The following is a 57,671-nucleotide window of genomic DNA, read 5'->3' as shown; positions in this document are numbered from 1 at the left end:
CGGACCGCTTCGACATCCGCCGCGACCCCCGCGGCCACCTCGCCTTCGGCCACGGCATCCACTTCTGCCTGGGTGCCCCTCTGGCCCGCCTGGAGGGCCACACAGCCATCGGCACCCTCCTGCGCCGAGCCCCCGCCCTCACCCTCGACAGCCACCCCACCGACTGGCTCCCCGGCCTCCTGATGAGAGGCCCACGCACGCTACGGGTCCGCTGGTAACCCCGGACGACCCGTCCCCGTCCCCTGTACCACCGCCACCGCCACCGCCACCGCCACCGCCACGGGCACCGACACCGACATCGCCACGGGCACGGGCACGGGCACCGGCACCGACATCGCCACCCACGCGGGTCGGACCCGCGCGCCGGGTCGAAGGGCCGGGTCGGCGGGCCGGTCCGCCCGGCAGCCCGGGCACCTGCTCCAGCGCGGCGGAGGGTCGGCGGGCTGGGCCGTTTGCGTGCCGACGTCGTCCACCCCGCGTGCTGCGCCCTGCCGTTGGGGCTCACGCCGCCTGCGCGGTTCGGGTTGTGGGGCCGCCCTGCGTCGTTCACGTCGCCCGGGCACCTACGTCATCGCCCCCGGCCGGGCTGCCGGGCCGTCAGTACCACCCGGGGTGCCACGCCGGTTGGCCCCCGGGCACCCGGCAGCCCGGGCACTTGCTCCAGCGCGGCGGACGGTTGGCGGGCCGGGCCGTTTGCGTGCCGACGTCGCCCATCCCGCGTGCTGCGCCCTGCCGTTGGGGCTCACGCCGCCGGCGCGGTTCGGGTTGTGGGGCCGCCCCGTGTCGTTCCCGCCGACCGGGCACCCTCGTCACGGCCCCCGGCCGGGCGGCCCGGCCGTCATTACCACCCGGGGTGCCACGCCGGTCGGCACCCGGCATCCGGACCCGTCAGGGCCCCGGCGTGTGGTGCTCGGCACCGGGCACTCGGTCGCGTGCGTCGCTTGGCTTCCGCCTCCGCCTCTCGGCGTGGCACTCAGCGTCGGCGGGCCGTGCCGCAGCCGGCAGGTCGGGGCGGCCGGTGTGGCGGGCTCAGCGGTGGGACGCCTGGGCCCGGTCCGGGATCTCCGCGAGGGCCACCGGGCGGTGTTCGTGGCGGGAGCGTTCACAGGCCTCGGCCACGCGGAGGGCCTGCAGGGCCTCGTGGCCGTCGCACGGGTTGGGGCGCTCGCCCAGCACCACGTCCACGAAGGCGTTCAACTCGGCTTCGTACGCGGGTCCGAACCGCTCCAGAAAGCCCGTCCACGGCTTGTCCGCGGGCGGCGGTCCGGTCGGCTCGGTGGACGCGAGCGGCGTGCGGTCGTCCAGGCCCACCACGACCGTGTCCCGCTCCCCGGCCAGCTCCATGCGTACGTCGTAGCCCGCGCCGTTCAGCCGGGTCGCCGTGGCCGTGGCAAGCGTGCCGTCGTCCAGGGTGAGCAGCACCGCGCCCGTGCCGACGTCGCCGGCCGCACGGAACATCGCGGGCCCGCCGTCCGACCCGGCGGCGTACACATCGGCCACCTCACGCCCCGTCACCCACCGCAGCACGTCGAAGTCGTGGATCAGCGTGTCCCGGAACAGCCCGCCGGACAGCGGCAGCCACTCCGGCGGGGGAGGGGACTGGTCGCAGGTCATCGCGCGCACGGTGTGCAGCCGGCCGAGCCGCCCCGCGCGGACGGCCTCACGGGCGCCCGCGTATCCCGCGTCGAAGCGCCGCTGGAACCCCATCTGCAGGATCGTTCCCGCGGTCGCCACCTCGTCGAGTGCCTGCAGCGTGCCCGGCAGATCGAGCGCGATCGGCTTCTCGCAGAAGACCGGCAGCCCCGAGCGCGCCGCCCGCCCGATCAGCTCCGCGTGCGCCGGTGTCGCCGTGGTGATCACCACCGCGTCCACACCCCACTTGAAGATCTCGTCCACGCCGGGCGCCGCCGTCTCGCCCAGCCGGTGCGCCAGCCCCTGCGCCCGCGCCGGATCCGCGTCCGTCAGGATCAGCGATCCGACCTCACGGTGACGGCTGAGCGTTCTCGCGTGAAGGGTGCCGATGCGGCCCGTACCGATGACCCCGATGCGCATGGAATCAAAGTGAGGGCGGACCCCGGGCGCTGTCAATGCGTATGTCCGGACAATCGGACTACACAACTTCCCGTCAACCGATCACGGGGCTACGCTCAAGTCCGTGCCGAAACCAGAAGTGGACCCGACCGTCTCGCTCGACCTCCGTGTGGACCGCAGCTCCCCGGTGCCGCTGTACTTCCAGCTGTCCCAGCAGCTGGAGGCCGCCATCGAGCACGGCAGCCTCACCCCGGGCAGCCTGCTGGGCAACGAGATCGAGCTGGCCGCACGGCTCGGCCTGTCCCGGCCGACCGTCCGCCAGGCCATCCAGTCCCTCGTCGACAAGGGACTCCTCGTGCGCCGCCGCGGCGTCGGTACGCAGGTGGTGCACAGCCAGGTCAAGCGCCCGCTGGAGCTGAGCAGCCTCTACGACGACCTGGAGGCGGCCGGCCAGCGCCCCGCGACCAAGGTGCTGGTCAACACCGTGCTGCCGGCCTCCGCCGCCGTCGCCGCCGCACTCGGCGTCCCCGAGGGCGGCGACGTACACCGCATCGAGCGGCTGCGCCTCGCTCACGGTGAGCCGATGGCGTACCTGGTCAACCACCTCCCGACGGGCCTGCTCGACCTGGACACCGAGCAGCTGGAGGCCACCGGCCTGTACCGGCTGATGCGCTCCGCCGGCATCACCCTGCACAGCGCCCGGCAGTCCATCGGCGCCCGCGCGGCCACGGCCGCCGAGGCCGAGCGGCTCGCCGAGGCCGAGGGCGCCCCGCTGCTCACCATGCAGCGCACCACCTTCGACGACACCGGGCGCGCGGTCGAGTTCGGCGACCACATCTACCGTCCGACGCGTTACTCCTTCGAGTTCCAGCTGCTCGTCCGGCCCTGACCGACGACGGCCGGCTTCGTCGCAATGTCCGGACAAGCGGACGGGTGGCGGCACCCCCGGCTGCGTCATGAGTGTTCCTCGTGTTCGATACTGGATCGTTTGGGGCTGCCGAGGTGATCGGCAGCCCCTCTCGTCCGTCGGAACACAGCAAGAACACGGCAAGAAGGGGCACCGCCTCGTGGCACGGTTTCGGACCTGGGCAGTCATCGCGCTCACAGGGGCACTCTCGTTGTCCCTGGGGGCGTGCAGCAGCACCGGAGGCAAGCGGGCCGAGGACGCCCGCAAGGCCGCCGCGGCCCAGGGGAGGGCGGCGGTGAACACCCCGCGCTGGACCTTCGCGATGATCACCCACTCGGGAGACGGCGACACCTTCTGGGACATCGTGCAGAACGGCGCCAGGCAGGCCGCCGTCAAGGACAACATCAACTTCCTGTACTCGCACGACGCCGCGGCCCAGCAGCAGGCCCAGCTGGTGGACGCGGCGGTCGACAAGAGGGTCGACGGCATCATCGTCACCCTCGCCAAGCCGGACGCCATGAAGGCCGCCGTGGCTCGCGCCGAGAAGGCCGGCATCCCGGTCGTCACGGTGAACTCCGGCTCCGCGGAGTCCAAGGCCTTCGGCGCCCTCACCCACATCGGCCAGGACGAGACCATCGCCGGCGAGGCCGTCGGCGACGAACTGAACCAGCGCGGCAGGAAGAAGGCCCTGTGCGTGCTGCACGAGCAGGGCAACGTCGGCCACGAGCAGCGCTGCGACGGCGTCGCCAAGACCTTCCACGGCACCCTGCAGAAGCTCTACGTCAACGGCACCAACATGCCCGACGTCCAGTCCGCGATCGAGGCCAAGCTCCAGGCCGACAGCTCCTTCGACGCCGTGGTCACCCTGGGCGCCCCGTACGCCGACACCGCCGTGAAGGCGAAGAGCGACGCGGGCAGCAAGGCCGAGATCGACACCTTCGACCTCAACGCCCAGGTCGCCGCCGAGCTGAAGAACGGCACCCTCGGCTTCGCCGTGGACCAGCAGCCGTACCTCCAGGGCTACGAGGCGGTCGACCTGCTGTGGGCCTACAAGTACAACGGCGACGTCCTCGGCGGCGGCAAGCCGGTCCTGACCGGCCCGCAGATCATCACCAAGGACCAGGCCTCCGCGCTGGCCGCGTACACCGAGCGGGGCACCCGATGAACACAGCCACTGATGAAAGGATTCTGCAGACCTCGCCACTGAAGCGGCTGCTGGCGCGCCCGGAACTGGGCTCGGTCGTCGGCGCTGTGGCGGTCTTCGTCTTCTTCGCCTGCGCCGCCGACGGCTTCCTGAACGTCGCCAGCCTCAGCACGGTGCTGTACGCCTCCTCGACCATCGGCATCATGGCCGTACCGGTGGCGCTGCTGATGATCGGCGGCGAGTTCGACCTCTCGGCCGGTGTCCTCGTGACGTCCTCGGCGCTGATCTCCTCGATGTTCAGCTACCAGATGACCGCGAACACCTGGGTCGGCGTAGGCGTGTCCCTCCTGGTGACGCTGGCCGTCGGCGCCTTCAACGGCTTCATGCTCACCCGCACCAGACTCCCCAGCTTCATCATCACGCTGGGCACCTTCCTGATGCTGACCGGCATGAACCTCGGTTTCACCAAGCTGATCGACGGCACGGTGTCGACGAAGACCATCGCGGACATGGAGGGCTTCCCCTCCGCGCACGCCCTCTTCGCCTCGACCTTCACCGTCGGCGGCGTCGGCTTCAAGGTCACCATCCTGTGGTGGCTGGGCCTGGTCGCCCTCGCCTCCTGGATCCTGCTGCGCACCCGCGCCGGCAACTGGATCTTCGCCGTCGGCGGCAACCAGGACGCGGCCCGCGCGGTCGGCGTCCCGGTCGCGGGAACCAAGATCGGCCTCTACATGGGCGTGGCCTTCGGCGCCTGGATCTCCGGCCAGCACCTGCTCTTCTCCTTCGACGCCGTCCAGTCCGGCGAGGGCGTCGGCAACGAGCTGATCTACATCATCGCGGCCGTCATCGGCGGCTGTCTGATCACCGGCGGCTACGGCAGCGCGATCGGCTCCGCCGTGGGCGCCCTCCTCTTCGGCATGACCAGCAAGGGCATCGTCTTCGCCGAGTGGAACCCCGACTGGTTCAAGTTCTTCCTCGGAGCGATGCTGCTCCTCGCGACCCTGCTGAACGCCTGGGTCAAGAAGCGCGCGGAGGCGACGACATGACCGACGACGGGACCGACGACGGGACCCACGACATGACCGACGGCGCGCCCGGGGCCGCCGAGCGCACGCCGCTGATCGAACTGACCGACGTCGGCAAGCAGTACGGCAACGTCCGCGCCCTGGAGGGTGTCTCCCTGGAGGTCCACGCGGGCGACATCACCTGTGTTCTGGGCGACAACGGCGCCGGCAAGTCGACCCTGATCAAGATGATCGCGGGCCTGCACCGGCACGACGCCGGCACTCTGCGCATCGAGGGCGAGGAGACCCGCCTCGCCTCCCCGCGCGAGGCCCTGGACCGGGGCATCGCCACGGTCTACCAGGACCTGGCCGTCGTCCCGCTGATGCCGGTCTGGCGCAACTTCTTCCTGGGCTCCGAGCCCCGTAAGGGCGCCGGTCCCTTCAAGCGCCTGGACATCGCCCTCATGCGCCGTACCACCCGCGAGGCACTGCTCCGCATGGGCATCGACCTCCGCGACGTCGACCAGCCCATCGGCACCCTCTCCGGCGGCGAACGCCAGTGCGTGGCCATCGCCCGCGCCGTCCACTTCGGCGCGAAGGTCCTGGTCCTGGACGAGCCGACGGCGGCACTGGGCGTGAAGCAGTCCGGTGTGGTGCTGAAATATGTGGCCGCAGCACGTGACGAGGGCCTGGGCGTCGTCCTGATCACCCACAACCCGCACCACGCATACCTGGTGGGGGACAGGTTCGTCCTGTTGCGGCGCGGCACGATGGTGGGCAATTACACACGGGATGAGATCACCCTGGACGAGCTGACCCGGCAGATGGCCGGCGGCTCCGACCTGGAGGCTCTACGCCACGAGCTTCAGCGTACTTAAGGGGCGCGGGGCCGCACCGATGTGCGGCTCCGCCGCGAGCGACCAGCCGCAACGCACCCGCGCCCGGCAGCGATCGCGCACCCCCTTCCCCTGACCCGCGCAGCACTCAGCGTGAGCGTGCGGCAGAATCGACAAACGATGAGCACCTACCGCGACCTCACCGCCCCCATCGGCTCCCGCCGGGCCCCCGTGCTCCGGACGGTCGGCACCAGGGAACGCCGGTCACATCTGACTGCCCCCCGGGTGCCGACCGTGGGCATCGACATCGGCGGCACCAAGGTCATGGCGGGCGTCGTGGACGCCGACGGCAACATCCTGGAGAAGCTCCGCGCGGAGACCCCGGACAAGTCCAAGAGCCCCAAGGTCGTCGAGGACACCATCGTCGAACTGGTCCTGGGCCTGTCCGACCGGCACGACGTGCACGCTGTCGGCATCGGCGCGGCCGGCTGGGTCGACGCCGACCGCAACCGCGTCCTGTTCGCGCCCCACCTGTCCTGGCGCAACGAACCGCTGCGCGACCGGCTGAGCGGCCGTCTCTCCGTGCCGGTCCTCGTCGACAACGACGCCAACACCGCCGCCTGGGCGGAGTGGCGCTTCGGCGCAGGCCGCGGCGAGGACCACCTCGTCATGATCACCCTCGGTACCGGCATCGGCGGCGCCATCCTGGAGGACGGCCAGGTCAAGCGCGGCAAGTACGGCGTCGCCGGCGAGTTCGGCCATATGCAGGTCGTGCCCGGCGGCCACCGCTGCCCGTGCGGCAACCGCGGCTGCTGGGAGCAGTACAGCTCCGGCAACGCCCTCGTCCGCGAGGCCAAGGAGCTGGCCGCCGCCGACTCGCCCGTCGCCTACGGCATCATCGAGCACGTCAAGGGCAACATCGCCGACATCACCGGCCCGATGATCACCGAGCTGGCCCGCGAGGGCGACGCCATGTGCATCGAGCTGCTCCAGGACATCGGCCAGTGGCTCGGCGTCGGCATCGCCAACCTCGCCGCCGCCCTCGACCCGTCCTGCTTCGTCATCGGCGGCGGGGTCTCGGCCGCCGACGACCTGCTCATCGGCCCGGCCCGGGACGCCTTCAAGCGTCACCTCACCGGCCGCGGCTACCGCCCCGAGGCCCGCATCACCCGCGCCCAGCTCGGCCCCGAGGCCGGCATGGTCGGCGCCGCCGACCTGGCCCGGCTGGTCGCCCGCCGGTTCCGCCGCGCCAAACGCCGCCGGGTGGAGCGGTACGAGCGCTACGAGCGGTACACCCAGGCCCGCCGCGACCGGGACAGCGCATGACCCCGTCGCTGCCCCACCAGGGCGGCCCGCCGGACGAGCCGCGCCGCCCCGCCGAGGACGGGCGGCACAAGGCCAGACGCCGCGCGCTCACCCTGCTGATCATCGTCCTGCTGATCGGCGTCCCCGCCGGCTATCTGGTGATCTCCGCCAACCAGAGCCGCAACAGCGGCAAGGACAAGGAGGCGAAGTACTCGGCGACCGGCCTCACCGCGGGCTGGCCGTCGACGGTGCAGCGCCGCCTCTATCAGGTGACCGTCCCGCACCCCGCCGACCACGTCGCCTACTACGAGACGAACAACTGGAAGACCAGTCGGCTCTATGTGCAGTTCAGCACCAACGACGCGGGTCTGGACAGCTTCCTGCAGACCATGGGCGCCCGCCGGGACCAGCTGAAGAAGGACGACATCGCCATCGGCGCCCGCGACCAGAAGGTCAGCGGCTGGCACTTCAACGGCCCCGGCCCCTGGTGGGGACTCACACACGCGCAGAAGAACCCGGCGCCCACCCAGGACGTCGTCGTGAACAGGTCCGACCCGGACAACCCGATGGTCTACGTCGTCTCCCGCACGGTGCCGTGAGCACCGGCATGCCGCCAGCACCCGCCCCGGCCGGTCTCCAGGGCCCGTTGTCAGACCCCGCCCGTAGAGTCGAAGACGGCTGATCCGACACATGGGCGGGAGGTGGCAGGACGCATGAGCGGCGGCACGGCGGCAGTGGCCGAGGGCACGGAGGGGTCCGGGGAGACCGGGAGCCCGCTCCCGGTGCGCCTCGCGTCCGTCTATCTCCCCGCGCCCCTCCCGCGCGAGGGCCGCATCGCCTTCTGGGACCCCGACGGCGGCCCGCTGCCCGCCGACGGCCCCACCGCCGAGCTGACCGTCGTACGCCGCCATGGCGCGAGCGTGCGCCGCCGCCAGGTGCCCGCACGGACCCTGCCGCTCGCCGAGGCCCTGCCGCTGCTGATCCGGGCCCGCCGCGATCCGGCCGCCCATCCGGCCACGGCCTGCTGGGGCGCCGCGGCGCTGCACGCGCTGCGGCTGGTCGCGCGCGGCCGGCTGCTGCCGGGCCTGACCCCGGGCGGCCAGGACGCCTGGCGGGCCGGCCCGCTGGAGCCCGACGACATCGCGCACCTGCGCGCGGTGGCCGCGGCTCTGCCCCCGGAGGGCCACGCCGTGCCGCTCCCGGACCCCGGCCCGCTCCGGCTGCCCGAGCCGGAGGCCCTGATCCGCTCCTTCCTGGACGCGGTCGCCGACACCCTGCCCCGCACCCCGGCCGCCCCGCACACCTCCGGCCGGCCCTTCGCCGCCCGGGAGCCCGTAGCCCTGCCGCAGGCCCATGAGTGGGCGGCCGAGGTCGCCGCCGGCATGGACGCGGGCGTACGGATCTCGCTCCGCCTGGACCTGTCGGCGTACGGCGTCTTCGACGCCGGTGTGCACGACGGCGCCCGCGCCGCCGGAGCGGCCGTCGTGCAGGTGCACAGCCTCGCCGACCCCACGCTGGTGGCCGACGCGGCGACCCTGTGGGCGGGGGAGGCCGACACGGCGTTCGGACCCCGTGCGCGCGTGGACGCCGCCCTCGCCGTACGACGCGCGGCCCGGGTCTGGCCGCCCCTGGACCGGCTCGCCGAGCAGGAGGTGCCGGACGTCCTCGCCCTGTCCGAGGAGGAGTTGGGCGAGTTGCTCGGCGTCGGCGCCGCACGGCTGGGCGCCGCCGGGGTCGCCGTGCACTGGCCCCGGGACCTCGCCCGCGATCTGACGGCCGCCGCGGTGGTCCGCCCGGCGCCCGGCTCGGCGACCGACGGCACCGGCTTCTTCGAGAGCGAGGACCTGCTCCAGTTCCGCTGGCAGCTGGCGCTCGGCGGGGAGCCGCTCGGCGAGGCCGAGATGGACGCCCTCGCCGAGGCCCACCGCCCGGTCGTACGGCTCCGGGACCGCTGGGTGCTGGTCGACCCGGCCCTCGTCCGCAAGGCCCGCAAGCGCGAACTGGGCCTGCTCGACCCGGTCGACGCACTCTCTGTCGCGCTCACCGGTACCGCGGAAGTCGACGGCGAGACCGTCGAAGCCGTCCCGGTCGGCGCCCTGGCCGCCCTCCGCGACCGCCTCACGGCGGGCCTGCACCCCGCCGACCCGCCGGCGGGCCTCGCCGCCACCCTCCGCGACTACCAACTGCGCGGGCTCGCCTGGCTGGACCTCATGACCTCGCTCGGCCTCGGCGGCTGCCTGGCCGACGACATGGGCCTCGGGAAGACCGTCACCCTCATCGCCCTGCACCTGAAACGCGCCCGCACCGAACCGACCCTCGTCGTCTGCCCGGCCTCCCTGCTCGGCAACTGGCAGCGCGAGATCACCCGCTTCGCACCCGGCGTCCCGGTCCGCCGCTTCCACGGCCAGGGCCGCACCCTGGACGGACTCGACGGCGGCTTCGTCCTCACCACGTACGGCACGATGCGATCGGCGGCCGCACAACTCGCCGACCGTCCCTGGGGCATGGTCGTCGCCGACGAGGCCCAGCATGTGAAGAACCCGTACTCCGCCACGGCCAAGGCGCTCCGCACGATCCCGGCACCGGCGCGCGTGGCGCTGACCGGCACACCCGTGGAGAACAACCTCTCCGAACTGTGGGCCCTGCTCGACTGGACCACCCCGGGACTCCTCGGCCCCCTGAAGTCCTTCCGCGCCCGGCACGCGCGTGCGGTGGAGAACGGCGAGGACGAGGAGGCGGTGGAGCGCCTGGCCCGCCTGGTACGGCCGTTCCTGCTCCGCCGCAGGAAGTCCGACCCCGGCATCGTGCCCGAGCTGCCGCCCAAGACCGAGACCGACCACCCGGTCCCGCTCACCCGGGAACAGGCGGCGCTGTACGAGGCGGTGGTGCGCGAGTCGATGCTGGCCATCGAGACCGCCGAGGGCATCGCCCGCCGAGGCCTGGTGCTGAAGCTCCTGGGCGCCCTGAAGCAGATCTGCGACCACCCGGCGCTGTATCTGAAGGAGGACACCCGGGCGGAGCGCCTGGTGCACCGCTCCGGCAAACTCGCCCTGCTGGACGAGCTGTTGGACACCCTGCTGGCCGAGGACGGCTCGGCGCTCGTCTTCACCCAGTACGTCGGCATGGCCCGCCTCATCACCGCGCACCTGTCCGCCCGCGCGGTCCCGGTGGACCTGCTGCACGGCGGCACCCCGGTCCCGGAGCGCGAGCGCATGGTGGACCGTTTCCAGAGCGGCGAGACCCCGGTCCTGGTGCTCTCCCTGAAGGCCGCCGGCACCGGCTTGAACCTCACCCGCGCGGGCCACGTCGTCCACTTCGACCGCTGGTGGAACCCGGCCGTCGAAGAGCAGGCCACCGACCGCGCGTACCGCATCGGCCAGACCCAGCCCGTCCAGGTCCACCGCCTGGTCACCGAGGGCACGGTCGAGGACCGCATCGCCGAGATGCTCACCGCCAAGCGCGCCCTGGCCGACGCGATCCTCGGCTCCGGCGAGACGGCCCTCACCGAACTGACCGACCGCGAGCTGTCCGACCTCGTCTCCCTCCGGAGGACACCGTGAGTCTCCCCCCGGAGAACCCCACCCCCCGCCCCGCCGACCCAGCCCGCCGCGCCCTACGGGCAGCCCGGGAACGGGCTGACTCCGAGCACGCCCAGGCGTCGGAGGGGGCTGAGGAGGCGGTGCGCTCGGCACCGGCTGGGGGTCGGTGGCCGGCGTCGGAGGGGGCTGAGGAGGTGGCGCGCTTGGCACCGGCCGAGGGTGTGTCGGAGGCACCCGACATGCCCGGGGATGCCGCGCTCTTGGCACTGGCCGGGGGTTGGTCGCAGGCGTCGGAGGGGGCTGAGGAGGCGGTGCGCTTGGCATCGGCCGGGGGTTGGTCGCAGGCGTCGGAGAGGGGTGAGGGAGCGGAGTGCTTGGCATCGGCCGAGGGTCGGTCGGAGGCACCCGAGAAGCCCGGGGACGCCGCCCCCTTCGCACAGACCGACGGATTGCCGCAGGCACAGGCGGGCCTCGCCGCGCCTGTGACGGAACGTCCGGCCGGCTCTGCGTCGGGGCGCCGTGCCGAGCTCGTGGGGGAGGGTTCGCCCGGTACCGGGTCGAGGTGTCCGGCTGAGTTTTCGGGTGAGCGTCCGGTCCCCGAGCTGAGCCATCTCGCCGACCCTGTGGGTGAGCGTTTGGCCGGCACGGAGTCGGGGCGCCCTGCCGAGCTCGCGGCGGGCTCGGCCGGCACCGAGCCGAGCCGCCTCTCCCAGCCCGCGGCCGAGCGTCCAGTCGGCGCCGAGCCGAAGCGCCCCGTCGCCCCCGCGGCCGAATGCCCAGCCGGCGCCGGGTCGAGGCCCGCCGACGCGGCGCGAGCGGCGCTGAGGGCCACCTTCACCGCGCCGTCCGACGTGACCGACGTGACCGCGGCGGCCGAGGACGAGTGTTCAGCCGGCGCCGGGCCGAGGCCCGCCGACGCGGCGCGGGCGGCACTCAGGTCCACCGTCACTGCACCGTCCGCCGCGACCGCACCCTCCGTCGTGACCCCACCGTCCGCCCCGACGGCCTCGGCCGAGGCCGAGGACGAGGACGAGCGCCCCGTGCGGTCGGCCCGCCCGGCTGCCGCGCAGAGCGGGCGTGCTCCCGCACCGGGTGGGCGTCCCGCCGACATGGCCCGGGAAGCGCTGCGCGCGGCCCGGCGGGAGGCCCAGCGGGCCGAGGCCGAGGCGGCGGAGGCTGCCGCGCGCGGCAAGCGGACGCCGGAGCCCCGTACCGGGCGCGACCCCCGCGCGACCAACAGCTCTGCCTCCACGGCACCGCGCACCGCACCCGGACTGGGCTCCCGGGCCACTGCCCGCGTCAAGGCCGCCCAGGAAATGCGGCACTACCTGGCCAACGCCTTTCAGATGCCGACGTGGTCCGACACCCCGGAGCAGGAGACCCCGGCCGCGGACCCCAGCGCCCACTCCGGCGACCCCGCCCACCCGGGGCAGTCACGCCCTGCCCCCGCTCTCCCCTCCGACGACACCGAACTGGTCCATCCGAGGGCGTCGCGTCCTGCCCCTGCCGACCCCGCCGAGGCCGCGGAACCGGTTCACCCTTGGCAGTCGCGTCCTGCTCCCGCTCCCCCCTCCGACGGCACCGAACCGGACCACCCGGCCCCCGCATCGGCGGCCCCGCGCCTGCCCGCCACCATGGCCACCCCGCACCGCGACTCCGAACTCCGGCGTACGTTCCCGGAGTTCCCGCCCCGTGGGGCCACCGGCGAGGGTGCGTCGTTCGCCGGAACCTGGTGGGGCAACGCCTGGGTGGCCGCGCTGGAGCAGGGTGCCCTGGACCCCAAACGGCTGGCGCGTGGGCGCGGATACGCCGATCAGGGCCATGTCGACGCGATCACCGTGACGCCGGGGCTGGTGCTGGCGTACGTGCGTGGGAGCCGGCCCCGGCCGTACCGCGTGCAGGTGCGGGTGCGCACGCTGGACGACGAGGACTGGGGGCGCTTCCTGGACTCGGCCGCCGACCGGCCGGGGCACATCGCCGCGCTGCTGGACAAGGAACTGCCCCAGTCCCTCGCCGACTGCGGGGTCCCTCTGCTGCCCGGCCCCGGCGACCTCGCCCCGCGCTGCAGCTGTCCCGACTCCGGTCACCCCTGCAAGCACGCGGCCGCGCTCTGCTATCAGACGGCACGGCTGCTCGACGCCGACCCGTTCGTGCTGCTCCTGCTGCGCGGCCGGGGTGAGAAGGCCCTGCTCGACGCGCTGTCCCGGCGCAGTGCCGCCCGCGCGGCCCGCGCCGCCCAGGATCGCCGGCCGGAGTCCCTGCCCGGCGTACGCGCGACCGACGCCCTCGCCGCACGCCAACTACCGCCGCTGCCACCACCGTTGCCCGCGCCCTCGCACCCCGAGCAGCCACCGGTGTATCCGGCGGCGCCCGGCGGCCCGGACCCCTTCGCGCTGGACCAGCTGGCGACCGACGCCGCCGCCCGCGCCCACGCGCTGCTCACCACCGGACACGACCCGGTGGGCGAGCTGACCCTGTGGCAGGACGCGGTGCGACTGGCCGCGGCCCGCCCCGGTTCCGGCCTCACGGCCACCACCCGTACCCTCTACGCCACGCTCGCCACGGCCGTCGACCGCACCCCGGCCGACCTCGCGCGTGCCGTCGCGGCCTGGCGCCAGGGCGGGCTCGCGGGACTGGCCGTCCTGGAGGAGCCGTGGGACCCGCCGGCCGGCCGCTTCGACCGGGCCCGCCCGCTGCTGCTCGCCGCCGACCTGCCGGCGTTCCGCCCCTGGCGCAACCACCTCACCCACCCCCGCGGCCACATCCAGCTCCGCTTCGGCCGCGACGGCCTGTGGTACGCCTACGAGTCGGAACCCGGCCACGACGACTGGTGGCCCCGCGGCACCCCGGACCTCGACCCGGTGGGCGCGCTGACGGGCCTCGGCACCCCCGACGACAGATGACCGACGCGGGCCGATGACGTCGTCACAGGCGCCGTACACCGCGCTGAGGCCGGGGCCTACACTCAGTTGGTAGCCGCAAGCAACGGAACGTGAGGGAAGATCGGCACACGTGATCGAGGAGGGCGGGAGAGCGCCGGGCGCAGGGCGGACGAGCCCGTCACGCGCCGGCGTGAGGGGGAGTCGACGCGGCTCCCGGAGTCGCGGCCGGCTGAGGACCGGTGCCGTACCACCCGTCCGCTGAAGCGTCTCGACGACGACCTGGTGGACCGCACAGACATGAGCCTCGAAGCCGGGCGGAGCCCGGGCGGTGAGGCGAGGCAAGGAGATCCGCACGCATGACCACGTCCGCATCCCCGGCCCGCGGGGGAACCACAGCGATATCCGGGTCGGCACCCCCGGCCGACGGCAGGCTGACGCACCGTCAGATCATGACGATCCTCAGCGGCCTGATGCTGGGGATGTTCCTCGCCGCGCTCGACCAGACCATCGTCAGCACCTCGATCCGCACGATCGCCGACGATCTGCACGGCCTCAGCGCGCAGGCATGGGTCACCACCGCGTATCTGATCACCTCCACCATCAGCACGCCGCTGTACGGCAAGCTGTCCGACCTCTACGGCCGCAAGCCCTTCTTCCTGGCGGCCATCACGATCTTCGTCGTCGGCTCGGCGGCCTGCTCGTTCGCCACCTCGATGACCGAACTGTCCGCTTTCCGGGCCTTCCAGGGCATCGGCGCGGGCGGCCTGATGTCCCTGGCGCTGGCGATCATCGGTGACATCGTCCCGCCCCGCGAGCGGGCCCGGTACCAGGGCTACATGCTCGCGACGTTCGGCTCCTCCAGCGTGCTGGGCCCGCTGATCGGCGGTTTCCTCGCGGGCCGCAGCAGCATCCTGACCATCACCGGCTGGCGCTGGGTGTTCCTGGTCAACGTGCCGGTCGGCATCATCGCGCTGTTCGTCGTCGCCAAGGTGCTCAACCTCCCCCACACCCGCCGCGAGCACCGCATCGACTGGTGGGGCGCGCTGACCATCGCCATCGGTGTGGTGCCGCTGCTGCTCGTGGCCGAGCAGGGCCAGTCCTGGGGCTGGACCTCCACGAAGTCCTACGCCTGCTACGCGGTCGGCGCGGTCGGCCTGATCGCCTGGGTCTTCGTCGAACGGGCCATGGGCGAGGAGGCCCTGATCCCGATGCGGCTGTTCCGCAGCGCGGTGTTCAGCAAGATGAGCCTGCTGTCCGTGATCATCGGTATGGGCATGTTCGGCGGGCTGATGATGGTCCCGCTTTATCTGCAGATCGTGAAGGGTGTCAGCCCCACCAAGTCCGGTCTGCTGATGCTGCCGCTGATGGTCGGGATGATCGCCGGGACCATCGTGGTCGGCGGCATCATCCAGAAGACCGGCAAGTACAAGATCTTCCCGGTCATCGGCTCGCTGCTGATCATCGCCGCCATGCTGCTGTTCCACTACCGGGTGCAGTGGGACACGGCGCTCCCGGAGACCATGGCCTACATGGCGCTGTTCGGCATCGGCCTCAGTGGATGCATGCAGATCCTGACGCTGGCCGTGCAGAACGCCGTCGAGCCCAAGGACATGGGCGTGGCGACCGCGTCGGCCACTTTCTTCCGGCAGATGGGCGGCACCGCCGGTACCGCGATCTTCCTCTCCGTGCTGTTCAGCACCGTCGGCGACAAGATCGGCTCGGCCTTCCGGTCCGCGGCCGGGACGCCCGCCTTCCAGGCCGCGCTCCATGACCCGGCCGTGCGGGCCAACCCCGCGAACGCGCCGGTGCTGGAGATGTTCAAGCACCCAGGGGCGAGCGGCGGCAGCGGCTCGGGCGTGCTCGACGACTCCTCGTTCATCCAGCGACTCGACCCGCGCCTGGCCCAGCCGTTCAAGGCCGGCTTCACCGACTCGATGCAGCTCGTGTTCCTCATCGCGGCGGCCGTGATGGTCCTGGGCCTCCTGGTCGCCGTATGGACCAAGGAGGTGCCCCTGCGCCAGGTCTCCGGGCTGGAGGCGCGAGCGGCGGAGGAGAACGGAGGCCCGGCACCGGAACCGGCCGCGGCCACAGCCGCCGAGTCTGCCGCCGAGTTCGCCGCCGTCGAGTCTGTGGCCGCGGAGCCCGATGTCGCCGAGTCTGGCGGCATCGAGCGTGCGGCCGTAGAGCTCACCGCCGCCGCACCAACTCCCGCCGGGAGCCGGCGCGATGCCGCGCCGGCGGCCGACCGCTTCGAACCCGTGGCCGGCGCCCCGCAGTACAGCGTCCGCGGCCGGGTACTGGACGGCGCGGGCGCGCCGGTGCCGCAGGCCGTGATCACCTTGATCGACGTGGGCGGACGGCAGCTCGGCCGCGCCGTCAGCGGCGAGGACGGCGGTTACGCCCTGGCCGTCACCGGCCCCGGCACTTATGTGCTGATCGGCGCCGCGGGTGCCCGGCAGCCGCAGGCTGTCACGGTGGTGGTCGGCGACGAGCGGCCGGTCGAGTGCGACCTCGCGCTCAGTGGCACCGTCGCCCTCACCGGGTCGGTCCGGGACGCCGTAGAGGGGCACCCGCTCGCCGGAGCCCTGCTGGTTGCCACCGATGTGCGCGGCGAGGTCGTGTCCTCCGGCACCTCGGCCGCCGACGGCGCCTTCGCGCTCGCCGACCTGGTCCCCGGCGGCTACACACTCGTGGTGAACGCGGCCGGATACCGCCCGGCCGCCCTCCCGGTCGACGTCACCCCGGGAGCCACGGACGCCTGCGAGATCCGCCTCGAACCGGGCGCCCGGCTCCGCGGCACCGTCACCGCCGCCACCGGTGACCCCCTCGACGACGCCAAGGTCACCCTGCTGGACTCGGCCGGCAACGTGGTCGGCACCACGATCACCGGCTCCGACGGCGCCTACGGGTTCACCGACCTGGACGGCGGCGAATACACCGTCATCGCCAGCGGCTACGCCCCGGTCGCCGCCTCGCTGCGCCTGGACGGCAGCGGCATGACCGGCTTCGACCTCGAACTCTCCCACGAGGACGAGTCCCGGTAGCGCCTGTGACCGGCCGCGAGCGCACCGTGCTCACGGCCGGGACACGATGACAAAGCCCCGCCGGAATGTCCTGCTGGAATGCCCCGGCGGGGCTTTCTTTCCGAGGGTGGGGTCACGCCACAGATCGAGGGTGTGCCGGAGCCTCGCGCCGACGTGCTCGTTGTACGTACGGGCCTCGGCGCTCTGTACCAGGGCGTCGAACACCTGACAGTCCGCCATTTCGGGGTCGCCGGTGAGTTGGTACCCCGGAAGGGCGGGTGGCGATCGTGAGAGGGAATCCGGAGAGGGCCTTGCGCAGGGCCGCGATCTCCAGCGCGAGCAGCGTGAGCAGCGCCAGCACCAGGTAAATAATGGCATTTGGGATGATGGCGAAGAATTCGAGAGACCGACAGAATGCGTAAATCCTTCCTGGCAGCGGGCATGACGCTGGCCGCCACCCTCACCGGCTGCACCACCGCGCTTTCCCCGCCGGGCCGCCCGGGCTGGAACGCCGAGTCCGTACGGGAAGCCACTGAGGAGTACACGTCCCTCTGTGCCGATCCCACCGGAATGCCGGGACCTGGCGGGGGCGTTCCACCGGTCGCGCCGGCCGTCGCGAGGACGGGCGAGGTGCCGGTGTTAGCAGGGCAGACAGGCCGAGGCGAAGGTGACGAACAGCCCATGCCTCTCCTGCCGGTAGGAATGGCTCTCGCCTTCTGCGTCTACGGCCCACCTCCCACGCCTACGCCTGCGGCCCAGGTGCCCGCCCCGCCGTCCTGTCCGGCCCAGCAGGTCTCCGCCGCGCAGCCGAGACCGGGGATCGCCTGGGCCCTCGCCGCCGACGGCACGCCCACCCCCTTCCCGTACCCGCAGCTCGGGGCCTCGCGCGAGGGTGACTGCCTTCCCGCCGTGGACGACGTTCAGGCGTGGCTGTGGCGTTGACCCCTTGAGCGACTCGGCGCGGGGCTTCCCTATCGCCGGCGTCCGCGCGGAGGAACAGCCCCTGTTACGCGCTGACTTGGCGGCACCCGGCGACTGGACCGGCCTCGCGACAGGCCGCCGCCCGGCTGTGGCCGTCGGCTCGGGCCCGAACTGCGCGGCCGCACTCGCGGCAGGCGCGGCGGCGCTCGTCCGCCGTAGCCCTTGGCCCTCACTGTGGCGCGGATCCGAAGAGCCCGCCGCCGATAGGGAAGCCCCACGCCGAGCCGATAGGAACTCCGCCCCAACCGGGAAACGGTGCGTGAACCGGGTGGTCAGGATCTTCGCCAGAAGCCGTTGCGACGGGGACCTGCGCGCGGAGCCGTGAGACGCCGAAGCCGCACTGGAGCGCTCCGGCGTGGTTTCGGTGTGAGATCGGTTGCGCTCGCACGAGTGGTTCCCGGGGGCGGTGCAGGAATGCCTGCCCGAGCAGCCGACCCGCCGCAGGAAGGCACTCCCCGGTGCGAAATACTCTCCCGATGAGTTCACGCACTTCTCCGATCAGCCAGCCGATCACGATACGGAGGGCAGTCGCGCAGGATGCCAAACGGCTCACGCGGCTCGTGCGTGGCTCAGGGGCCTACGAGGGTAAGTACGCAGCCGCAGTGGCGGGCTACCGGGTCGGTCCTGATTACATCGAAGCCCACCGCGCCTTCGTAGCCGTCGGCGCCGACGAGCATGGAGGCCGGGTCATCGGGTTCTACTCGCTCGTCCTCGCTCCACCGGAGCTGGACCTGCTGTTCGTCGCCGACGAAGCGCAAGGACGCGGTATTGGACGGCTGCTCGTCGCGCACATGCAGTCCGAGGCCCGTGCTGCCGGGCTCGACCGTGTCAAGGTTGTGTCACATCTTCCCGCCGAGGACTTCTACCACCGCGTCGGTGCAGTGCGGACCGGGACCGCGCTCGCGAACCCGCCCGCCGTGCCGTGGGACCGTCCCAAATTCGAGTTTCGTATCCCTTCGGAATGACGCGGTGCCGGTTTGCAGGGCACCGGCTTCGCCTGCATGGTGGCCGGCATGCAGGAGCCGCTGGACGCCGCGCGCTCCGTGTGTGCCGTCGTCTCTGCACCAGCGGGGGAGTCGCCTGCGCCAGCGGCCTGGAAGTAGTCACAGCCTTTGCCCCGTGGAGCTTGGCCGGCCGGCGTCGGTGCGGCGCGCGGTGGAGCGGGCGGCGGAGGTCCGGCCGTAGGCCGACTGCAGGTCGCTGGGGCCGTAGGCGGTGGGCGGTGGGCGGTGGGGGAGTCCGCGGCGGCGTTCGGCCGGACGGTCTACGGCGCGATGCCCTTCCTCGCCGCCTGCTCTTCCTGGAAGGCGGTGGTGCCGCTGGTGACGCGCAGGGCGTTGCAGGATGCGTGGTCCTTCTTCGGGGTGCCGACGCACTGCAGCATCTCCAGGCGGAACCGCCGGCCCCGCCCAGCGCTACGGCGTGGGGGGCCGTCGCGGGGAGCGGAGTACGAGCAGGGTGATCTCGCTCGGGGCGAAGACGCGGAAGGGCGGGCCCCAGAAGCCGGTGCCACGGCTGGTGTAGAGGAGGGTGCGGGTGCCGTGGCGGCTGAGGCCGGCGAGGGCGGGCTGGTCGATGCGGACCAGGTGGTGGAAGGGCCAGATCTGGCCGCCGTGGGTGTGGCCGGAGAGCTGGAGGTCGACGCCGCCGGCTGCCGCCCGGTCGACGAACTTGGGCTGGTGGGCGAGGAGCAGGACGGGGTGGTCGGGGTCGGCACCGTGCAGGGCTCCGGCGAGGTGGGCGCCGTGGCCGGCGAGGCCGGAGGACTCGGCCGTGACGTCGTCCACGCCGGCGACCACGAGGGTGTCGCCGCCGCGTTCGAGCAGCAGATGGCGGTTGCGCAGCGGCTCCCAGCCCAGCTCGTCCATCAGGTCGACCCAGCCCTGGGCCTCGCTGTAGTACTCGTGGTTGCCGGTGACGTAGACCCGGGCCCGGGTGGCCTGCACGGTGCCGAGTGGGGCGGCCTGGGCGCGGCGGCGTTCGGCCGTGCCGTCCGCGATGTCTCCGGTGTGGCAGACCAGGTCGGCCTTCAGCGTGTTGACCGTCTCGCAGACTCGCGCCGACCAGCGGGCGCGGTCGAGCGGGCCGTAGTGGGTGTCGGTGATGAGGACGACGCGGGTGCCGTCCAACCCGGCCCCCAGGCGCGGAAGTTGCACGTCCAGGCGGCGTACCCGTGGTACGCGGCGGGCCTCGGCGTACCCCCAGGTGAGCAGCACGGTGGCTGCGCCGAGGACCGCCCAGGTGACGATCCGGGCCCGGTCCTGGCCGTCGCCGACGCCGGTCACGGTCAGGGCGAGCCGCAGCGGGACGCCGAGCACGACGGACCAGGTGAACAGGGTCCAGATGGCGCCCAGGAGGGTGTCTCCGACGATCGCCGCCCAGTCCTGCTGGCGTCGGCCGTGGCCGCGCACCATCGCGAGCGGCATACCGATCAGGCCGAGGGCGAACAGGGCGGTGCCGGCGAGCGTGACAGGGAGCGGCCAGTGCTGGCCGGTGTGCAGCAGCAGCCAGCAGGGCACGGTCCACAGCAGGACGGGGGCGATCAGGGGGAGGTAGCGCATCAGACGGTGCAGTCGGCTCTGCTGAGTCGCGTGCGCTGCACTGTCGGCGGATCGGGTTTCGCTGGTGTCGGTCACGCTTCCCCTCCTTGAGCAACCAGGCTGCCATTGCGCGCACTGTATCCGGCCGTCCCGGGCCGGTCGGACGGGGTGCTCATGGTGGGCAGCCCCAGGTGGCGAGGTTGCCTCCGAGTTCGCCCCCGGCTCACGCGGTTGGTGACTCTGCTCCTGACCGGGGCCGCGGCGGCTTCGAACGGTGAGGAGTAGAAGCTCAGAAAGCTCGCGAAGGCGTCGGCCGTCAAAGCCCGCACCCAGGCCATCAACCAGCTCAAGTCCGTCCTCGTTACTGCCGACCACCCTGCCTTCCGGGAAGAACTGGCCGCACTGGGCAGCCGAGCGGCACGCCACTGGTCACCGGCCGTTGCCGGGGCGCAGTGACAGCGAGCACGAGCAGTCCGGCCTCTGCCATGAACAGAGCGAAGAAGGACGGTCGGTACCCGCCCGATGACCCCATCCACCGCCGGACCGCCGGCTGAGCAGACAGCGCCTGGGCCACAATGCCCTCATGACCGACGACCAGTCCCGGAATCCCGCTCGTCCCCTGCTGCGACGCCCTCAGGACGGTGAGCTCATAGACGTTGCCGGTGTTGCTCACTTCTTCCGGCTCACCGGCAAGCACACGGGCGGACGCTTCGCCTTCGAGGAGTTCGGTCTGGCCCCCGGAGTAGTCGGCGCCAGACCGCACGTCCACGATGGACACGACGAGTACTTCTACGTCCTCGAAGGGGAGTTGACCCTCCACACCGGGGACGGTGAGGTAGCGGTCGGCGCCGGGCACCTGCTCGCCGCGACCCGCGGCACCCCGCATGGCTTCCGCAATGCGGGCTCGACTCCGGTACGGGCCCTGTGTCTGTACACCCCTGCCGGCTACGAAAACTACTTCCGTGATGTCCACGCCGCGGTGAGTTCCGGGGCCGAAGTGACCGATGAGCTGCTGGCAGAATTTCGCAGCCGCTACCGGACCAGTTCCTACTAGCGTGTCGGAACGAGGCGGGGCTCCCTCGCTGTGTCGCCTCCGTTCTCGGCACAGCCCGCGCCGCCCCTGCTTGGCCGGTGGCTTCGGTGATCACACGTGGTCCACGGACGGCTTCGGCGCCGTGCCTGTCGGCCAGTGGGACGAGGCGGACGTAGCGACTGATGCGGTCGACCAGTATGGCGATCGCGGACCGGATTCAACTGGCGCACAGACCTCGCCCACCGGTCGAGCACCGTGGCGGTGGGGACCACCGCACCTGAGGCGCACACCGATCCCTATGCTGGCGGCATGATCGATGTGCCGATTTCAGCGCTGGAAGTCGCGGTGGTCGAATCAGGGACCCGTGGCGTGGAGACCCTGCGTGACACCGCCACCTTCGCTCGCAGGCTCGAACTACTGGGGTATCACCGGATCTGGTACGCCGAGCACCACCATTCGCCCGCGATCGGCGCGTTCCCACCCGTGGTGCTGATTGCTCATGCGGCGGCCTCGACCTCAGCCATCCGGCTCGGATCGGGCGGAGTGCTGGCGCCCAACCATGCGCCCCTCACACTGGCGGAGCAGTTCGGAACACTGGCCGCGTTGCACCCGGACCGCATCGACCTGGGTATCGGCCGCGGCCCTGGAACCTTCGACGAGGCCACCGCGCGGGCATTGCGCCGCGGAGCCGGACCGGCGACGGACGCGCAGTACCACGACGACGTCGCTGCGATCCTGTCCTTTCTGGTCGACGAAGTGGCACTCGGCCCGCTGCCGGAGCCATGGCTGCTGTGCTCCAGTACCGCAGGTGCCGCCCTCGCAGCGCGACTCGGCCTGCCGATCGCCGTCGCACACCACATCCGGCCCGACAACACCTTCACGGTGCTGGAACGCTACCGTGCGGCGTTCACCCCGTCCCGCTGGTGCGAGCAACCCCGGGTTGTGGTGTGCGTGGAGGCGATATGCGCTGAGACGGAGCAGGAAGCGGCGTGGCGAGCCGGGCCCATGGACGTCGTCAAGGCCGGGCTGCTCAAAGGTCTGAGCGAGATTCCCTTCCCCACGCCCGCGGATGCCGCCGCCCATCCCTTCACGGCGGAGGAACGGCAGGCGCTTGCTGGTTTCCGCGCACAGCAGGCGTGCGGGACGCCCGAGGCCGTCGTACGCCGGCTCGCGCAACTGGCCGCCGAGACCGGAGCAGACGAACTCATGCTGACCACACCTGTCTACGACCTCGACGCCCGCGTGCGCTCCTACGACCTCATCAAGAAGCACTGCGAGGCCACGAAAGCGCCGTGACAACCGCGCCGCACCGAACCGTCCGCCCTGACCCGCCCACCAGGGCTGCCCCGCGCGCCGCATCAAGGAGGGCAAGCCCCGACGCGAAATCGTCCGACGCCTCATGAGATATGGGGCCCGGGAGGTCTTCCACCTGGTCGGACAGCTACAGCCAGGACTCCGCTCATAGGCTGTGACGCATATTCGACGCACGTGACGCACGCCCCGGTTCTGCAGTGCCTGGCAAGTGGTCTTGTAGGAGCTGGTCTCCCAGACGCCGGCAGGGCAACCGGCTCCCACCCACTGCAACACCGAGAGCTGCCGCTCATTGACCCGCCGTTTCAATGGCCCGCCTTCGACTTGAGGTTGACGTACCACGGCGGCATGTTGTCAGTTGCGTTTGTCAGCGACGGGTGGTTCGAAACAAGTCGCTCCAACGAGCGGGGGGCTGACGTGGACCGTGGCTACGCGACGATGGAGCGCAACGCCGACCGGTGCGCGGCCGGGTCTTCGCCGACGGGAGCGATGAGCTGCCATTGTGCGGGCGAACTGGGTGTCCGTGCGGCGATCTACGCCGTTGCCGTCAGCTCGGCCTGCGTGAGCTGCTGGCGAGTTGGCCCGGTGGCTACGGTCGGCGGCCGGAGCGGCAGGCCCCGCTCCTTCGTCGCATCACGGTGCCGGTGCGGTGGGTGTACCGAGGCGTGCGGGAGTGTGCGCAGGGGACGGCCGGTTACCGCCGGCACTCAACCGTCACCTGGCCCCAGGCCGCCGCAAGCTCCCATGCCTGCACGCCGGGGCCTTCGCCGGCCCCACCGGCGCGTTCCACCGGTCACGGCCTCACCAAGCCACAGACCGACCTGCTCGCCAGGCTCGGCGTCCCCCACCCCGAGCAGGACCTCGCCCTCCAGCCCACACCCCGCTGACCAGCCAGAACACCACCGCTCAGAGCAACGCCTGCCAGGCCGTCGTAGCCATGGCCACACAGGACAGACCCTCGATTCCGCGCTCCAGGCCACCGAATTACGTCGAACCCGGGACAGGGGCCCGCACCCGTAGGGGTGAACTTCCTACAGGGAACTCCACTTGATGAGTTCGCTGGAGAGATCGTTGGTGCCGGCGCACGAAGGAGGCACCCCTTGGCGGTGGCAGCGGCCCCACGTATGGTGATCGGAGTCACCCCCTTCGGGGAGGCAGATGCGCAACTGGCCGCTGCCGTCAGCAGAGTCGGCGGGCTCGGCGTCGTCGATCTCGGGGCCGGCGGCGGGGACGCCCGGGACGCTCTCGAACTCACCCGCTCCTGGTCGCCCGGTCCCTTCGGCGTCCGCCTTCGCGCCGACTGCGCGCTACGCCCCGACGAGCTGTACATCCCCGGCGAGGCCGGCCCGCACGTCGTGCTGGTCGCACCTGAATTTCCGTTGCGCCCGGGAGAGTTCCGCCCCGGGACCGTCGTCGCCGAGGTGCGTGACCTCCGCGAGGCTCATGCGGCCGTGTCCGCGGGAGCCGCCGGGCTCGTCGCGCGCGGCAGCGAGTGCGGCGGACCGGCCGGTGAACTGTCCACGTTCGTCCTGCTCCAGCAGTTCCTCGGCGACGACCGGATCACCGTGCCGGTATGGGCCTGGGGCGGCATCGGACCGCATACCGCCGCTGCCGCCGTGCTCGGCGGCGCCGCCGGAGTGGTACTCGACGTCCAGCTCGCACTCCTCGACGAGGCCGACACCGCGCCCGAAATCGCCGCCGCCCTGCGGTTCCTGGACGGTACGGAAACCCGCCGCGAGAACGGCCACCGCATCCTCGACCCACGTCGGCCGGGCCTGCCCGAGCCACTGCACGGCAGGCCGCTGCCGCTCGGCCAGGACGCCTTCCTCGCCCGCCGTTTCGCGCGGAAGTACAAGACCGTGGCGGTCGCCGTACGAGCCGTCCGTGACGCCGTCGACCGGGCCGCACAAGACCGGAGCGCGCCCGAAGCGCTGCGGCCCGGCTCCCCGATGTGCGGCGCGCTCGGTACGGAACTGCCCTTGGCTCAGGGGCCGATGACCCGCGTCAGTGACCAGCCCGGCTTCGCGGCGGCTGTTGCCGACGCCGGGGGGCTGCCGTTTCTCGCCCTCGCCCTCGCCGGCCCTGAGGACACCCGGGCCCTGCTCACAGGGACGCGCGCCGCGCTGAGGGACCGCCCCTGGGGCGTCGGTGTCCTCGGGTTCGCGCCCGAGGACGTCCGTGCCGCCCAGCTCGCGGCCGTACGCGAGGTCCGCCCCACCCACGCGATCATCGCGGGTGGCCGGCCCACGCAGGCCGCCGACCTGGAGAAGCACGGTATCCGTACGTTCCTGCACGTGCCCTCTCCCGGCCTGCTGGAGCAGTTCCTCGCTGCGGGGGCCCGGCGTTTCGTCTTCGAGGGCGCCGAGTGCGGAGGCCATATCGGGCCGCACAACAGCTTCCCCCTCTGGGAGGCCCAACTCGCCGTGCTCGACGACTTCCTGGCCGCGCGGCCCGACCAGGAAGGCCCCACGCTGGAGGTGCTCTTCGCCGGTGGCATCCACGACGAGCGCTCAGCCGCCATGGTCGCCGCGCTCGGCTCGGGAATCCGCGCGCACGGCGCGGCCACCGGCATGCTCATGGGCACCGCCTACCTCTTCACCGAAGAAGTGGTCGCCCGCAATGCCGTCCGCCCCCTCTACCAGCGGCAGGCACTCACCGCCGAGCGGACCACCGTCCTGCGCACCGGGCCCGGCCAGGCGACCCGCTGTCTGCCCAGTCCGTACTGCCGCACCCATGAGGCGCGCAGAGAGGAACTGGGCAGGCGGGGTGTGCCCGAGCGGCAGGCGTGGGAGGAACTGGAACGGCTCAACCTCGGACGGCTGCGCATCGCCGGCAAAGGCATCGAGCGCGTCGGCGGCGCCCTCCAGGACGTCGACGAGCCACGGCAGCTCGCCGAGGGCCTGTTCATGGCCGGCGAGGTCTCCGTCCTGCGTACCGCCACGACCACCGTTGCCGCATTGCATCGCCAAGTCAGCGAAGCGGCGGCGGATTTCTTCGAGCGGCGGTCCCGCGCTGTGACACCGTCGTCCACGCTTTCGTCCTCGGACCGGGAAGGGCCGGTGCCGGTGCCCGAACCCCTGGGGATCGCCGTCATCGGCATGGCCTGTATGTTCCCGCAGGCCCCCGACCTGTCGGCCTTCTGGGGCAACGTGCTCTCCGGCACGGACGCCGTCACCGAGGTTCCGCCCGAGCGCTGGGACCCTTCCGTCCACCATGGGCCGCAGGCGACCGCCCACGACGTGTCCGCCTCCAAGTGGGGCGGCTTCCTGCCCCGCATCCCCTTCGACCCGCTGCGTTACGGCATTCCTCCGGCCTCCCTGCCCTCCATCGATCCCGTCCAGCTGCTCGCGCTGGAGACCGCCGCGCGCGCTCTGGCGGACGCCGGTTACGACCAGCGTGAGATGCCGAGCGACCGCACCTGCGTGATCTTCGGTGCGGAGGCCGGCAGCGACACCGCGGATGCCGCCGCCCTGCGCGCCGTTCTGCCCTCCTACCTCGGCCGCCTCCCCGAGGAACTGGCCGCCCGACTGCCCGCCCTCACCGAGGACACCTTTCCCGGCATGCTCGGCAACGTCATCTCCGGGCGCATCGCGAGCCGGCTCGGTCTCGGCGGCGCCAACTTCACCGTCGACGCGGCCTGCGCCTCCTCGCTGACCGCCGTCGACGCCGCCTGCAGCCAGCTGCGCAGCGGCGCCGCGGACCTCGCCCTGTGCGGGGGCGCCGACCTGCACAACGGCATCAAGGACTACCTCCTCTTCTCCTCCGTGCACGTCCTCTCACCGACCGGCCGATGCCGCCCCTTCGACGTCGACGCCGACGGGATCGCGCTCGGCGAAGGCGTCGCCTGCGTCGTGCTCAAGAGGCTCGCGGACGCCGAGCGCGACGGCGACCGCGTCTATGCCGTCATCGAGTCCGTGGGCAGCAGCGGCGACGGGCGTTCGCTCGGGCTCACCGCGCCCCGCCCGCAGGGACAGCGGGCCGCCCTGGAACGCGCCTACGCGCAGGCCCGTATCCGTCCTTCCACGGTGGGGCTCGTCGAGGCCCACGGCACCGGTACGGCCGTCGGCGACCGCACCGAACTCTCCGCGCTCACCGAGGTGTTCACCGAGTCCGGCGCGGCACCAGGGGCATGCGTCATCGGCTCGGTCAAGTCCCAGATCGGACACACCAAGTGCGCCGCCGGGCTCGCCGGGCTGATCAAGACGGTCCTCGCGGTGCACACGGGCGTACGGCCGCCGACCCTGCATCTGCGTCGGCCCGACCCCGTCTGGGACGCGGACAGCAGCCCGTTCGTCTTCCACGACAGGCCGCTGCCGTGGGCGCGGCCCGCCGAGCAGCGGGTCGGGGGCGTCAGCGCCTTCGGCTTCGGCGGCACCAATTTCCACGTCGTGCTGCGGGGGTACGGCGGGGCCGCGCCGCCCCGCAGCGGCCATGACGTCTGGCCTGCCGAACTCCTCGTCCTGCGGGGCGCGGACGACGCGCGCGAGCTGCTGCGGCTGACCGAGCTCAACGACTGCTCAGGACGCCCCTGGCGACTGCGCGACCTCGCGCTGACCGCCGCACGGTGCGCCGGAGCGCACCCGGTCGGCGCCGCCGTGGTGGCAGCGTCCCTCGACGAACTGCCCGAGCTGCTGCGGGCGGTGGTCGCGGACGAGCCGGGGCCGGGGATCTTTCTCCGAGAAGGCGGTGCTGCCCCGGCGGGCAAGGTCGCCGTCCTCTTCCCCGGCCAGGGCAGCCAGCGCCCCGGCATGTTCGCCGAACTCCTCATCGCGTTCCCGCAGACCCAGCGCCATCTGCACCGGGCGCCCGCCGACGTCCTCTTCCCCCCGGCCGCCTTCGACACCGCGACCCGGGAAGCCAGGCGCGCCCGACTCGCCGACCAACGACACGCCCAACCCGCCCTCGGGGCAGTCGGCCTGGCGGCTTACCAGGTACTCAAGGGGCTCGGCGTCAGGGCCGACATGGTGGCCGGGCACTCGTACGGTGAACTGGTCGCCCTGGGCGCGGCAGGCGCCCTGTCCCTCGACACCGTGCTGGACCTCAGCGCCGCGCGCGCCGAGGCGATCGCGCAGGCGGTGGGTGACGAACCCGGTGCCATGGCCGTCGTCGCGGCGGAACCGGGGAAGGCGAACGCGCTGCTCAAGGAGGCCGGGCTGCTCGGAGAGGTGGTCGTCGCCAACCACAACGCACCCGCGCAGAGCGTCGTCTCGGGATGCGCCCCGGCCATCGAGCAGGCTCTCGCCGCGGCAGCGGACGCCGGGCTGGCCGCGCGCCGTCTCCCTGTCGCCTGCGCCTTCCACAGCCCGCTCGTCGCGGGGGCCGTGGAGAAGTTCGCCGAGGCGCTGACGGGTATCCCGTTCCGCACACCCGACATCCCGGTCTGGTCCAATACGACGGCCGACCGCTATCCGGACGATCCCGCGGGCGTACGGGAGCGGCTCGCCGAGCAGATCGCCGCACCCGTGCGCTTTGTCGAGCAGATCGAGGCGATGTACGCGGCCGGGGCCCGTGTGTTCGTCGAAGCCGGACCCGGCACGGTGCTCACGGGACTGGTCCGCGCCATTCTCGGCTCACGCCCGCACGTCGCCGTTCCCTTCGAACCGTACCCGGACGCCGGGCTGGCCGGACACCTCCAGGCCCTGGCCCGCCTCGCGGTGGCGGGCGTCCCGGTGGCGGCGGAGCGGCTGTTCGCCGGGCGCGACGCGCTCGTCGCCGACCCTGCGGCGGTGCCGGAGCAGGCGGGCTGGACGGTCGACGGCCACCTCGTCCGCACGGCCGACGGGGCGCCGCTGCCCGGGGGCCTGCAACCCGCCCGGCGGATCGACCCCCTCGCACTGCCCTCCGCACCGACGGACGGCCCCGGCCTGCTGGCCGAATTCCTGCGCGGCAGCCGGGAGATGGTGGCGGCACAACGGGACGTACTGCTGGCGTATTTCGGTGCGGGACAGACAGGCAGGTCGCCGGGTGCGCCGGACGTTCCGGCCGCGCCGGAGCCCGCACCCGGTCCGAGGCCCGAGGCCCTCACCGCGGCGACCGGGCCGGATGTGCTGAGTACGGTGCGATCCGTGATCAGTGAGCGGACCGGCTATCCGCTGGAACTCATCGAGTCCGAGCTGGACTTGGAAGCCGAGTTGAGCATCGACTCGATCAAGCGCACGGAGATCGTGGGTGAGATCGGCAGACGGCTGAGGGGAGCAGCCGGGCCGGATCGGGAGACATGGGCGGAAAGGGACCTGGAAGATCTGCTCCTGGCCCGCACGGCGGGGGCGCTCGCGGACCGGCTCGAGGCACGGCTGAGCGGAGCGCGCCAGGAGGAGGGCGCCGACGCGGCGACAGGCCGAGGGGAGGCACCCGAACGGGGTTCCGGCTCAAACGCCATGTCCCAGAGGTCCCCCGCTGCGTCACCCGAGGACGTGCCCGGACCCCGCCCGCCGTCCGCGGCCCCACCGTCCGGTGCAAACCGCCTCCACGCCCGGACACCTGCCGGAGCAACGGCCACCATGCGATACCTGCTCCGGGACACCACTCTCACCGGCGCGCCCGAGCCCGACAACGCCGTCCTGCGAGGGCGCCGCTTCCTGGTTCTGGCCGAGGACACGCCGCTGGCGCGCGCGCTCGTCGAGCGCCTGCGCGCACTCGGGGCCGCCGCCCGGTCCGACAGCCGCCCGGGCCCGCAGGAGAGCCACCAGCGCGATGACGGTGTCGTCCACCTCGCCGCGCTCACGCCGGGCACCACTCCCGTGCTGCCCGCCGCATTCCCCCTGTTCCAAGCCGTCCTGCGCGGCGGACCGCGCTGGCTGCTCTGTGCCCGGCCCGCTGGAGAGGACACCCGCGCGGCAGGGCTGAACGGATTCTTCCGAGCCGTCGCACAGGAGTACCCCAGCACCCTGGCACGTGTCGTCACCCTCTCCCCTGACCGCCCCGTCACCGCACTCGCGGACGATCTCGTCGGTGAACTCCTCGCCCCCGACCGGTGCCCGGTCGTCCGCCACACCGCCGACGGCATTCGACTGGGACCGGAGCTCCACCCGGCCCCGCTCGGGCCCGAGGCCGACGGCGACGCCACGGCGAACACCCTGGCCGCCGGTCTCGGTCCGGACAGCGTGGCCCTCCTCGCCGGCGGGGCCCGAGGCATCACGGCCCGCGTCGCCGTCACCCTCGCCGCTGCCGGATGCCGTGTCGAGCTCCTCGGCCGTACCGACGTGTCCGACGCCTGCGATGACCCCGGCCCCGGCCGGGCCCCCGACATCACCGCCCTGCGCTCCGTCCTCGCCGGGCGCGGCGGCCTGGCTCCCGGCGACGTCGACCGCGAAGCCCGCCGTGTCCTCGCCCGCCGCGAAGTCGCCGCAACCCTCGGTGAGATCGCCGCCGCCGGCGGGAAGGCCCGCTACCACTGTCTCGACCTGCGGGACGCCGAAGCCGTGCGCACCACCCTGGAGGACATCCACGCCGACGCCGGACGTATCGACGCCGTCGTGCACGCGGCGGGCGTCGTCGAGGACCAGTTGCTCGCCGACAAGCAGCCCGACTCCTTCGCGCGCGTCCACGGCACCAAGGTGAACGGTGCCCGCGCCCTGCTGGCCGCTCTCCGGGACCTGCCTCAACTCCCAAGCGTTATGGTCCTGTTCGGCTCTGTGACCGCGGTCCTCGGCAACCGGGGGCAGGCCGACTACAGCGCCGCCAACGACGCCCTCGCCACCCTGGGCCGCCACTGGCGGCGAGCCACCGGAAGCCGCACGCTCACCATCCACTGGGGCCCCTGGGCACCCGACCCGCGCCACCCCGGCATGGTCGGACCCGAGCTCGCCCGCGACTTCGCCCGCAACGGAATCGGGCTGATCGACCCGGAGGACGGCGTACGCGCGCTGCTGCGCGAACTCGCCCACGGCGATACGGACGTCGACGAGGTGGTCCTCACCGCCCCGGGCCGGCTCCTGTGACCGCGGCCCGTGAGCCCGTCGCGATCGTCGGCATGGCGGTGACCCTGCCCGGCGCGGGCGACCTCGGCACGTACTGGCGCAACCTCGTCGACGGTGTCGACGCCATCACCGACTTCCCCGAGGGGCGCTGGCATCCGGAAGGGATCGCCTGCCGTCGCGGCGGCTTCGTCGACGGCCTCGCCGACTTCGATCCGGCCGCTTTCGGGATCATGCCGACGGCGGCGCGTGGTACCGAACCCGACCAGCTGATCGCGTTGTGCACCGCCGCCGCGGCCCTCGCCGACGCGGGCGGTGCTCTGCCCGGTGACCGCAGCCGCATCGGGATCGTGCTCGGCCGGGGCGGCTACCTCACTCCGCGGACGTCCCGCCTGGACCAGCGCGTACGGACATCGGCCCAGCTCACTCGCACGGTGCGGGAGGTGCTGCCGGACATCGACGAAGAGCAGCTAGGCCTGCTGCGCACGGCCTTCCTCGACGCGCTCGGCCCCTACAGTCCCGGCGACGGGCTCGGTCTCGTACCGAACTTCGCCGCCTCCCGCGTCGCCAACCGCCTCGATCTGCGCGGCCCCGCCTACACCGTGGACGCGGCCTGCGCCTCCTCCCTCGTCGCTGTGGACCACGCGGTCACGGAACTGGCGCGCGGGCGGTGCGACGTGATGCTCGCCGGCGGAGTGCACCACTGCCACGACGCCACGCTGTGGAGCGTCTTCGCGGAACTGGGAGCCCTGTCGCCCTCCCAGCGCATCCGGCCCTTCCACCGGGACGCCGACGGCATGCTGCTCTCCGAGGGCACGGGCATCGTGGTGCTCAAGCGGCTCGCCGACGCACAGCGATCCGGTGACCGGGTGTACGCGCTCGTACGGGGCGTGGGCCTCGCCTCCGACGGACGCACCGTCTCCCTGGTCACCCCCGACCCCGCAGGACAGGCCCGCGCGGTGCGGCTCGCCTGGGCGGAGGCCGGACTCGACCCCACCGCCCCGAACGCGCTCGGCCTCCTGGAGGCCCACGGCACGGGCACCCCTGGCGGTGACGCCGCCGAACTGGCCGTACTGACTGAGGTGTTCGGCCGACCGAGCACCGGGGCGGACGCCGTCATCGGCTCGGTGAAGTCGATGATCGGGCATACCATGCCCGCGGCCGGCGTGGCGGGCATGGTCAAGGCGGCGCTGGCGATCCACTACGCGGTCCTCCCGCCGACCCTGCACTGCGACGCCCCGCACCCGGCACTGCTGGACACCCGCTTCTGCCCGACACTGACCGCTCGCCCCTGGGAGGCCGAAGTACGGCGGGCGGCGGTCAACGCCTTCGGCTTCGGAGGGATCAACGCCCACGTGGTGCTGGAGGAGGCGCCGGGGCCCGCCCCGGTCCGTACCTGGACACGGCGGGCCACCGTCACCGAACGCGAACAGGTGCTGCGCCTGGCAGCGGACAGCCCCCAGGCCCTGGCCGCGCTGCTCGACACCGACGACGCGGCCCTGCGCGCCATGGACGCGTGCGGGAGCGGTCCAGCCCGTCTGGCGATCGCCGGACCCGGCGCCAGACAGCTCGCGCTGGCCCGCAGGGCCGCAGCCCGAGGAAGACTGTGGGGCGGGCGCGGTGGCCTGTGGTTCGCACCGACGCCTCTCCTGGGACCCGGTGGGGGGCGGATGGCATTCCTCTACCCGGGCCTGGAGGCCGCGTTCACTCCTCAAGTCGACGACATCTGCGACCGCTTCGGAACCGATCGCCTCTCCACCGGGCACACGCGGGTCGGGGACGTCATCGCTCACACCGCCGCCCTGTTCGACGTCGGCGGACTGCTGTCGGCCGCACTCGACCGCATGGGAATCCATCCGGACGCCGTCGCCGGCCACAGCGCAGGCGAGTGGACCGCGATGATCGCAGGAGGGATCTTCCGGGAGGACAGGCCAGGGGCAGCGCTGCGCGACACCGTCACCCGGCATCTGCGGCTTCCCGCGCTCGCCTTCCTGGCCCTGGGTGCCCCCGCCGCGCAGATCGAGGACGTCCTTCCCGGATACCCCGGCGTCGTCGTCTCCCACGACGACGCCCCGCACCAATGCGTCGTCTGCGGCCCCCGGGACCAGTTGGAAGCCCTTGCGGCCCACCTGCGCGGCGAAGGCGTCCTCGGCCGCGTCCTGCCCTTCCAGTCGGGGTTCCACACCCCGATGCTGGCCCCCTATCTCGGTGATCTGCGGGACGCGTTGCCCCACCTTGCCATCCACCCGGCCAGGACGCCGGTGTGGTCGGGAACACTGACGGCGCCCTTTCCCGACGACGAGGCCGGCATCCGGGAGCTTTTCATCCGCCACCTCCTCGAACCGGTCCGCTTCCGGCTGCTGACCGAAGCCATGTACGCGGCAGGCTTCCGGGCCTTCGTCCAGGTCGGTGCGGGCCAGCTGCCGGCACTGGTCGGGGACACGCTCGCAGGCCGCGAACACCTGGCCGTCGCAGCCAACTCGCCCCGCCGCAGCGGCCTCTGCCAGCTCGACCGGGTCGCGGCCGCACTCTGGACGGTCGGCATGGAACCGGACTTCACCGCTCTCGCCACGCGCCGCACGACGGTGAACCTCGATCAGGAGGCCGGCCCGGTGCCGCTGCACCCACAGGCCCGGGAGCGACTCCGCGCCGTGCTGGGCCGGGGCCAGGGCCGCCCCGCCACTCCTCTGCACGACCTCGCCCGGTGCATCCCCGCCGCCGCCGAACTCGAGGCGCTGCTGACCGAGACGGCCACCACGGCGGCCGAGCTTTTCACGGCTGCCGAGCGTCCTGGCGGGGCCGAGCAGGCGATGCCCCCCACGACGGCCCCCGCCGTCACCCGCCGCGTCGTCGAGGCCGACGTCGACCACATGCCCTACCTCCTCGACCACTGCTTCTACCGGCAACGCCCTGACTGGCCCGAACTCGCCGACCGCTGGCCCGTCGTCCCCGCCACCACGATCGTCCAGCTCATGCTGGACGCCACCGACGCCGCCGGAACCCCCGTCGCCGTGCGCGACGCCCGCTTCCTGGAGTGGGCGGTCGCGTCACCGCCCGCTGCCGTGGAGCTGACGGTCACCGCCAAGCGGGACGGAGACGAATGGCACCGGGCCGCGTTCGGCCGCTATGCGCACGCCGACACCCGGACGGCTGCCGCTTACCCTGAGCCGCCTTCCCCATGGGCGTGCGACGAGCCCGAAGCCGCGCCCTGCGTCTCCGCCCGGGAGATGTACGAGCAGCGGTGGATGTTCCACGGACCGGGCTTCCAAGGAGTCACCGACGTCGTCGCACTCGGGCAACGGCATGTTCGTGGCGTTCTCACCTGTTTGAAGGCACCCGGAGCTCTTCTCGACAATGTCGGTCAGCTGCTCGGCTACTGGTTGATGGCGACTCACGTCGACCGCGTGGACGTCCTCCCCGTAGGCGTCCAGGAGATCGTCTTTCATGGCCCGCATCCCTCCCCCGGCTCCCGCGTCGACTGCCACATCCGGATCACCCAGGTCACGGACAAGCTGCTGGAAGGAGACGCGCAACTCGTGCACGAGGGCCGGGTGTGGGCCGGTGTCCATGGCTGGCAGGAGCGCAGATTCGACTCGAACCCCACGACCATCGCCGTCCAGCGAAGGTCCGACCACCACACGCTCTCGGTCCCTCAGCCAGGGGGCTGGCAGCTCGTCTTCGACCACTGGCCCGACCCGGCCTCGCTGGAGCTGATGATGCGCTGCCAGCTCGCCGGCGAGGAACGGACCACCTTCGCGCGCCGTCCCGTACGCGGCCGACGGCAGTGGCTTCTCGGCAGGTTCGCCGCCAAGGACGCGGTGCGCCGCCATCTGTGGGCACACGGGGCGGGGCCGGTCTTCCCCGGCGAAGTGCGGGTTCACAACGAGCCCTCGGGGCGTCCCCGCCCGCAGGGCGTGTACGGACGTCGGCTGCCGCCGCTGGAACTGTCCCTCGCGCACTGCCGAGAAGCGGCCGTCGCGCTGGTACGGCCCGGGGGTATCCCGGCCGGCATCGACGTCGAGGAGATCACCGATCGCCCTGCCGCCACGTATGACGCGGTGCTGGCTCCCGGCGAACGCGCCCTGTTCCAGCGCCTCGGCGCCGGGCCGGAGCAGCTGTCCCGGTTCTGGACGGCCAAGGAGGCGGCCGCGAAGGCGGAGGGGACAGGGCTCCGCGGCGATCCGCACGGATTCCTCGTCACGGCCATGGACCCCGACCGCTCCGACACCCTCACCATCCGTGCGCCCTCGGGCCTCTCGTACACCATCCGGCTCGCGCGTATCGACAACCCACCCGAGCTGCGGCCCAGGAGCTACATCGTCGCCTGGACTCACATGGCTGAGGTCCACTCCCGGATTCAGACGATTGGACAGACGCATGGACAGCAGTCATGACCAGCACACCCCCGACGCGGACGTGTTGGCCGTCCTGACCCGGGTCACCGAGGCCCTGGACGTCGTTCTCGACGACTGCCCACCGGACCCGGGCACCGTCACGATGGAGACCCGCTTCGTGGAGGACCTGGACCTGGAATCCATCGACCTGGTCACCCTCACCGGCGAGCTGCGCCGCCCCTACGGTGAACGCGTCGACTTCCCCGCCTACTTCGCCTCGCTCGACATCGACCAGATCGCGGATCTCACCGTCGGGCACCTGGTGCACCACATCGTGGAGCACCTGCGGTGACAGTCCTGCACACCGGACGTACCCGCCTCAACGTCGAGTGCCTCGGCAGTCCCGGCCGACCGGCCGTGGTGCTCGTCCACGGCCTGACCCTCAACAGCCTGGCCGCCTACTACTTCAGCGTGGCCGGCGAGCTCGCGGCCGCCGGCTACCACGTCGTGGTGTACGACCAGCGCGGCCACGGCCGCAGCGCACGGCCGCACACCGGCTACCAGCTCGAGGAGTTCACCGCCGATCTCCTCACTCTCCTCGACACCCTCGGCATCAGCCGACCCTTCTTCCTCGTCGGCGACTGCTTCGGCGGGGCGGTGGCCCTGGACTTCTCCCTGCAGTACCCGCACCGCCTGATCGGCACCGTCCTGATCGAGACCGTCCTCCCCACCCGCGACTGGGCACGGGAACTGAGCGAGCTGCTCGCCCGGCACGCGGAGGCGGTGCGCGATCCGCGGGCGACCGACCGGATCGAGCGGGAACACGGCCGCGACGCGGCCCGAGCAGCCCGCCGCTACCGGCCCCTGCTGCTCGACACCACCTTGATCGAGGACATAGCGGCCAGCCGTACCCGGGAAGAGGACGACTGGAACGCACTCGACGTATCGGTACTCGCCCTCTACGGAGGAGACTCCATCCTCGCCCCGACAGCGCCCGCACTGGAACGCGCCCTGCCGCTCTGCCGCACCGTCACCATCCCCGGCCATGGGCACCGCGTCCTGGTCGACGCCCGCGAGACGGTCGGTGCGCTGCTGGTCGGCTGGATGCGCGAAGGCCACCGGCGCCGGCAGGGAGCGAGTACACCATGAGCCGGTTTCTCTTCGTTGTTCCCCCGCTGGCCGGGCACATCAACCCGGCCGCCGCCGTCGCCGCCGAACTCGCCGCACGGGGCCACCGCGTGGCCTGGGCCGCGGTTCCCGGGACCGTACGGGACATAGCCGTTGGCGGCGCCGAGGTGTACCCCTGCGCGGCCCCGGCGCGGGTGCACCGGCCGTCCGCGTTGCGCGGGGCCGCGGCGCTGCGGTTCCTGTGGGAGGACTTCCTCCTGCCGCTGGCCGCGGCGATGACCCCGGGTACGAGGAAGGCCGTCGACGAGTTCCGCCCGGACGTGCTCGTGGCCGATCAGCAGGCTCTCGCCGGAGCCCTGGCGGCCGAGCGGTTCGGGGTGCGCTGGGCCACCTCGGCCACCACCCCGGCGGAGGTGGGCGGTTCCACTGCCACGCTGCCCAAGGTCGAAGCATGGGTCCGCTCCCTCCTGACGGGGCTGCGCGAGCGGTTCGGTGACCCCGGGGCCACGCACGATCCGAGGTTCTCCCCGGAGCTCGTACTGGCTTACACCGTCGCCGAGCTGGTGGACACGTCCGCGCCCAACGTGCGATTCGTGGGCCCCGCCCTCCACACCCGCCGTGCGGCGCCGCAATTCCCCTGGGAATGGCTCGACCGGAACCGGGCCACCGTCCTGGTCTCCCTCGGGACCGTCAACACCGACACCGGCAGCCGCTTCCTGGCCGAGTGCACGGCAGCGGTACGGAATCGGGCGCACCGCATGCAGGCCGTGGTCATCGACCCGGCCGGGATGCTCGCCGGGGCGGCGGACGCCACCGTGCTCACCCTGCTGAGGGTCCCCCAACTCGACCTGCTGCCCCGGATGTCCGCTGTGATCTGCCATGCGGGTCACAACACCGTCACCGAATCTCTGTGGCACGGGGTTCCGCTCGTGGTCGCTCCCATCCGCGACGACCAGCCCTTCGTGGCCGCCCGGATCACGGCTGCGGGTGCGGCGGTGCGGGTGCGCTTCGGCCGCGCCGACCGCGTACGGCTGGGAGCGGCGCTCGACACCGTTCTGGACGGGCCGGACCACCAGGCTGCCGCCCGGCGACTGCGGGACCGCCTGCGCGCGGCGGGAGGCACCGGTGCGGCCGCCGGGCACCTCGAAGCACTCGCGGCACGCCCATGACCGGAACGCTTCAGTTCCGGCGTGCAAGGAGCCTGTAGGCGTTGGAGAAGCCCGCACGCCGGGCGACCGGGGCGAAGCACAGGTCGAGCGCGTACGCGGCCAGCACGGCCGGCAAACTGCTCCTCCACAGGACCTTCCGCATGCACCGGGCCGTGGCGGACGGCGGCTGAGCATGCCAGGGCGCATCATCCCGGGGCAACAGGTGGGAGAGCAGGAACACCACAGCGCCGGCAAGGTCCACCGGCCGGTGCGCCACCCTGCGTTCGGTCCCCATCACGGTGAAGCCAGCCTCCTCCAGCGCCTGTTGCAGGTTACGACAGGGCATCAGGTGCAGATGCTGGGGCTGGAACCACGGCACCCACCAGCGGCCCAGCATCCAGGAATACGCCGACCCCGGGTCCGGAACCTCGATCTGGAGCAGCCCGCCGGGGGCCAACGCGGTGTGTGCGGCCGACAGTTGCGCGCGAGGATCAGGTGTGTGCTCCAGATAGTGGTGCATGCTCACCACGTCGTACCGCCCTGCCAGGGAAGGGGCCAAGTCCGTGAACAGGCCCCGCAGAGCCTGGTCGACTCGCCCTTCCGCTTCGGCGAACGCCACCCCTTCACCCAGGTCCAGGCCGTGGAACGTGCTCTTCGGGAATACCTGTCGCGCTGCCTCCGGGAAGTAGCCGTACCCTGTGCCCACGTCCAGCCAGCGCTCGGGGTCGACGAAGGGGCGCAGGGATTCCGCGGCGACTCGATGGCGCTTGCGGCTGCGTGGGGCTCCCAGCAGGCTCTCCGCGGTCTCCCGGCCGAGCCCGTCGTAGCAGTCTCGGTAGTAGAACTCCAGCCCCAGCTCGTTGAGTTGCGGGTTCTGGAAGTGGTGGCCGCATGCGAGGCACCGGTCGATGACGAAGGTGCCGGGCTTGTGCTGGAGAAGGTCGGTGGTTCGCAGACGCTCGCGCAGCCGGTCCGACTCGCACCAGGGACAGGTATCCCGTCTGGGCTCGAAGAACCGCTCGATGCTGGAAACCAGATCCTGCTGGTAGCGGGGACGGAAGGCAGCGATCTGCTCGGCTCGCGTCATCACCCTTGATGTGTTACCACTCCTCCGGCCGTCCTGAACCGCAGACCGACCAGAGCAACTCCAAAAGGGGACAGGGGCGTCGATGCCAGTCCCCTCGCACAGGGCTTGGTCGTGATCGGCGGTCGCCGGGTGTGCAGCGGTGGTGGCGGGGCAGCGCCGGAGGGTTGCGATGAGCCGGCCTGGAGGCAGGCCGCGACCCGACAGCAGGTCTCATCCTGGCGGAGGTTTCTCAAGACGGCGTAATAGCCTGCGTCGGCTCGCCCAAGTGCCGAGCGGCGAAAGCCACTTCACTGCCCGTACGCAGACGCGCGGGCATGCCGGACCGAACCAACGGGGCTTCCGCAGGGGCTTGCGGATCATTAACTCGCCGTCTTGATGCTTGAGCGGGACGGTGATGCCTACCGTGCTTGCGTGGTCGTAAAGGTTTTCCAGGGTGGTGATTTGCCGTTCGGCGCAACAGCAGGGCGCTCCCTCCGGCCCATCCGACGCCAGATCCGGCAGACGGCCGATGCGAGTCCCTGGTCGACCTCGTACCCGCGGACGGCAGCTGCTCCTACGACATGCACCAGGTCATCGAAGAGATCACGGACGACGGCGAGTACCTGGAGGTCCAGGAACGCTGGGCCCCGAACGTCATCGTCGCGCCGGCCCGTATGGACGGGCACACGGTCGGGATCGTCGCCACAGCCAACCCCAGTCCCTGGTCGGCGTCCTCGACATCCACGCGGCCGAAAAGGCGGCGCGATTCGTGCAGCTCGACGTACCGGGCCTCCTGCCCGGCGTCGACCAGGAACACGGCGGCATCATCCGCCACGGGGCCGAGCTGCTCTACGCGTACTGCAACGCCACCGTGCCGCGCATCCAACTGATCCTGCGCAAGGCATACGGCGGCGAACGTGATTTTCCGCCGCCGGATCCAGGACGCCGACGACCCCGACGCCATGCGCCGACACATGGTCAAGGAGCGGCTCGATATACCCATGAATGGGCGACAACGGATCATCCGGAAACGGACTTAACGCCCTCTCGGGCCTTGGCGCTGTCGTCGCCAAGGCCGTGGGCCTCTGGGGGCGCGCGGCGGTCGCAAGCACTCGATCGGCTGGCGGTGAAGCTGCCGCGCGGCCCAGCGCGTTGATTCACCGAGCAGTCGACGACGTAATCCCGGTCACTCCGGTTCGAGGGCTCGCAGGGTGTCGTCGCCATCGGTCCACAAGACCCCGAGCCGCTGCCGGGTCAAGAGCCAGCCGTTCCCGTTCCGGCGGAACTCCCAGTCGTAGGGGCCGCCCATGGAGTAGGGGGCGGAGGTTCTCCCGGGAGCGGTGACGGCGACGAACCACATGTATCCGATGCCGGTTGCCCGGTCGCCCGCCACGTCTACGTGCATGTTGAGGATGTGGTGCTGGATGCTCGTGCAAGGCGACTCGGCCTCCTGCACCTTCGCGCGGATGGCCTCCCTTCCCTGGATTCGCTGCCAGGGCCCGAACTCCAGCACGGCGTCTTCGGCCCAGCACGCGGACCAGGTCCGCCAGTCCTTGCGGTCCAGTGCCCGCCAACCGCGGATCATGAGGGCGCGCAGGGCGTCCCGGTCCTCCAGGTCCCGCACTCTGCGCGCCAGGTCGTCAAGAGGGTGGGTGTGCAGCATTCCGGTTCCCTCCGTCACTGGGCGCTCGCTGCAGGTCGTACGACGATCTCGTTGACGTCGACGTGCGGCGGCTGGGAGATCGCATAGGCGACGGCGTCCGCGATTGCGGAGGCCGGCAGGGCCACGGCGCGGTAGGCCCGCATGGCCGCCCGGGCGGCCGGGTCCGCGATGCTGTCGGCGAGTTCGGACTCCGTGACGCCCGGCGAGACCAACGTGACCCGAATGTCACCGGCGGACTCCTGACGCAGGCCCTCCGAGATCGCACGGACCGCGAACTTGGTGGCGCAGTAGACGGCCGCGGTGGGAGAGACCTCGTGCGCCCCGACGGAGGCGATGTTCACGATGTGCCCGCCGCCCTGCGCGCGCATCACGGGCAAGGCGGCGGAGATGCCGTGCAGGACACCCCGCATGTTCACGTCGATCATGCGGTTCCACTCCTCCGTCCTGAGCGCCTCCAGCGGCGACAGCGGCATCACCCCGGCGTTGTTGACCATCACGTCCACGCGGCCGTAGCGCTCTTTGGCCGCTGCCACGAAGTCCTGGACATCGGCGGCCTCGGTGACGTCCAGGCGCTGGGTCGCCGCCGTGCCGCCCGTGGCGGTGATCTCCGTGACGAGCTGGTCCAGGCGATCGGTGCGCCGTGCTCCCAGGAACAGGCGGTGGCCGTCGGCGGCGAGCCGGCGGGCGGTCGCCTCGCCGATCCCGCTGCTGGCACCGGTGATCGCTACGACCTTGACTGTCTGGTCCGGCATGACTGCCCCTTGTCTCTTGGTAGGGCACCGAGTCTGGGCGAGGTGTTCCAGCCGGCCCAGGCCGTGTGCTGCCTGGGTGCGGTACACCCAGGCAGCACACCAGGCCCGCGGCCTAGCCTGGGCACATGACCGACAACCAGCTGGGTGAGTTCCTGCGGGCGCGCCGTGCGGCCGTGCGGCCGGACGAGGTCGGGATGCCGAGCCACGGCGTGCGAAGGGTGGCCGGGCTGCGCCGCGAAGAGGTCGCCGTACTGGCAGGGGTGAACGCGGACTACTACACCCGGCTGGAACAGGGCCGCGAACGCCACCCGTCCGCGCAGGTGGTGGATGCGCTCAGCCGCGCGCTGCTGCTGGACACAGACGCCCAGGCGCACCTTCACCAACTGTCCGGAACCGCGCCGTCCCAGCGGCCCGTCGCCGCCACCGACCAGGTCGCCCCCGCCCTGCGCGCCCTGCTGGACGGCTACCCCAGCACTCCGGCGTTCGTCATCAACCCGATCCTGGACATCCTGGCCGCCAACGCCCTGGCCGAGGCGCTGTACTCCCCCTTTGAACCGAAGGACAACCTGGCCCGCATGGTCTTCCTCGACCCGGCAGGCCGGCCGTTCCACCCCCGATGGGACCGGACAGCCGAGACGGTGGTGGGGCACCTGCGCCAGGCGTCCGGCGCCGATCCGGGCAGTCCACGCCTACGGGCTCTCGTAGGCGAACTCAGCACGCGCAGCACGGACTTCGCCCGGCTGTGGAACACCCACACCGTGCGCGGCAAGACCCGGGAAAACAAGCACTTCCACCACCCGGACGTCGGCGGCCTGACCCTCACCCACCACGCATTCGACGTGCGGGACGCCCCCGGCCAGCAGTTGATCATCTACCATGCCGAACACGGCAGCCCCAGCGCCGAGGCACTCAGCCTGCTCGGCTCCGTGCACGCCACAGCCAACCGCACCCATCGGTCCGCCGGGTGACAGCCTGCGCGTGGCACGGTGAGCACAACGGATCTACGGACCGCACGCATCTTGATGGCCGCAGCACTCAAGCGGCCCTTCCGGGCGGAGGAGCGGCGTCCACGACCGTATGTCCGAGGCCGAGGTCGACATGTCCGAGGCCGAGGCCGACGCCGCCGTCAACCGGATGCAGGCCGACACCGGGGTACGCATGGTGACGGTCGTCATCGAGGCGATGAAACTGTGGACGGCCGGCTGCGCCGACCCCGCCGACCTGCGCACGATCGACGACATGGCACGGATCCTGATCAGCGCCATCATGATGTTCACCCCGGACCCGAACAACGGCGAACCGCTGCCATCGCTGCTCACGGATCTTCGGGCTGCCGCGCTGGGCTCGACTATGTGACGGGTGTTCTAGACAGGCTGAGCGGTCTTCGCCGTCGAGCCTGTCGAGGTGGTCCCGCAGGTGCGATGCGGCCTGCGGCAGGGCGAAAGCCACCCGCTCAAGGGCCACGATCGTGTCCTGGATGTCGGCCGGCTGCATCCCGTCCGTCATGATCAAGGAGCCGTTGAGCGTTCGGACCGCCTCGGCTGCCTGGTCCGCGAGATGTGCGGGCAAGCGTGGGGAGGCCATGGAGGGCGTTCCTTTCCCGCGGGACGGCGCGTGGTCATCTCAGGGGCGGGGCTTGCGTTTCGTGCCATCCGTCGCGCGGGTCGGAGTCGGCCTTGGTGGGCAGGTGGAAGACGGCGGTGGTGCCGCCCCCCGGGGGTCTCCTCCAGACGCAGGGTGCCGCCGTGGGCGGTGGCGATGCGCCGGCAGGTGGCCAGTCCCAAGCCGGAGCCCTCGACGTCGCGGTGCAGGCCGCTGAACATCTCCGTCACCCGCTGCCGGTCCTGCGGCGGGATGCCCCGGCCGTTGTCGATGACACGGACGTCCCACCCACGGCATCCGGCCCAACCGCAAGGGCTACGCCCAAGCGGACAGTCATCGCCCATGTGCCGGAGATCAAGGACGACAGGCCACACTGGCACGACCAGGGCTTCCTGACCGACCTCGACGACTGGACGATCGGCGTCCTGATCACCTACCTCACCGACGCCGACCGGGGCCGGCGCACCCTCACCCCGACCGCCCCCGACCTCATCGCCGACCGACTCCTCGACCGCCCCTCCCCGATTCGCTGCGAACCACACACAGCCGGCACCGGCCGGCCGGAGGACGACGCGTCGAACCAACCGGAGAGCCATCTGCGGCCCGGAATCTTCGACGACACCCCCGTGCGCGAACGCCAACCGATCGCCGCGGAGCACCTGCGCCTGCTGCGCACCGTCGCGCCCGTCACCGACCAGCGGTACCTGGCCTTCTCGACCGGCGGCGGCGGGGCGGAGGTCCTGCCGCCGCCGGTCATCGAGAAGCGGCTGGCCACCGGATGGCGGGGTGCGATCGTCGCGGGAGCATCGGACCTGCCGGCGAGCCTCATCAACCCGTGGATCAAGGAAATCGGCTCCCGGCCGGAGGGCGGCCAGAGCATCTGGCCCGACCGGACGCGTGACACGCCCGACGAGCGGTTCGGCGAAGAGCTCGGTCTCGCCGACGGCGCCCGCGCAACCGCCTGGCTCCGACACAAGGACGACGGCCTGGAACGTGACCTGCGATGCCTGGCCCCGGCCCGCGGAGCGGCGGACCTGCGATCACTCGACGGGGGCCACGACCGCGAAGGACGCCGCCTCACAGTGACCAGCGCCGTCTGGCACGGCCTCCTCGTCGCCGGTCGCCGACTCGACCTCAACTTCGACTGGTGCAGCAAGTGCGACGGCTTCGCGGTCCGACGGCTCACCGACGGCCAACTCTGCTACTACCGGGCTGCCCACCGCCTCCACAACCTCGCCCGGACGCTCGGCCCGAACCGCAGCGCCCCGGACGGGACCGACTGGGAAGCCCTGGAGACACAGCTCAGCGACCTGTCCGACTGGCGCCGGATCGGCGAGAAGTGCGGGGATGCCCCTGAGTCGTGGAAGTGGCTGGAGATCGTTCGCAACCTTCAGCACAGACTTGCGACCTTCCGCCGCCGTACTCCGTAACGAACACTCGCCTGGTGCGGTGTGGACGATTCAGCGACCGGCACGTTGATCGTCCACACCGCGCTGTCGCACGCCGCTGAGGCCCCACAGACTGCACATCGGATGCGGCCACCGGCCGGACGGACAGAACGAGTCCCGACCTCGCGGCCATCCGCTACGCCGCGATCCTGTCCCACCACGCGCACGTCGACTACGAGGCCCATCTCGGGCTGCTCGGCTCCGGCATGATGGTCAACCAGCGGGAAGCCGACCGGGAGGTTACCGGTCCGTGCTCGGGCGCCGCTCTGGAGGGGCTTGTTTTCCAGAGGGGTTTCGCGGGCTGATCGTGGCGTCGGTGAGGGCGGCCAGGACGGTGGCGACGGTTGGCACGAGGTCGGCGGGGACGTGGTCGAGGACGCGGCGCCTGGCGCTGGCCAGGTGAGCGGGCTGGGCCGACTCGATTCGGCTGCGGCCGAGGTCGGTGAGCACGGTCTCGTTGCCGCGCGCATCGGAGCCGTGGCGTTGCTTGGAGACCAGGCCGTGGGTGCGGAGCACGTCGACGACGCGGGTGATGCGCGAGGGGGTGAGCCCGGTGGCGGCGGCCAGTTCCGACATGCGCATCCGGCTGTCGGAAGCCTGGCTGAGCGTGAGCAGAACGGCGAACTCCGTCATCGACATGCCGGCGGTGCGCGTCATGTCGTCTTCCAGCACCCGGGGCAGGGCGTGGACCAGGCGCCCGAGGGACTGCCACAGCAGCATCTCATCGGGGTTCAGCGGGGCATCGGGGTTCAGCGGAGCGGCGTTGTCCACGCCCCCATCCTGCCGCTACTTGCCTGAGCAAGCAAACTGGGCTAATACTTGCTCAGGCAAACACTTTGGGTCATGCCGCACCACCCCGACCCCCTGGAGGACCCGTGACCACGGCCACGCAGGCGCTCCCGGCGCCTGCTCCCGGCAGCGCCGCAGAGCGACTGGAAGGCTTCACCCACCGGTACGCGGACGCCGGTGGCGTGCGCCTGCACTATGTGATCGGCGGGCAGGGCCCGGCCGTCCTGCTCCTGCACGGCTGGCCCTTCACCTGGATCCAGTGGCGCGCCCTGATGCGGCCACTGGCTGGGCGAGGCTTCACCGTGATCGCCCCCGACCTGCGCGGCTCGGGCGACTCGGACAAGCCGACGGGCCCCTACACCAAACGCGACGAAGCCGAAGACCTTCACCACCTCGTACGTCATCTCGCGCTCACCGACGTGAGCGTGGTCGGCGCCGACATCGGCACGATGGTCGCCCACGCCTACGCCCTGGCCTACCCGGACGAGGTACGCCGCTTGGTGCTGACCGAAGCGCTCCTGCCCGGCTACGGGCTGGAGGCGCGGATGAACCCCGCGACTGGTGGGTTCTGGCACTTCGGCTTCCATGCCCAGGCCGAACTCGCAGCCATGCTCACCGCCGGCAAGGAGGAGGAGTACCTCGGCGGCTACTGGGCGATGATGTCCACTGGTGGACTCACGGACGAGGATCGAGCGCAGCTGCTCCGCGCCTACTGTGCGCCGGGAGGGATGCGCGGCGGGTTCGAGCACTACGCCACCCTCGCCGAGGACGGCCGCGCCGCCCGCGCCGCCGGTCGTCTGGCGATGCCGGTCCTGGTGCTCAGCGGCGAACACGGACTGCCGCAGCAGGGCCTGCTCGACGGCGCCCGGCAGGCCGCAGCCGATGTGCGCGCCGACATCGTCCCCGCGGCCGGTCACGCCATCGCCGCCGACAATCCCTCCTGGCTCGCAGAGCGCCTCGCCCGCTTCCTCCTGTCGGACGGCACCGCCTGAGCCCGTCCTGTCTCCGTTTTCCGGCTGTGCTCCACCATCCAGACTTTATTGCTTGGGCAATCAATTACTTGTGGTATGCCCCATCTCAGTCCTAGGGAGAACCATCATGAAGATCCTCGTCATCGGCGCCACCGGGTATGCCGGGTCCCGCGTCTGTGCCGCCCTCTCGCGAGAGGGCCACGCCGTCCTCGGGCTGACCCGCGACACTGCCTCGCGTGCCGCCCGGGCGCTGGAGTTGGCCGAAGTCACGCCCGTCGCAGGGGACTTCGCCAAGCCTGACACCTGGCGCGGTCACCTGGACGGTGCGGACGCGGTCGTACACCTGCTCATGGACATGGCCGACCCCTACGGTGGCGATCAGCGCCTGTTCGCCGAGCTGACGACCGCACAGGAGCGCTACGGGCGGCGCGGCCACCTGGTGTACACCACCGGCATCTCCTCCTACGGCCGCACCGGCTCGTCCCTGATGGACGAGAACACTCCCGGCAACCCCGACAGCCCCCTCAGCTTCCGCTTCCGGCTGGAGCAGGAACTTGCCGCTAGCGGCCTGCCCCACACCATCGTGCGGCCCGGCTTCCTGTACGGCGGCGCCGCCACGACCTCGATGACCGGCCAGTGGTTCGCTGCGGCCGAGGCCGGCAAGCCCGTCTTCTACGGCGACACCGGCAAGCGCTGGAGCTGGGTCCACGTCGAGGACCTCGCCGACGCGTACGTCCGCATCCTCGACAACCCAGCCGCCGTCAACGGCGAGACCTTCGTCATCGCCGACGAGCAGCGCCTGCGCGCCCTGGACGTCCAGACCGCGGCCGTCCGCGCCGCCGGCCACGCCGGCGAGATCGCCCTGGCCCCCGTAGAGGACGGCGGCATGATGCAGACGGCCGCCGACCAAGACGAGCTTGTCACCAGTGCCAAGGTACGCCGCGTGCTCGGCTGGCGCCCCAGCCACGCCTCCATCACCGACGCGATCGATCTCCACTACTACCGCGCTTGGAAGGCCGCGCAGCCAAACGGCTGACCATCGCGCCGAGATCCGTCATCGCATTGTTCGGTGTTCTCACCCCCTGGGGCTCCCGGACGAGGGCCAGTGTCCTCACCGGCTGCTGTCCGGGTGACCGGACGTGCCGAGGGTGGCCGGCCTCGGCGGGTAGCGCTGACGTTGCTGCGGCGTTCTCTCCGGGGAGCGACGACTGAGCCGGAGGACCACCCGATGCGTCAGCCCCGGTGATCGATGGCGACCGGGGGGCTTCGGGTCGACCGGCCGCAGTTCAGGCGAGGAGCCTTCCCCCCCGTCATCAGGTGGTGCGCGCGGTGGATGCCTTGGCTGCCGCTCGTGCGGGCCGGCCGGGGCGGGGGTCGTCGGCGAGAGTGCGCAGCAGGACGAGGGCGTCGGCGCTGGGGGTGCCGGGTTCGGCCGAGTAGACCAGCAGTCGCTGGCCGGGGGCGCTGGCGACGGTGAACGCCTCGTAGTGCAGGTACATCTCGCCGACCTGCGGGTGCCACAGCGGTTTGTCGTCGCTGGTGCACGGCCGGACGTCGTACCGGGCCCACAGGTCGGCGAAGGCCGGACTGCGCAACGAGAGTTCACCGATGACCTGGGCGACGCGCGGGTCATCAGGAAAGGGGGCAGCCTGCGCGCGTAGGCTGCTGACCAGGCTGCGGGCGGCGCGGTCCCAGTCCCGGTAGAACCGGCGGCCGGCCGGGTCGAGGAACAGCATGCGCAGCTGGTTGTCCATCCGGGCGAAGCCGCTGTAGAGCTGACCGGCGGAGTGGTTGGCGGCCAGGATGTCCAGTGCCGGGCCGACGATGCAGGCCGGCAGGTCCAGGAAGTGGTCCATCAGCCGCCGCAGCTCGGGGCTGACGGTGGTCACCGGTCCGGCGGCGGTTCGCGGCGCGGGCTGGGCCAGCCGGAACAGGTGCGCGGCGGCGTCGTCGTCGAGGTGCAGGGCGCGGGCGACGGCACCGAGCACCTGCTCCGAGGGATGCCGTTCGCGGCCCTGCTCAAGGCGGGTGTAGTAGTCGGTGCTGACCCCGGCGAGCAGCGCGACCTCCTCCCGTCGCAGGCCCTTGACCCGGCGGGAGGTGTGCGACGGCAGGCCCGCCCGCTCCGGCGAGACCAGGTCGCGACGGGCGCGCAGGAAGTCGCCGAGCTCGTTTGCCCTCGTCATACCCGCAACGGTACCGCCGCCTTCAGGGGGAGAGCCTGGGTGTGTCGCACCCTGGCTGGGAGGGGGTGCAACACACCCTTCTTCGTCGGCCGCCGCCTTCCTAGCGTTGCTTCCGGAACAACGTCCGGAAGGTGAACAGATATGCGTCAGTTGGTGGGTGTGCCCGAGAAGGCCGCACCGCGGCGGATGAACCCCGCGCTGACACTGGTTCTGGCGGTGGCCTGCGGGCTGACCGTCGCCAATCTCTACTACGCGCAGCCGCTGCTCGACCTCGTCGCCGGCTCCTTCGGCGTCAGCCAGGGCGCGGCCACGACCGTGGTGACGCTGACCCAGACCGGGTACGCCCTCGGCCTGCTGTTCGTGCTGCCGCTCGGCGACCTGGTCGAGAACCGCAGGCTCGCGACGCGGACGCTGCTCGTGACGGCGACCGCGCTGCTACTGGCTGCGGTGAGCCCGGTGTTCGGGATGTTCCTCGCCGTCTCGGTGCTGGTGGGGACCACGTCCGTGGTCGCGCAGGTCCTCGTGCCGTTGGCGGCTCACCTGGCCCCAGCCGACCAGCGTGGCAAGGTCGTCGGCCGGGTCATGAGCGGTCTGCTGACCGGCATTCTGCTCGCGCGGACGGTGTCGAGCCTGGTCGCTGACCTGCTCGGCTGGCGTGCGATCTACGTGATCTCCGCGGTCGTGATGCTCGCCCTCGCCGTCGTCCTGCGCCGGCTGCTGCCGCAGCGCGCGCCGGACCACGCGGCCGGCTACGTCGCGCTGTTGGCCAGCCTGGGCGGGCTGGTGCGCAGCGAGCCCGTGCTGCGTCGCCGGGCCCTGTGCCAGGCGACGATGTTCGGCGCGTTCACCACGTTCTGGACGGCCATCGCCTACGAGCTCATCGACGAGCACCACTTCGGCCAGGTCCAGATCGCCCTGTTCGCGCTGGTCGGTGCCGGCGGTGCTGCCGCCGCGCCGGTCGCCGGGCGGATCGCCGATCGTGGGCACGGTCGAACCGCCAGCGGCGTCGCGCTGCTGCTCGCCTCGTGCGCGTTCGTGCTCGCCGCGCTCGGGCACGGCAGCGTGCCGCTGCTCGCCGTTGCCGCAGTGCTGCTGGACTTCGCCGTGCAGTGCCACCAGGTGCTGAGCCAGGCCGAGATCTACGCCCTGCGCGCCGATGCCCGAGCCCGGATCAACACCGTCTTCATGACTACCGTCTTCGTCGGCGGCGCCACCTCCTCCGCCGTCGCCGGCGCACTGCACACCGCCTACGGATGGTCCGGCGTCTGTGCCTTCGGGACGGTGCTGCCGCTGGCCGGCCTGCTGATGTGGGCCCACGGCCAGTGGACGGCGCGCGCCCAGGCGTCGGCGGACGCCGTACGGGCGGCCGAGGCCGCGCACATGGCGGATGTCGCCTGACACGCCGAGGTCGGCCGGCCCCGCCCACCGCCGCCATTCATCCGCGCCGCCAGACACCGGCGCAGGCCTGCCCGAGCCGGCACACCACCTGTAACTGGAGCACACATGAGCAAGATCTGGTTCATCACCGGCGCCGCAAGGGGCTTCGGGCGCGAGTGGGCGACCGCCGCCCTCGAACGCGGCGACCGGGTGGCCGCGACGGCCCGGGACACCGCCGCACTCGCCGACCTCGCCGCGGCGTACGGCGACCTGGTCCTCCCGCAGCGGCTCGACGTCATCGACCGCGCCGCCGCTTTCGCGGCCGTGCGGGCGGCGCACGAGCACTTCGGCCGGCTCGACGTCGTCGTCAACAACGCCGGCTACGGGCAGTTCGGCATGATCGAGGAAATCAACGAATCCGAAGCCCGCGACCAGCTGGACACGAACCTGTTCGGCGCTCTCTGGGTCACGCAGGCCGCGCTGCCCCTCCTGCGCGCGCAGGGCTCGGGACACATCCTGCAGGTCAGCTCGATCAGCGGCGTCTGCGCCTTCCCCAACACCGGCATGTACGCCGCCTCGAAATGGGCCTTGGAAGGCCTCAGCCAGTCGCTGGCTCAGGAAGTCGCACCGTTCGGCATCAAGGTCACGCTGATCGAACCCGCCGCGTACGCCACCGACTTCGGCGGCCCGTCCGTGCGCACCGCGACGCCCCACCCGGCGTACACCGAGCTCCTGACGCACGTGCAGCAGGCCAGGCGGCGGCGCCACGGGACGCTCGGCGACCCGGCCGCCACCCGGGCCGCCGTGCTCCGGCTCGTCGACGAGGCCGAGCCGCCGCTGCGGGTCTTCCTCGGTGACGGACCACTCGCCACCGCGACCGCCGAGTACCGGACGCGGCTGGAGACCTGGCGCAGCTGGGAGCCGCTCTCGGTCGAAGCCCACGGCAAGCGCTGAGAACATACCGGCCCCACGGGGTGGGATGCCGTCCGAACCAGGGCCCGGCGGGTGTCGGTACTGCCGTGCCGACACCCGCCGACCACCTCACCTCACTACTTCCCGCATCGCCCTGGGCGCGGGACGACCAAGGAGACAACCCCGTGCACAACATCGGCAGGACTTCGATCCTCGCTGCGGCACTGACCGCCGCCGTCGCGGGCCTCGCCATACCGGCGTCCGCGGCCACTCCACCGCTCGACGACGTCCGGGTGGTCAGGCACCTCGACCTGGCGGCCGGCCGGCAGCCGGAGAACCTGACGATCGAGCCGGACGGCTCCATCGACCTGACCATGTCCTTCTCCCACCAGATCGACCGGCTCACCCCGGACGGCGGCCTGGACGTCCTGGCCACTCTCCCCGCCCCGCCGGACGGGACCAGTGCGCCGCTCACCGGCCGCGCCTTCGTCGGCGGCATCGTCCGTCTCCCGGACGGCACCCTGTACGTCCTTTACTCGGCGGGCACCGACGACCTCACCGGGCTGTGGCGGATCCCGCCCGGCGGCAGCCCGAGCCGGGTGGCCGCCATGCCCGGCACAAGCGTCCCCAACGGCCTGGCCCTTCACCACGGATTCCTCTACGCGAGCGACTCCGCCCTCGGCGCCGTCTGGCGCATCCCGCTCACCGGCGGAGCAGCGACCGTCTGGCAGGAATCCCCTGATCTTGCGGCCGGCCCCGGCAACTTCGGTGCCAACGGGCTGAAGATCCGCGACGACGCGGTCTGGGTCACCAACATGGACCGGGGAACACTGCTGCGCATCCCGATCGGCTGCCACGGCGGGCCCGGCGCGGTCCGCACCGTCGCCACCGGTCTGGGCACGGTGGACGACTTCGCCTTCACCGGCGACGACGATGACGTCCTGGTCACCAACAACCAGGGCAACGAGGTCGAACTCGTCCGCACCGACGGCTCGCACACCGTGGTCCTCACCGCCGACGACGGACTGCAGAACCCCACCTCCCTTGCCCGCCGCGGCGACACGGTGTACATCGCGAACGCCGCCTACTTCACCGCCACCGATCCGAACCTGCTCTCCGCCCGGATCTTGAACCGGTAACGAGGCGCAGGGCGTTTCGGCGGCTTCCCGGCACGACCGGTTGCCCCTGCACCAGGAGGCCGCCGAAACCACCGTATGAACACCAGGACCGGAACGAGGGCGCCCCCCCGCGCGCCGCCTCGCCGCTTGCACCGCAGGCCTGCGGCAGCGAGCCGTGCGCGCCGCCGTCAGCCTGCACCGGGAAGCCTGGCGAGGTCGAGGACGATCTTGCCCTGCCGAGGCCCCGAGCGGCGGCTGCGTGAGCCGCGGCGGCCCGTGCGGCCGGGAAGGTCTCCTGCACGGGAACGCGGAAGCGTCCTTGGCGGGAGAGCGCGGCGGCAAGGGCGAGTCCGTGGCAGCCAGTCCGCCTCGCCGGCGTACTGGCTGCGGGAGAGCCGCACCCCGCGACCCGGTCCGGTGAAGTCCGCAAGGGTGACCGTCGTCGCCGCCTCGCCGGTGATGGTGACGAGTTCATCCAGCGAGCCCGCTCCGGCGACGTCGAGTGCCAGGTCTACCCGCGCGACGCCGAGCGCACGCAGCCGCGTGACCAGGCCCGGACCGTAGCTGACAGGTGCCACAACGACGACGCAGACACCGAGGTCCACCTCAAGCTCGGCAAGACCGAGATCCACCTCCCCCCGATCCTCGACCAACTCGCGATCCAGCACCTCAAGCACGGCTGCCTCCCGCGCACCGGAACCGCAATCGCCACCGGCGGTTGGCTCTTCCCCGGCGCGAAGGCAGGTCGGCAGGTCAGCCACTCAGCCACGCCCGGGCCGTAGTCCGTCTGCGCACACTCAGCCTTCCTCCCGGACCGGGACGGGCAAGGGTCCTGCTGCACCTGGCTGCACGCGTCGAGGCCCCGCTCCTGGCGCAGGCCCTGGGCATTACCGCGCGTACCACCGTCCGCTGTGAAAGTGGATCAAGGTTGTGGATGATCACCGGCCGTGGGACGAGGTGGTCCGACGAAGGACCGGTCCCGCACTCCTGTGCTTCGCGTGAGCTACCGCGACGCGCGGTGTGGGGATCAATGCGCCGGTGTCCGTCCGCTGTGATGCCCGCGTCGCGCTGCCTGAGCCGATCGGGCCGGCTTGGCGCGGTCATCGCCCGTCACAGGATCAGCCCGGCGCGCAGGTCGTCTGCGAAGCCGGCCGTGTCCGTGAGTCCGAAGGCCACGCGCTGGAGCAGGAATCCGTGCAGCAGTGCCATCACCACGCGGGCGCCGCGGTCCGGGTCCATGGTGGCGGGCACCGCGCCCGCGGCCCGGCCGCGGCGCAGCGCGTCGGCGATGCTGGCGCGGACCTTCTCGAAGCCCTCGGTGGCCGGGCCACGAACCTCGTCGTTGCGCAGCATCTCCGACCACGCCTGCACGGCGCAGCGCAGCAGCTCGTCGACTGCGACCGTGTGCCCCGCCGCGTCCTGCACTGTCCGGCCGCTGATCGTGTCGAGCGCGGCGGCCACCAGTTCCGCGACGGCCGGGGCGTCCGTGCCCTCGGCCAGCCGCTCAACCGGTTCGAAGATCAGCCGGAACGCGTCGCCCGCAATAGCGAGGATGATCTCCTCCTTGCTCGTGAAGTAGCGGTAGGGCGCGCCGGCCGAGACGCCCGCCTCCGCGGCGATGTCCGGCATTGAGGTCTGGTGGAACCCGTCGCGGGAGAAGCAGCGGCGGGCCGCCGCGACGATCTCGGCGCGCTTGGCCTCGCGGCGCTCGGCTGTGATGCGCGGCATGGCGATCCCTCTCATCGTGAATGAACATTCATCTTGACGGCTCGACTGCTCTGGGGCCACCATAAAAGGTGAACGATCATTTACGGAAGCTGGCCTTCCCATGTACTCCCCGATGGGAGATCCACTGATGAGCACGCAGCTGAACATCGGCATCTACGCCTACGAGCACACGGAGGCACTGTTCGACGGCCGGGTCGCGGTCGACGGGGTGGACGCGGTGTTCGAGACGGCGCCGCTCGTGTCGGACATCTTCCGTCGCGCCGTCGAGGGGTACTACGACCTTGCCGAGTTCGGTCTCACCTACTTCCTGCGCACCTTCGACCTCGACGATGCGCCGTTCCTGGCGCTGCCGATCCTGCCCAATCGCAACTTCCGCCACTCGGCGATCTTCGTGAACACCACCAGCGGGGTCGAGAAGCCGCAAGACCTCGTCGGCAGGACCGTCGGCGAGTTCGGGCTCTACGGCCACGACGCCGGGATCTGGCCGAAGGGCATCCTTGCTGACGAGTACGGCGTGACCCCGGACCAGTGCCGCTGGGTCATCGGCGGCACCAACCGCCCCCTCCCCGCCTTCGACTGGGTCCCGCAGCCCGTCCCGGACGGCGTCGACGTGCGCCACGCGGAGGACGGCCAGACCCTGGGCGCCATGCTCGAATCCGGAGAGATCGACGCACTGATCTCCATCGACGTGCCGCAGGCGGTGCTGGAGGGCTCGCCGAAGGTCGCCCGCCTGTTCCCCGACTACGAGGCTGTGGAGCGCGACTACTACCGTCGCACCGGGATCTTCCCCCCGATGCACATCGTCGCGATCCGCAGGGAACTGGCACAGCGTCGGGGCCTCACGCGAGCCGTCTACGACGCCTTCACGGAAGCCAAGGAACTCGCCGAGCGGAAGTACCTCGACGACGCCGCGAAGCAGCACATGGGCGTCATCACGCCGTGGTTCAGCGCGCTGTTCGAAAAGAACCGTCGGCTGCTCGGCGACGACTGGTGGCCCTACGGGATCGGCGCGAACCGCAGGGCCATCGACACCTTCTTGCGCTACCACCACGAGCAGGGCCTGTCGAAGCGCCGGATGACGTGCGAGGACATCTTCGTGCCGGAACTCCTCGACACCTGAGTCGAGCGGGCAACGATGCTTCGGGTTGGGGCTGCCTGGCATGACCATCAGGCCACCATGTCGGGAGATCCCCGGTGCTCCGGCTGACGACTGGCATGAGCTGTCCGAGTACCTGGACCGCGCTCGTCACCGCCACGCCTGAATCGCAAGTTCCCGGCCCGCAACTACCTGGGCTGCACTGGGCCGTGAAGGACCGGAATGGTCATTCCCGACTCAGGATCCCCCGGACGGTTCCGCATCCACCGCCCGATCCGGGCCATAAGCCCGGCGGCGGGATCAACAACAAGAAGGACCCGGTCGAGACCCGGTTGCACACCGCGGTCTGCTCCGGCAAGGTCACGCTCGCCGCAGCGCAGAAGGCGATCGCCACCGACTGGACGCTCGGGCTCAGCTGACGGACGGCCGCGGTCAACGGGGCAGGGTGGATCGGCGCCCAGACACATGACCGTCCCGTCTCAGCCGAGGCGGCGCGGAAGGCGGTGCGGTGGTCAGGGGCCGGCGCGGGGCAGGGCCGGCCAGAGGCGTCAGTCGCAGGTGTTGATCATCGAGGCGAGCGCCTCCTTCTCGCGTTCCATGATGCTGAGCCCGTACCCATACGTGATGTCGGTCCAGGCCCGTCCGTAGGTGCACCGTTCGCCGGCGGAACTGCGACTGATCCGCCACCACGTTCTGGTCTGTGAGGTCACCGACTCCAACAGCGCCCAACCCCGTCTGCGCCGCGCTCGCACCACCGACGAGGGCGGAAGCGGCCTGCTCCTCGTTGCCCAACTCGCCGAGCGCTGGGGCTGCCGCCATGGCACACCCACCGGTGAGGACCAAAAGATACGGCGAGCCGATGGCCATCACATCCACTGAAGCCGCGTATTCGGGTCCGGCAAGTCCGTCACGCGGCCGCCCGGGCGCCGGCTCGCCCCCTGCCGACGGCTGATGGCAGGTCGGGCGGAACGCCTGCGAAGTGAGGCGTCCTTCGCCGCTGTGCGACGTCAGCCCCGCCGAGCGTTCCTCGGGCGGTCGGCCATACCGTCGTCTCAACCGTGGCGGCGACGCCACGCCAACGCTGCTCTGCACCGAATCGTGCAGACTCAACTGTGCGTCGACCCGCGCACCAAGGACTACCACGAACGCCGCAGGAACAGGAAGGATGGCAGGACCCGACGCAAATCGCCCGATGCCTTAAACGCTACGCGGCCCGAGAGGTCTTCCACCTGGTCAGTCAGCTACAGCCAGGACCCCGCTCAGAGGGGCTGTCGTGACAGATGAGAGGCTCGGGCGGGTGAGCGAGACACCACCGAACACCCTGCAGTACCGCTTTGACGGGCCGGAAGAGGCCCCCGTCCTGATCCTGGGTCCCTCACTGGGTACCACGTGGCACAGGTAGGCGGAACCGTCTTCTGGCGTCCGTGTGGTCCAGGGCGGGAGCGTTTGGCCTGGTCAGGTCCTTGTGGTGCAACTGCGTCCACCCTGTTGGTGACACGCATGTGACTGCGGTGACTGACGTGGATCCCTGTCGGCTCGTTCCGGCGGGGGTCTCCGCGTTCAGGATGGGCCCGGGTTAAGAAAGCGTCTTTGAGCCTCCTGCAAGACCGTGTCGTCAGCTTCGGAGGACGCTGACGACACGGTGCCTTCCCAGGGTGGGAGCGTCCTCGCAGCCCTTCGGGGTGACGAGGTAGGGGCCGACACACCTGACTGAGGTATCAGGCCGATGGTGGCTGCTTGGGCCCCGAGCAGGTTGGCAATTTCTCCGCTGGTCCAGCTTGTGGCCGACAGGCGTGGGTTCGCATGCGCATGCGGTCCTGTCGCAAGTTTGTGGCCTAGCGGCCTGAGGCTCCTTGCGGGGGATGGTGTCCCGCCGAGTGGTGTAGCCGGCCGGGTGTCGCGAACGCGCGGGTGTCTGCCCGGGGCGTGCACTCGCTGTCGGTGTCTGCTCCCTGAACCAGGGGCAGGCCACCGCGCAAGTCTCCCTGGTGAACGGGCAGTTCGACCGGAGGAGCGCACGATGGCCTTGTCCCAGTCTGACCTGATGCGGCTGCTTCAGTCACTACGTACGGCCGACGGAGTTGAGACGATCAGGGTGCTGTGCCAACGCATCCTGCAGGGGCTCATCGAGGCCGAGGCGACCGAGGCCATCGGCGCCGCCCCGGGCGAGCACTCCGACCAGCGCACGACCTGGCGCAACGGCCACCGCGAGAGGCTGCTGAGCACGCAGGCCGGCGATCTGGACCTGAAGATCCCCAAGGTGCGGACCGGATCGTTCTTCCCCTCTCTGCTGGAGCGGCGCCGGCGGATCGACCGGGCCCTGTTCGCCGTGGTGATGGAGGCATACGTGCACGGCGTGTCCACCCGCAGCGTGGACGACCTGGTCAAAGCCCTCGGTGCGGACTCGGGGATCTCCAAGCCGGAGGTGTCTCGGATCTGCGGCGAGCTCGATGCCGAACTCGAAGCGTTCAAGGAACGGCCGTTGGATCACACGGTCTTTCCCTACGTCTTCCTGGACGCCACCTACTGCAAGGCCAGGGTGAACCACCGGATCGTCTCCCAGGCCGTGGTCATCGCCACCGGGATCTCCGCCACCGGCCACCGCGAGATCCTCGGCCTGATGGTCGGCGACAGCGAGTCGAAGCCGTTCTGGACGAAGTTCCTGCGATCCTTACGGGCCCGCGGCCTGGACAACGTCCAGCTGGTCATCTCCGACAGCCACAGCGGACTCGTGGCCGCGATCCGCACCGTCTTCCTCGGCGCCGCCTGGCAGCGATGCCGGGTCCACTTCGTGCGAGACGTCTTCAGCGTGATCGAAAAGGGCTCAGGAGGATGGTGGCGGGCACCATCCGCACCATCTTCGCGCAGACCACCGCCGAGGCCGTCCGCACCCAGCTGAACGTGGTCGCCGACATGCTCGGACGGCAGTTCCCCCAGGTCAAGACCATGCTGGTGGACGCCGCCGGGGACATCACCGCGTTCGCGGACTTCCCACCGGCCCACTGGAAGAAGATCTGGTCCACGAACCCGCTGGAGCGGCTGAACCGGGAAATCAAACGACGAGCCGACGTCGTCCAGGTCTTTCCCCACCCTGCGGCCCTCGACCGGCTTGCCGCCGCGGTCCTGGCCGAGCTCCACGACGAATGGCAGGTCTTCGACCGCCGCTACCCCTCCGAAGGCTCCATGGCCGAACTCCTCAACCCCGAACCGCCCGGCGACGACCACCAGCTTCCTCCACAGCCGGAACCGAATCAGCTTGGCCAGTGACTACACAACACGGCGGGACATGACCGTGCTCAGGGCCCCGCCCGGTCACTTCCAGTCGAACCGGTACGCCCGGTAGGTGTTCACCCCCGTGGGGAACTGAGCGTCGAAGAGCAGCTTGCCGGAGCGACTGAACTCGGAGACGTAGGGCAGCGATCCCCACCCGACGAGAAGGTCGCCGTTGCGCACCGTCTGCGCGTTCCCCTGGGACGAGGCGCTGAGCTTCGTCGGCTGATCGACGGAACGCACCAGTGTCGCCTCGTGGGTCTTGGCGTTCAGGCGCACCGTCACCGCGCGGCTGTACGGCAGCTCCCGGACGGTCCCGGAGCCCGTGTTCGCGGCACCTGCGGCCTCGTTGTCGAAGAGCGTGTACAGGCCGTTCCCGAGCGGCTCCGGGTCATGCTGCCAGGCGAAGATCTTCCCGGCCTTGTTCAGTACCTGGCCGGGCGCGGCCTTCAGCTTGAACGAGCTCGCCTTGCCGCCGAGCTGCCAGAGGATCTTGCCGGTGTGCCGCGACACCTGGTACGTGGTCCACGTGTTGCGCGCGTCGATGAGCAGCTTCCCCTTGCCGTCCAGCTTGACGGCGTTGATGTGGAACCAGTCCCACGGCGTTTTCGCCGAGGACGGCAGCGGCTGC

General features: G+C 71.5%; 41 protein-coding genes and 3 pseudogenes (2 of these 44 only partly in view). 32 read left to right on the top strand and 12 right to left on the bottom strand.

From position 1 onward, the window contains the following. On the top strand, nt 1-218 hold the end of the coding sequence (locus AB5L52_RS09985) for a cytochrome P450 (protein ID WP_351030190.1). Its footprint begins 964 nt before the window's first position; only the last 218 of its 1,182 coding nucleotides appear in the window; the start codon falls outside the window, past its left edge; its stop codon occupies nt 216-218. An 811-nt stretch (nt 219-1,029) separates the two neighbouring features. Here the strand turns inward: AB5L52_RS09985 and AB5L52_RS09980 are convergent. Further along, nucleotides 1,030-2,052 (bottom strand): Gfo/Idh/MocA family oxidoreductase, encoded by a 1,023-nt coding sequence (locus AB5L52_RS09980; RefSeq protein WP_369363446.1) that lies wholly within the window; start codon nt 2,050-2,052, stop codon nt 1,030-1,032. Nucleotides 2,053-2,170: 118 nt separating this feature from the next. Here AB5L52_RS09980 and AB5L52_RS09975 point away from each other — a divergent pair, with 118 nt between their 5' ends. The 11 genes from AB5L52_RS09975 (at nt 2,171) to AB5L52_RS09925 (ending at nt 18,617) form a co-directional block, all read left to right on the top strand. Beyond that, the gene (locus AB5L52_RS09975; RefSeq protein ID WP_369368846.1) at nt 2,171-2,920 is read left to right on the top strand and encodes a GntR family transcriptional regulator; all 750 of its coding nucleotides are present in this window, start codon (nt 2,171-2,173) and stop codon (nt 2,918-2,920) included. 178 nt (nt 2,921-3,098) lie between these two features. Then, nucleotides 3,099-4,103 (top strand): sugar ABC transporter substrate-binding protein, encoded by a 1,005-nt coding sequence (locus AB5L52_RS09970; RefSeq protein WP_351030195.1) that lies wholly within the window; start codon nt 3,099-3,101, stop codon nt 4,101-4,103. Continuing rightward, nucleotides 4,100-5,128, top strand: coding sequence for an ABC transporter permease (locus AB5L52_RS09965; RefSeq protein WP_369363444.1), 1,029 nt, complete (start codon nt 4,100-4,102; stop codon nt 5,126-5,128). Before AB5L52_RS09970 ends, AB5L52_RS09965 begins: the two co-directional genes overlap by 4 nt. A gap of 32 nt (nt 5,129-5,160) precedes the next feature. Beyond that, nucleotides 5,161-5,964, top strand: coding sequence for an ATP-binding cassette domain-containing protein (locus AB5L52_RS09960; protein ID WP_369368845.1), 804 nt, complete (start codon nt 5,161-5,163; stop codon nt 5,962-5,964). Nucleotides 5,965-6,102: 138 nt separating this feature from the next. Further along, nucleotides 6,103-7,248, top strand: coding sequence for an ROK family glucokinase (locus AB5L52_RS09955; protein ID WP_369363442.1), 1,146 nt, complete (start codon nt 6,103-6,105; stop codon nt 7,246-7,248). Then, entirely contained in the window at nt 7,245-7,826 is a 582-nt protein-coding gene (locus tag AB5L52_RS09950; RefSeq protein WP_351030200.1) for a sugar kinase, read from the top strand. The genes AB5L52_RS09955 and AB5L52_RS09950 overlap by 4 nt, the downstream gene beginning before the upstream one ends. 114 nt (nt 7,827-7,940) lie before the next feature. Next, nucleotides 7,941-10,787, top strand: a complete 2,847-nt coding sequence (locus AB5L52_RS09945) for an SNF2-related protein (protein WP_369363440.1) — start codon at nt 7,941-7,943, stop codon at nt 10,785-10,787. A gap of 614 nt (nt 10,788-11,401) precedes the next feature. Next, the gene (locus AB5L52_RS09940) at nt 11,402-13,669 is read left to right on the top strand and encodes an SWIM zinc finger family protein (RefSeq protein WP_369363438.1); all 2,268 of its coding nucleotides are present in this window, start codon (nt 11,402-11,404) and stop codon (nt 13,667-13,669) included. Between the two features lie 335 nt (nt 13,670-14,004). Next, nucleotides 14,005-16,692, top strand: coding sequence for an MFS transporter (locus tag AB5L52_RS09935; protein WP_369363436.1), 2,688 nt, complete (start codon nt 14,005-14,007; stop codon nt 16,690-16,692). 660 nt (nt 16,693-17,352) lie between these two features. Continuing rightward, entirely contained in the window at nt 17,353-17,613 is a 261-nt protein-coding gene (locus AB5L52_RS09930; protein ID WP_369363435.1) for a hypothetical protein, read from the top strand. Between the two features lie 515 nt (nt 17,614-18,128). Next, nucleotides 18,129-18,617: a GNAT family N-acetyltransferase gene (locus AB5L52_RS09925; RefSeq protein ID WP_351574479.1), complete on the top strand. Its 489-nt coding sequence runs from the start codon at nt 18,129-18,131 to the stop codon at nt 18,615-18,617. 450 nt (nt 18,618-19,067) lie between these two features. Here the strand turns inward: AB5L52_RS09925 and AB5L52_RS09920 are convergent, their stop codons facing one another. After that, a complete protein-coding gene (locus AB5L52_RS09920) occupies nt 19,068-20,288 on the bottom strand; it encodes a metallophosphoesterase (protein ID WP_351574476.1) in 1,221 nt (406 codons plus the stop codon). A gap of 487 nt (nt 20,289-20,775) precedes the next feature. Between AB5L52_RS09920 and AB5L52_RS09915 the strand changes: the two genes are divergently transcribed. The 7 genes from AB5L52_RS09915 (at nt 20,776) to AB5L52_RS09885 (ending at nt 37,083) form a co-directional block, all read left to right on the top strand. Beyond that, nucleotides 20,776-21,246 (top strand): cupin domain-containing protein, encoded by a 471-nt coding sequence (locus AB5L52_RS09915; protein WP_351030214.1) that lies wholly within the window; start codon nt 20,776-20,778, stop codon nt 21,244-21,246. 288 nt (nt 21,247-21,534) lie between these two features. Further along, complete coding sequence (locus AB5L52_RS09910) at nt 21,535-22,521, top strand: LLM class flavin-dependent oxidoreductase (RefSeq protein ID WP_351030254.1); 987 nt, start codon at nt 21,535-21,537, stop codon at nt 22,519-22,521. Between the two features lie 1,139 nt (nt 22,522-23,660). Beyond that, complete coding sequence (locus AB5L52_RS09905; protein WP_369368844.1) at nt 23,661-30,476, top strand: SDR family NAD(P)-dependent oxidoreductase; 6,816 nt, start codon at nt 23,661-23,663, stop codon at nt 30,474-30,476. Next, complete coding sequence (locus tag AB5L52_RS09900; protein WP_369363432.1) at nt 30,473-34,846, top strand: beta-ketoacyl synthase N-terminal-like domain-containing protein; 4,374 nt, start codon at nt 30,473-30,475, stop codon at nt 34,844-34,846. Before AB5L52_RS09905 ends, AB5L52_RS09900 begins: the two co-directional genes overlap by 4 nt. After that, on the top strand, nt 34,830-35,138 hold the full coding sequence (locus AB5L52_RS09895) for an acyl carrier protein (RefSeq protein WP_351030220.1): 309 nt from the start codon (nt 34,830-34,832) through the stop codon (nt 35,136-35,138). The genes AB5L52_RS09900 and AB5L52_RS09895 overlap by 17 nt, the downstream gene beginning before the upstream one ends. Beyond that, nucleotides 35,135-35,935, top strand: a complete 801-nt coding sequence (locus tag AB5L52_RS09890; protein ID WP_369363430.1) for an alpha/beta fold hydrolase — start codon at nt 35,135-35,137, stop codon at nt 35,933-35,935. Before AB5L52_RS09895 ends, AB5L52_RS09890 begins: the two co-directional genes overlap by 4 nt. Then, nucleotides 35,932-37,083: a glycosyltransferase gene (locus tag AB5L52_RS09885; RefSeq protein ID WP_369363428.1), complete on the top strand. Its 1,152-nt coding sequence runs from the start codon at nt 35,932-35,934 to the stop codon at nt 37,081-37,083. The genes AB5L52_RS09890 and AB5L52_RS09885 overlap by 4 nt, the downstream gene beginning before the upstream one ends. A gap of 10 nt (nt 37,084-37,093) precedes the next feature. Here the strand turns inward: AB5L52_RS09885 and AB5L52_RS09880 are convergent, their stop codons facing one another. Continuing rightward, the gene (locus tag AB5L52_RS09880) at nt 37,094-38,149 is read right to left on the bottom strand and encodes a class I SAM-dependent methyltransferase (RefSeq protein ID WP_369363426.1); all 1,056 of its coding nucleotides are present in this window, start codon (nt 38,147-38,149) and stop codon (nt 37,094-37,096) included. 446 nt (nt 38,150-38,595) lie between these two features. Between AB5L52_RS09880 and AB5L52_RS09875 the strand changes: the two are divergent. Next, nucleotides 38,596-39,114, top strand: a pseudogene (locus tag AB5L52_RS09875) (carboxyl transferase domain-containing protein); the annotation flags it as partial. A gap of 200 nt (nt 39,115-39,314) precedes the next feature. Here AB5L52_RS09875 and AB5L52_RS09870 read toward each other — a convergent pair. Together AB5L52_RS09870 and AB5L52_RS09865 are read right to left on the bottom strand one after the other, a co-directional pair. After that, nucleotides 39,315-39,791, bottom strand: coding sequence for a nuclear transport factor 2 family protein (locus AB5L52_RS09870; RefSeq protein ID WP_369363425.1), 477 nt, complete (start codon nt 39,789-39,791; stop codon nt 39,315-39,317). A 14-nt stretch (nt 39,792-39,805) separates the two neighbouring features. Next, complete coding sequence (locus tag AB5L52_RS09865) at nt 39,806-40,543, bottom strand: SDR family oxidoreductase (protein ID WP_351574453.1); 738 nt, start codon at nt 40,541-40,543, stop codon at nt 39,806-39,808. Nucleotides 40,544-40,668: 125 nt separating this feature from the next. Here AB5L52_RS09865 and AB5L52_RS09860 point away from each other — a divergent pair, with 125 nt between their 5' ends. Both AB5L52_RS09860 and AB5L52_RS09855 read left to right on the top strand, forming a co-directional pair. Beyond that, nucleotides 40,669-41,511, top strand: coding sequence for a helix-turn-helix transcriptional regulator (locus tag AB5L52_RS09860; protein WP_369363423.1), 843 nt, complete (start codon nt 40,669-40,671; stop codon nt 41,509-41,511). Between the two features lie 109 nt (nt 41,512-41,620). Further along, nucleotides 41,621-41,899 carry a hypothetical protein gene (locus AB5L52_RS09855; RefSeq protein WP_369363421.1) on the top strand — a complete coding sequence of 93 codons (279 nt, stop codon included), beginning with the start codon at nt 41,621-41,623 and terminating at the stop codon, nt 41,897-41,899. Between the two features lie 152 nt (nt 41,900-42,051). Here AB5L52_RS09855 and AB5L52_RS09850 read toward each other — a convergent pair whose 3' ends face one another. Further along, nucleotides 42,052-42,489: a sensor histidine kinase gene (locus tag AB5L52_RS09850; protein ID WP_369363419.1), complete on the bottom strand. Its 438-nt coding sequence runs from the start codon at nt 42,487-42,489 to the stop codon at nt 42,052-42,054. Here AB5L52_RS09850 and AB5L52_RS09845 point away from each other — a divergent pair, their 5' ends adjacent. Further along, entirely contained in the window at nt 42,490-43,575 is a 1,086-nt protein-coding gene (locus tag AB5L52_RS09845; protein ID WP_369363418.1) for a hypothetical protein, read from the top strand. A gap of 258 nt (nt 43,576-43,833) precedes the next feature. Here AB5L52_RS09845 and AB5L52_RS09840 read toward each other — a convergent pair whose 3' ends face one another. Continuing rightward, nucleotides 43,834-44,364: a MarR family winged helix-turn-helix transcriptional regulator gene (locus AB5L52_RS09840; protein WP_369363417.1), complete on the bottom strand. Its 531-nt coding sequence runs from the start codon at nt 44,362-44,364 to the stop codon at nt 43,834-43,836. Nucleotides 44,365-44,468: 104 nt separating this feature from the next. On the opposite strand from AB5L52_RS09840, the gene AB5L52_RS09835 reads away from it, so the two are divergent. Then, the gene (locus AB5L52_RS09835; RefSeq protein ID WP_369363415.1) at nt 44,469-45,374 is read left to right on the top strand and encodes an alpha/beta fold hydrolase; all 906 of its coding nucleotides are present in this window, start codon (nt 44,469-44,471) and stop codon (nt 45,372-45,374) included. 106 nt (nt 45,375-45,480) lie between these two features. After that, complete coding sequence (locus AB5L52_RS09830) at nt 45,481-46,389, top strand: NAD-dependent epimerase/dehydratase family protein (protein WP_369363413.1); 909 nt, start codon at nt 45,481-45,483, stop codon at nt 46,387-46,389. A 277-nt stretch (nt 46,390-46,666) separates the two neighbouring features. On the opposite strand, the gene AB5L52_RS09825 is transcribed toward AB5L52_RS09830, so the two are convergent. Next, the gene (locus AB5L52_RS09825) at nt 46,667-47,539 is read right to left on the bottom strand and encodes a helix-turn-helix transcriptional regulator (protein WP_351574429.1); all 873 of its coding nucleotides are present in this window, start codon (nt 47,537-47,539) and stop codon (nt 46,667-46,669) included. Nucleotides 47,540-47,680: 141 nt separating this feature from the next. Between AB5L52_RS09825 and AB5L52_RS09820 the strand changes: the two genes are divergently transcribed. The 3 genes from AB5L52_RS09820 (at nt 47,681) to AB5L52_RS09810 (ending at nt 50,967) form a co-directional block, all read left to right on the top strand. Further along, on the top strand, nt 47,681-48,937 hold the full coding sequence (locus AB5L52_RS09820; RefSeq protein WP_369363411.1) for an MFS transporter: 1,257 nt from the start codon (nt 47,681-47,683) through the stop codon (nt 48,935-48,937). A 105-nt stretch (nt 48,938-49,042) separates the two neighbouring features. Then, complete coding sequence (locus AB5L52_RS09815; protein WP_351574425.1) at nt 49,043-49,870, top strand: SDR family NAD(P)-dependent oxidoreductase; 828 nt, start codon at nt 49,043-49,045, stop codon at nt 49,868-49,870. Between the two features lie 143 nt (nt 49,871-50,013). Beyond that, nucleotides 50,014-50,967 (top strand): hypothetical protein, encoded by a 954-nt coding sequence (locus AB5L52_RS09810; RefSeq protein WP_351574422.1) that lies wholly within the window; start codon nt 50,014-50,016, stop codon nt 50,965-50,967. A 167-nt stretch (nt 50,968-51,134) separates the two neighbouring features. Here the strand turns inward: AB5L52_RS09810 and AB5L52_RS09805 are convergent, their stop codons facing one another. Beyond that, nucleotides 51,135-51,623 (bottom strand): hypothetical protein, encoded by a 489-nt coding sequence (locus AB5L52_RS09805; protein WP_369363408.1) that lies wholly within the window; start codon nt 51,621-51,623, stop codon nt 51,135-51,137. Between the two features lie 433 nt (nt 51,624-52,056). Further along, a complete protein-coding gene (locus AB5L52_RS09800) occupies nt 52,057-52,674 on the bottom strand; it encodes a helix-turn-helix domain-containing protein (protein ID WP_351574416.1) in 618 nt (205 codons plus the stop codon). Nucleotides 52,675-52,801: 127 nt separating this feature from the next. Here AB5L52_RS09800 and AB5L52_RS09795 point away from each other — a divergent pair, with 127 nt between their 5' ends. Both AB5L52_RS09795 and AB5L52_RS09790 read left to right on the top strand, forming a co-directional pair. Continuing rightward, nucleotides 52,802-53,794 carry a 4,5-dihydroxyphthalate decarboxylase gene (locus AB5L52_RS09795; RefSeq protein WP_369363406.1) on the top strand — a complete coding sequence of 331 codons (993 nt, stop codon included), beginning with the start codon at nt 52,802-52,804 and terminating at the stop codon, nt 53,792-53,794. Nucleotides 53,795-53,868: 74 nt separating this feature from the next. Then, nucleotides 53,869-54,189, top strand: coding sequence for a hypothetical protein (locus tag AB5L52_RS09790; protein WP_351574591.1), 321 nt, complete (start codon nt 53,869-53,871; stop codon nt 54,187-54,189). Between the two features lie 129 nt (nt 54,190-54,318). On the opposite strand, the gene AB5L52_RS09785 is transcribed toward AB5L52_RS09790, so the two are convergent. Then, the gene (locus AB5L52_RS09785) at nt 54,319-54,480 is read right to left on the bottom strand and encodes a hypothetical protein (protein WP_369369089.1); all 162 of its coding nucleotides are present in this window, start codon (nt 54,478-54,480) and stop codon (nt 54,319-54,321) included. On the opposite strand from AB5L52_RS09785, the pseudogene AB5L52_RS09780 reads away from it, so the two are divergent. Beyond that, nucleotides 54,428-54,649 (top strand): annotated as a pseudogene (locus tag AB5L52_RS09780) (hypothetical protein); the annotation flags it as partial. The gene AB5L52_RS09785 and the pseudogene AB5L52_RS09780 sit on opposite strands and share 53 nt — an antisense overlap. Nucleotides 54,650-55,790: 1,141 nt before the next feature. Beyond that, nucleotides 55,791-57,037 (top strand): annotated as a pseudogene (locus AB5L52_RS09775) (IS256 family transposase). A 45-nt stretch (nt 57,038-57,082) separates the two neighbouring features. On the opposite strand, the gene AB5L52_RS09770 reads toward AB5L52_RS09775, so the two are convergent. Beyond that, on the bottom strand, nt 57,083-57,671 hold the 3' end of the coding sequence (locus AB5L52_RS09770) for an arylsulfotransferase family protein (RefSeq protein ID WP_369363404.1). The gene runs 632 nt beyond the window's last position; the window shows 589 of its 1,221 coding nt (coding positions 633-1,221); its start codon lies off the right edge, out of view; its stop codon occupies nt 57,083-57,085.

Source organism: Streptomyces sp. CG4 (genome assembly GCF_041080655.1).
GTDB lineage: Bacteria > Actinomycetota > Actinomycetes > Streptomycetales > Streptomycetaceae > Streptomyces.
Note: the sequence above shows the minus strand (reverse complement) of the source record. Positions and strands in the feature narration are given on the sequence as shown.

Excerpts from the sequence above, each read along its gene's own strand:
- AB5L52_RS09905 (WP_369368844.1), top strand. The coding sequence starts at position 23,661 with ATGGTGATCGGAGTCACCCCCTTCGGGGAGGCAGATGCGCAACTGGCC.
- AB5L52_RS09980 (WP_369363446.1), bottom strand. The coding sequence starts at position 2,052 with ATGCGCATCGGGGTCATCGGTACGGGCCGCATCGGCACCCTTCACGCG.
- AB5L52_RS09885 (WP_369363428.1), top strand. The coding sequence starts at position 35,932 with ATGAGCCGGTTTCTCTTCGTTGTTCCCCCGCTGGCCGGGCACATCAAC.
- AB5L52_RS09800 (WP_351574416.1), bottom strand. The coding sequence starts at position 52,674 with ATGCCGCGCATCACAGCCGAGCGCCGCGAGGCCAAGCGCGCCGAGATC.
- AB5L52_RS09950 (WP_351030200.1), top strand. The coding sequence starts at position 7,245 with ATGACCCCGTCGCTGCCCCACCAGGGCGGCCCGCCGGACGAGCCGCGC.
- AB5L52_RS09935 (WP_369363436.1), top strand. The coding sequence starts at position 14,005 with ATGACCACGTCCGCATCCCCGGCCCGCGGGGGAACCACAGCGATATCC.
- AB5L52_RS09925 (WP_351574479.1), top strand. The coding sequence starts at position 18,129 with ATGAGTTCACGCACTTCTCCGATCAGCCAGCCGATCACGATACGGAGG.
- AB5L52_RS09960 (WP_369368845.1), top strand. The coding sequence starts at position 5,161 with ATGACCGACGGCGCGCCCGGGGCCGCCGAGCGCACGCCGCTGATCGAA.
- AB5L52_RS09830 (WP_369363413.1), top strand. The coding sequence starts at position 45,481 with ATGAAGATCCTCGTCATCGGCGCCACCGGGTATGCCGGGTCCCGCGTC.
- AB5L52_RS09895 (WP_351030220.1), top strand. The coding sequence starts at position 34,830 with ATGGACAGCAGTCATGACCAGCACACCCCCGACGCGGACGTGTTGGCC.
- AB5L52_RS09930 (WP_369363435.1), top strand. The coding sequence starts at position 17,353 with ATGCCTCTCCTGCCGGTAGGAATGGCTCTCGCCTTCTGCGTCTACGGC.
- AB5L52_RS09795 (WP_369363406.1), top strand. The coding sequence starts at position 52,802 with ATGAGCACGCAGCTGAACATCGGCATCTACGCCTACGAGCACACGGAG.
- AB5L52_RS09815 (WP_351574425.1), top strand. The coding sequence starts at position 49,043 with ATGAGCAAGATCTGGTTCATCACCGGCGCCGCAAGGGGCTTCGGGCGC.
- AB5L52_RS09945 (WP_369363440.1), top strand. The coding sequence starts at position 7,941 with ATGAGCGGCGGCACGGCGGCAGTGGCCGAGGGCACGGAGGGGTCCGGG.
- AB5L52_RS09825 (WP_351574429.1), bottom strand. The coding sequence starts at position 47,539 with ATGACGAGGGCAAACGAGCTCGGCGACTTCCTGCGCGCCCGTCGCGAC.
- AB5L52_RS09870 (WP_369363425.1), bottom strand. The coding sequence starts at position 39,791 with ATGCTGCACACCCACCCTCTTGACGACCTGGCGCGCAGAGTGCGGGAC.
- AB5L52_RS09955 (WP_369363442.1), top strand. The coding sequence starts at position 6,103 with ATGAGCACCTACCGCGACCTCACCGCCCCCATCGGCTCCCGCCGGGCC.
- AB5L52_RS09880 (WP_369363426.1), bottom strand. The coding sequence starts at position 38,149 with ATGACGCGAGCCGAGCAGATCGCTGCCTTCCGTCCCCGCTACCAGCAG.
- AB5L52_RS09915 (WP_351030214.1), top strand. The coding sequence starts at position 20,776 with ATGACCGACGACCAGTCCCGGAATCCCGCTCGTCCCCTGCTGCGACGC.
- AB5L52_RS09865 (WP_351574453.1), bottom strand. The coding sequence starts at position 40,543 with ATGCCGGACCAGACAGTCAAGGTCGTAGCGATCACCGGTGCCAGCAGC.
- AB5L52_RS09910 (WP_351030254.1), top strand. The coding sequence starts at position 21,535 with ATGATCGATGTGCCGATTTCAGCGCTGGAAGTCGCGGTGGTCGAATCA.
- AB5L52_RS09860 (WP_369363423.1), top strand. The coding sequence starts at position 40,669 with ATGACCGACAACCAGCTGGGTGAGTTCCTGCGGGCGCGCCGTGCGGCC.
- AB5L52_RS09820 (WP_369363411.1), top strand. The coding sequence starts at position 47,681 with ATGCGTCAGTTGGTGGGTGTGCCCGAGAAGGCCGCACCGCGGCGGATG.
- AB5L52_RS09850 (WP_369363419.1), bottom strand. The coding sequence starts at position 42,489 with ATGGGCGATGACTGTCCGCTTGGGCGTAGCCCTTGCGGTTGGGCCGGA.
- AB5L52_RS09855 (WP_369363421.1), top strand. The coding sequence starts at position 41,621 with ATGTCCGAGGCCGAGGTCGACATGTCCGAGGCCGAGGCCGACGCCGCC.
- AB5L52_RS09965 (WP_369363444.1), top strand. The coding sequence starts at position 4,100 with ATGAACACAGCCACTGATGAAAGGATTCTGCAGACCTCGCCACTGAAG.